The organism is Marinobacterium lacunae, assembly GCF_000705555.1.
GTDB lineage: Bacteria > Pseudomonadota > Gammaproteobacteria > Pseudomonadales > Balneatricaceae > Marinobacterium_D > Marinobacterium_D lacunae.
On sequence record NZ_JMQN01000040.1, the window covers coordinates 57,672 to 115,342 of the forward strand.

At 57.0% G+C, this 57,671-nt stretch carries 54 protein-coding genes and 2 pseudogenes (2 of these 56 cut by a window edge); 22 read left to right on the forward strand and 34 right to left on the reverse strand.

The features are described from left to right. Both ADIMK_RS12840 and ADIMK_RS12845 read right to left on the reverse strand, forming a co-directional pair. Positions 1-818, reverse strand: the 5' end (the start) of a protein-coding gene (locus ADIMK_RS12840; protein ID WP_036188795.1) for a nitrite reductase NirA. It extends 865 nt beyond the left edge of the window; 818 of the gene's 1,683 nt are visible here — the first part of the coding sequence; it begins with the start codon at positions 816-818; its stop codon lies beyond the left edge, outside the window. 94 nt (positions 819-912) lie between these two features. Continuing rightward, complete coding sequence (locus tag ADIMK_RS12845) at positions 913-2,319, reverse strand: aminotransferase-like domain-containing protein (RefSeq protein WP_036189463.1); 1,407 nt, start codon at positions 2,317-2,319, stop codon at positions 913-915. Between the two features lie 109 nt (positions 2,320-2,428). On the opposite strand from ADIMK_RS12845, the gene ccoG reads away from it, so the two are divergent. Continuing rightward, entirely contained in the window at positions 2,429-3,787 is a 1,359-nt protein-coding gene (ccoG, locus tag ADIMK_RS12850) for a cytochrome c oxidase accessory protein CcoG (RefSeq protein WP_036188798.1), read from the forward strand. Between the two features lie 258 nt (positions 3,788-4,045). On the opposite strand, the gene ADIMK_RS12855 is transcribed toward ccoG, so the two are convergent. The 6 genes and pseudogenes from ADIMK_RS12855 to ADIMK_RS12875 all read right to left on the reverse strand — a co-directional run bounded on the left by ADIMK_RS12855 (position 4,046) and on the right by ADIMK_RS12875 (position 7,708). After that, complete coding sequence (locus ADIMK_RS12855; protein ID WP_036188801.1) at positions 4,046-4,417, reverse strand: AbrB family transcriptional regulator; 372 nt, start codon at positions 4,415-4,417, stop codon at positions 4,046-4,048. Beyond that, positions 4,327-4,671, reverse strand: coding sequence for an AbrB family transcriptional regulator (locus ADIMK_RS22360; protein ID WP_081849783.1), 345 nt, complete (start codon positions 4,669-4,671; stop codon positions 4,327-4,329). Before ADIMK_RS22360 ends, ADIMK_RS12855 begins: the two co-directional genes overlap by 91 nt. A gap of 255 nt (positions 4,672-4,926) precedes the next feature. Continuing rightward, positions 4,927-5,278: pseudogene (locus ADIMK_RS21735) on the reverse strand (IS3 family transposase); the annotation flags it as partial. 203 nt (positions 5,279-5,481) lie between these two features. Beyond that, complete coding sequence (locus ADIMK_RS12865) at positions 5,482-6,219, reverse strand: CbtA family protein (protein ID WP_036188804.1); 738 nt, start codon at positions 6,217-6,219, stop codon at positions 5,482-5,484. Positions 6,220-6,290: 71 nt separating this feature from the next. Continuing rightward, complete coding sequence (locus ADIMK_RS12870; protein ID WP_051692925.1) at positions 6,291-6,536, reverse strand: CbtB domain-containing protein; 246 nt, start codon at positions 6,534-6,536, stop codon at positions 6,291-6,293. 230 nt (positions 6,537-6,766) lie between these two features. Beyond that, entirely contained in the window at positions 6,767-7,708 is a 942-nt protein-coding gene (locus ADIMK_RS12875; protein ID WP_036188807.1) for an AraC-like ligand-binding domain-containing protein, read from the reverse strand. Positions 7,709-8,030: 322 nt separating this feature from the next. Here ADIMK_RS12875 and oxdA point away from each other — a divergent pair, with 322 nt between their 5' ends. The 7 genes from oxdA to ADIMK_RS12910 all read left to right on the forward strand — a co-directional run bounded on the left by oxdA (position 8,031) and on the right by ADIMK_RS12910 (position 14,150). Continuing rightward, positions 8,031-9,080, forward strand: a complete 1,050-nt coding sequence (gene oxdA / locus ADIMK_RS12880; protein ID WP_036188810.1) for an aliphatic aldoxime dehydratase — start codon at positions 8,031-8,033, stop codon at positions 9,078-9,080. 45 nt (positions 9,081-9,125) lie between these two features. Next, the gene (locus ADIMK_RS12885) at positions 9,126-9,992 is read left to right on the forward strand and encodes a transporter (protein WP_036188813.1); all 867 of its coding nucleotides are present in this window, start codon (positions 9,126-9,128) and stop codon (positions 9,990-9,992) included. A 141-nt stretch (positions 9,993-10,133) separates the two neighbouring features. Then, positions 10,134-11,648 (forward strand): amidase, encoded by a 1,515-nt coding sequence (locus ADIMK_RS12890; protein WP_036188816.1) that lies wholly within the window; start codon positions 10,134-10,136, stop codon positions 11,646-11,648. 65 nt (positions 11,649-11,713) lie between these two features. Next, positions 11,714-12,325 (forward strand): nitrile hydratase subunit alpha, encoded by a 612-nt coding sequence (nthA, locus tag ADIMK_RS12895; RefSeq protein WP_036188819.1) that lies wholly within the window; start codon positions 11,714-11,716, stop codon positions 12,323-12,325. 15 nt (positions 12,326-12,340) lie between these two features. Next, on the forward strand, positions 12,341-13,003 hold the full coding sequence (nthB, locus tag ADIMK_RS12900) for a nitrile hydratase subunit beta (RefSeq protein WP_036188822.1): 663 nt from the start codon (positions 12,341-12,343) through the stop codon (positions 13,001-13,003). Then, positions 13,000-13,425, forward strand: a complete 426-nt coding sequence (locus ADIMK_RS12905; RefSeq protein ID WP_036188825.1) for a nitrile hydratase accessory protein — start codon at positions 13,000-13,002, stop codon at positions 13,423-13,425. Before nthB ends, ADIMK_RS12905 begins: the two co-directional genes overlap by 4 nt. 56 nt (positions 13,426-13,481) lie before the next feature. Then, positions 13,482-14,150, forward strand: coding sequence for an energy-coupling factor ABC transporter permease (locus ADIMK_RS12910; RefSeq protein WP_036188836.1), 669 nt, complete (start codon positions 13,482-13,484; stop codon positions 14,148-14,150). Between the two features lie 233 nt (positions 14,151-14,383). On the opposite strand, the gene ADIMK_RS12915 is transcribed toward ADIMK_RS12910, so the two are convergent. The 4 genes from ADIMK_RS12915 to ADIMK_RS12930 form a co-directional block, all read right to left on the reverse strand. Beyond that, the gene (locus ADIMK_RS12915; RefSeq protein WP_036188837.1) at positions 14,384-15,400 is read right to left on the reverse strand and encodes an AbrB family transcriptional regulator; all 1,017 of its coding nucleotides are present in this window, start codon (positions 15,398-15,400) and stop codon (positions 14,384-14,386) included. 74 nt (positions 15,401-15,474) lie between these two features. Next, the gene (locus ADIMK_RS12920; protein ID WP_036188838.1) at positions 15,475-17,001 is read right to left on the reverse strand and encodes a tripartite tricarboxylate transporter permease; all 1,527 of its coding nucleotides are present in this window, start codon (positions 16,999-17,001) and stop codon (positions 15,475-15,477) included. A 3-nt stretch (positions 17,002-17,004) separates the two neighbouring features. Continuing rightward, on the reverse strand, positions 17,005-17,439 hold the full coding sequence (locus ADIMK_RS12925) for a tripartite tricarboxylate transporter TctB family protein (RefSeq protein ID WP_036188840.1): 435 nt from the start codon (positions 17,437-17,439) through the stop codon (positions 17,005-17,007). Between the two features lie 12 nt (positions 17,440-17,451). Further along, positions 17,452-18,429 (reverse strand): Bug family tripartite tricarboxylate transporter substrate binding protein, encoded by a 978-nt coding sequence (locus tag ADIMK_RS12930; protein ID WP_036188842.1) that lies wholly within the window; start codon positions 18,427-18,429, stop codon positions 17,452-17,454. A gap of 199 nt (positions 18,430-18,628) precedes the next feature. Here ADIMK_RS12930 and ADIMK_RS12935 point away from each other — a divergent pair, with 199 nt between their 5' ends. From ADIMK_RS12935 to ADIMK_RS12945, 3 genes are read left to right on the forward strand one after another with little or no spacing between them, the layout of a single operon-like run. Continuing rightward, a complete protein-coding gene (locus tag ADIMK_RS12935) occupies positions 18,629-19,297 on the forward strand; it encodes a response regulator transcription factor (RefSeq protein WP_036188844.1) in 669 nt (222 codons plus the stop codon). 49 nt (positions 19,298-19,346) lie between these two features. Next, positions 19,347-20,675 carry a sensor histidine kinase gene (locus tag ADIMK_RS12940; protein ID WP_051692926.1) on the forward strand — a complete coding sequence of 443 codons (1,329 nt, stop codon included), beginning with the start codon at positions 19,347-19,349 and terminating at the stop codon, positions 20,673-20,675. Next, entirely contained in the window at positions 20,672-21,757 is a 1,086-nt protein-coding gene (locus tag ADIMK_RS12945; RefSeq protein WP_051692927.1) for an ABC transporter substrate-binding protein, read from the forward strand. The genes ADIMK_RS12940 and ADIMK_RS12945 overlap by 4 nt, the downstream gene beginning before the upstream one ends. Positions 21,758-21,843: 86 nt before the next feature. Here ADIMK_RS12945 and ADIMK_RS21400 read toward each other — a convergent pair whose 3' ends face one another. Continuing rightward, positions 21,844-22,467, reverse strand: a complete 624-nt coding sequence (locus ADIMK_RS21400) for a TetR/AcrR family transcriptional regulator (protein ID WP_051692928.1) — start codon at positions 22,465-22,467, stop codon at positions 21,844-21,846. A 91-nt stretch (positions 22,468-22,558) separates the two neighbouring features. Here ADIMK_RS21400 and ADIMK_RS12955 point away from each other — a divergent pair, with 91 nt between their 5' ends. From ADIMK_RS12955 to ADIMK_RS22225, 4 genes and pseudogenes are all read left to right on the forward strand, one after another. Beyond that, positions 22,559-23,602, forward strand: coding sequence for a Rieske 2Fe-2S domain-containing protein (locus tag ADIMK_RS12955; protein ID WP_036188858.1), 1,044 nt, complete (start codon positions 22,559-22,561; stop codon positions 23,600-23,602). Between the two features lie 246 nt (positions 23,603-23,848). Further along, a complete protein-coding gene (locus tag ADIMK_RS22215) occupies positions 23,849-24,220 on the forward strand; it encodes a ferredoxin reductase (RefSeq protein WP_231517052.1) in 372 nt (123 codons plus the stop codon). Beyond that, positions 24,213-24,803, forward strand: a complete 591-nt coding sequence (locus tag ADIMK_RS22220; RefSeq protein WP_231517053.1) for a flavin reductase family protein — start codon at positions 24,213-24,215, stop codon at positions 24,801-24,803. Before ADIMK_RS22215 ends, ADIMK_RS22220 begins: the two co-directional genes overlap by 8 nt. A 6-nt stretch (positions 24,804-24,809) precedes the next feature. Then, a pseudogene (locus ADIMK_RS22225) lies at positions 24,810-24,940 on the forward strand (transposase); the annotation flags it as partial. Positions 24,941-25,083: 143 nt separating this feature from the next. On the opposite strand, the gene ADIMK_RS21405 reads toward ADIMK_RS22225, so the two are convergent. From ADIMK_RS21405 to ADIMK_RS13050, 18 genes are all read right to left on the reverse strand, one after another. Further along, positions 25,084-26,739, reverse strand: a complete 1,656-nt coding sequence (locus tag ADIMK_RS21405; RefSeq protein WP_051692929.1) for a methyl-accepting chemotaxis protein — start codon at positions 26,737-26,739, stop codon at positions 25,084-25,086. Between the two features lie 58 nt (positions 26,740-26,797). Continuing rightward, entirely contained in the window at positions 26,798-27,778 is a 981-nt protein-coding gene (locus ADIMK_RS12970) for an NAD-dependent epimerase/dehydratase family protein (protein WP_036188860.1), read from the reverse strand. Between the two features lie 10 nt (positions 27,779-27,788). After that, a complete protein-coding gene (locus ADIMK_RS12975) occupies positions 27,789-28,775 on the reverse strand; it encodes a fumarylacetoacetate hydrolase family protein (protein WP_036188863.1) in 987 nt (328 codons plus the stop codon). A 54-nt stretch (positions 28,776-28,829) separates the two neighbouring features. Then, entirely contained in the window at positions 28,830-29,609 is a 780-nt protein-coding gene (locus ADIMK_RS12980) for an SDR family NAD(P)-dependent oxidoreductase (protein WP_036188876.1), read from the reverse strand. Between the two features lie 4 nt (positions 29,610-29,613). After that, positions 29,614-30,198: a cupin domain-containing protein gene (locus tag ADIMK_RS12985; protein WP_036188879.1), complete on the reverse strand. Its 585-nt coding sequence runs from the start codon at positions 30,196-30,198 to the stop codon at positions 29,614-29,616. A 17-nt stretch (positions 30,199-30,215) separates the two neighbouring features. Further along, positions 30,216-31,229, reverse strand: a complete 1,014-nt coding sequence (locus tag ADIMK_RS12990) for a formylglycine-generating enzyme family protein (protein WP_036188882.1) — start codon at positions 31,227-31,229, stop codon at positions 30,216-30,218. Positions 31,230-31,238: 9 nt separating this feature from the next. Beyond that, positions 31,239-33,071 (reverse strand): arylsulfatase, encoded by a 1,833-nt coding sequence (locus ADIMK_RS12995; RefSeq protein WP_051692930.1) that lies wholly within the window; start codon positions 33,069-33,071, stop codon positions 31,239-31,241. A 21-nt stretch (positions 33,072-33,092) separates the two neighbouring features. Continuing rightward, the gene (locus ADIMK_RS13000) at positions 33,093-33,896 is read right to left on the reverse strand and encodes a cyclase family protein (protein WP_036188885.1); all 804 of its coding nucleotides are present in this window, start codon (positions 33,894-33,896) and stop codon (positions 33,093-33,095) included. A gap of 61 nt (positions 33,897-33,957) precedes the next feature. Next, the gene (locus ADIMK_RS13005; RefSeq protein ID WP_036188888.1) at positions 33,958-35,088 is read right to left on the reverse strand and encodes an FAD-dependent oxidoreductase; all 1,131 of its coding nucleotides are present in this window, start codon (positions 35,086-35,088) and stop codon (positions 33,958-33,960) included. 18 nt (positions 35,089-35,106) lie between these two features. After that, complete coding sequence (locus ADIMK_RS13010) at positions 35,107-35,466, reverse strand: Rieske (2Fe-2S) protein (protein ID WP_036188891.1); 360 nt, start codon at positions 35,464-35,466, stop codon at positions 35,107-35,109. Positions 35,467-35,476: 10 nt separating this feature from the next. After that, entirely contained in the window at positions 35,477-36,508 is a 1,032-nt protein-coding gene (locus ADIMK_RS13015; protein WP_036188893.1) for a universal stress protein, read from the reverse strand. A 1-nt stretch (position 36,509) separates the two neighbouring features. After that, on the reverse strand, positions 36,510-38,966 hold the full coding sequence (locus tag ADIMK_RS13020; RefSeq protein ID WP_036188896.1) for an efflux RND transporter permease subunit: 2,457 nt from the start codon (positions 38,964-38,966) through the stop codon (positions 36,510-36,512). Beyond that, positions 38,963-40,054, reverse strand: a complete 1,092-nt coding sequence (locus tag ADIMK_RS13025) for a WD40/YVTN/BNR-like repeat-containing protein (RefSeq protein ID WP_156042911.1) — start codon at positions 40,052-40,054, stop codon at positions 38,963-38,965. The genes ADIMK_RS13020 and ADIMK_RS13025 overlap by 4 nt, the downstream gene beginning before the upstream one ends. Then, positions 40,051-41,226 carry an MFS transporter gene (locus ADIMK_RS13030; protein WP_036188902.1) on the reverse strand — a complete coding sequence of 392 codons (1,176 nt, stop codon included), beginning with the start codon at positions 41,224-41,226 and terminating at the stop codon, positions 40,051-40,053. Before ADIMK_RS13030 ends, ADIMK_RS13025 begins: the two co-directional genes overlap by 4 nt. A 172-nt stretch (positions 41,227-41,398) precedes the next feature. Further along, on the reverse strand, positions 41,399-42,352 hold the full coding sequence (locus tag ADIMK_RS13035; protein WP_036188905.1) for a VOC family protein: 954 nt from the start codon (positions 42,350-42,352) through the stop codon (positions 41,399-41,401). Positions 42,353-42,378: 26 nt separating this feature from the next. Then, positions 42,379-43,536: an alpha/beta hydrolase family protein gene (locus ADIMK_RS13040; protein ID WP_036188907.1), complete on the reverse strand. Its 1,158-nt coding sequence runs from the start codon at positions 43,534-43,536 to the stop codon at positions 42,379-42,381. 351 nt (positions 43,537-43,887) lie between these two features. Then, positions 43,888-45,249 (reverse strand): DUF1329 domain-containing protein, encoded by a 1,362-nt coding sequence (locus tag ADIMK_RS13045; protein WP_051692931.1) that lies wholly within the window; start codon positions 45,247-45,249, stop codon positions 43,888-43,890. A gap of 15 nt (positions 45,250-45,264) precedes the next feature. Beyond that, the gene (locus ADIMK_RS13050) at positions 45,265-46,932 is read right to left on the reverse strand and encodes a DUF1302 domain-containing protein (protein ID WP_036188910.1); all 1,668 of its coding nucleotides are present in this window, start codon (positions 46,930-46,932) and stop codon (positions 45,265-45,267) included. Between the two features lie 221 nt (positions 46,933-47,153). On the opposite strand from ADIMK_RS13050, the gene ADIMK_RS13055 reads away from it, so the two are divergent. Then, positions 47,154-48,095, forward strand: coding sequence for a LysR family transcriptional regulator (locus ADIMK_RS13055; RefSeq protein ID WP_036188913.1), 942 nt, complete (start codon positions 47,154-47,156; stop codon positions 48,093-48,095). A gap of 101 nt (positions 48,096-48,196) precedes the next feature. Here ADIMK_RS13055 and ADIMK_RS13060 read toward each other — a convergent pair whose 3' ends face one another. Beyond that, positions 48,197-48,907: a GntR family transcriptional regulator gene (locus ADIMK_RS13060; RefSeq protein ID WP_036188916.1), complete on the reverse strand. Its 711-nt coding sequence runs from the start codon at positions 48,905-48,907 to the stop codon at positions 48,197-48,199. A gap of 342 nt (positions 48,908-49,249) precedes the next feature. Between ADIMK_RS13060 and ADIMK_RS13065 the strand changes: the two genes are divergently transcribed. From ADIMK_RS13065 to ADIMK_RS13090, 6 genes are read left to right on the forward strand one after another with little or no spacing between them, the layout of a single operon-like run. Continuing rightward, positions 49,250-50,290, forward strand: coding sequence for an amidohydrolase family protein (locus tag ADIMK_RS13065; protein ID WP_036188919.1), 1,041 nt, complete (start codon positions 49,250-49,252; stop codon positions 50,288-50,290). Between the two features lie 3 nt (positions 50,291-50,293). After that, entirely contained in the window at positions 50,294-51,205 is a 912-nt protein-coding gene (locus ADIMK_RS13070) for a VOC family protein (protein WP_036188922.1), read from the forward strand. Further along, positions 51,205-52,071: a fumarylacetoacetate hydrolase family protein gene (locus ADIMK_RS13075; RefSeq protein ID WP_036188925.1), complete on the forward strand. Its 867-nt coding sequence runs from the start codon at positions 51,205-51,207 to the stop codon at positions 52,069-52,071. The genes ADIMK_RS13070 and ADIMK_RS13075 overlap by 1 nt, the downstream gene beginning before the upstream one ends. A gap of 3 nt (positions 52,072-52,074) precedes the next feature. Continuing rightward, the gene (locus ADIMK_RS13080; protein ID WP_036188928.1) at positions 52,075-53,613 is read left to right on the forward strand and encodes a bifunctional 3-(3-hydroxy-phenyl)propionate/3-hydroxycinnamic acid hydroxylase; all 1,539 of its coding nucleotides are present in this window, start codon (positions 52,075-52,077) and stop codon (positions 53,611-53,613) included. A 13-nt stretch (positions 53,614-53,626) separates the two neighbouring features. After that, positions 53,627-54,295, forward strand: a complete 669-nt coding sequence (locus tag ADIMK_RS13085; RefSeq protein ID WP_051692932.1) for a glutathione S-transferase family protein — start codon at positions 53,627-53,629, stop codon at positions 54,293-54,295. Continuing rightward, positions 54,292-55,296, forward strand: coding sequence for a TRAP transporter substrate-binding protein (locus ADIMK_RS13090; RefSeq protein ID WP_036188930.1), 1,005 nt, complete (start codon positions 54,292-54,294; stop codon positions 55,294-55,296). Before ADIMK_RS13085 ends, ADIMK_RS13090 begins: the two co-directional genes overlap by 4 nt. A 153-nt stretch (positions 55,297-55,449) precedes the next feature. Here ADIMK_RS13090 and ADIMK_RS13095 read toward each other — a convergent pair whose 3' ends face one another. Together ADIMK_RS13095 and ADIMK_RS13100 are read right to left on the reverse strand one after the other, a co-directional pair. Beyond that, positions 55,450-56,895: an aldehyde dehydrogenase gene (locus ADIMK_RS13095; protein WP_036188932.1), complete on the reverse strand. Its 1,446-nt coding sequence runs from the start codon at positions 56,893-56,895 to the stop codon at positions 55,450-55,452. 45 nt (positions 56,896-56,940) lie between these two features. Beyond that, positions 56,941-57,671, reverse strand: partial view of an EthD domain-containing protein gene (locus tag ADIMK_RS13100; RefSeq protein ID WP_036188933.1) — the 3' portion only. Its footprint extends 16 nt past the window's final position; 731 of the gene's 747 nt are visible here — the last part of the coding sequence; its start codon lies off the right edge, out of view — the gene reads right to left on this strand; it ends in the stop codon at positions 56,941-56,943.

The window sequence follows — 57,671 nt, forward strand, 5'->3', positions numbered from 1 at the left end:
TGTTCCCACTCACGCTCCACTTCCTGTGCGAACGCCTCTACTCCAAGCGCTTTAACGAGGATCTTGATCCTCGCCTTGTATTTATTATCACGTCGGCCGTAGCGGTTATATACGCGCAGTACAGCTTCGACATAGGTCAACAGGTGCTGCCAGGGCAGCGCCTCGCGAATCATTTCGTTGAGGATAGGGGTGCGTCCAAGGCCTCCACCGACCATCACGCGTAACAGCATCTCTCCCTGTTCGTCTTTATACAGGTAGAGTCCGATGTCGTGGGCACGGATGGCAGCGCGATCCATCTCCGAGGAGGAGATCGCGATCTTGAACTTGCGCGGCAAAAACAGGAACTCCGGGTTGACCGTCGACCACTGGCGCAATATCTCGGCCAGCGGCCGAGGGTCGATCAGTTCGTCCCCCGCGACCCCGGCAAAGGCTTCGGTGGTGATATTGCGCACACAGTTGCCGGAGGTCTGGATGGCGTGCATCTCGTGATCGGCGAGCAGTTGCAGAATATCCGGCACCTGCTCCAGCTCTATCCAGTTGAACTGGATATTCTGCCGCGTGGTGAAGTGTCCGTAGCCCCGGTCATAGCCTTCGGCGATCTGCGCCAGCGCGCGAAGCTGATTCGATGACAAGGTGCCATAGGGAATGGCCACGCGCAGCATATAGGCGTGACGCTGCAGGTAGACGCCGTTCTGCAGCCTGAGCGGCAGAAACTCCTCTTCACTCAGTTCACCCGACAGCCTGCGAGCGACCTGATCGCGAAACTGAGCAACCCGTGCCTGCACCAGCGCATGGTCATATTGATCGTATCTATACACGCTTTGTCCCCGACTCTGCCAAGTGAATACACAAGGCTAGCGGGAGCGACGGATACGGGGCAGGCTCAATTATTTTAATTTTAACCGGTACAGATCACAGCTGTACAAACAGCTCCGGCAAACGATTCAGTGCCGCCGTTCGACGGGCATCCCACGGATGGGCGTAACTGATACGCAGGCAGTTTCTGAACTGACCCGACACGGAAAACAGTGGACCGGGGGTGATGACCACGCCCTCCTCCAGCGCTTTCGGGTAGCTTGCCAGGGTATCGAAACTTGTCGGCAACTCCACCCAGACCGCCAGACCGCCCAGCGGCACACTGACACGCAGCCCGGTGGACCACGCCTGGAGCGAGGCAATCAGCCGATCCCGACGCTCCCTCAGCTCGTTGCGCTGGCGACGAAGGTGCGATGCGAAACTGCCGTCAGCCATATAGTCCGCCACCCCCTGTTGCAAATATCGACTGCTGGCCAGTTGCGTCACCAGTTTCAGACGCAGAATACGGTCATGCCAGCGAGCCCCGGAGACCCAGCCCAGGCGCAGGTCACGCGACAGTGATTTGGAGAAGGAGCTGCACAGGATCACCCGGTCATCTCTGTCCATCGCCTTCAGTGGATCAGGCGCACTGCCGAGCGCGGTGTCCGCGTAGATATCGTCCTCGATCACCGCCAGATCGTGCCGCTCCGCTAACGCCAGCAACCGCGACTTGGATTCGCTTGGCATCAACGCACCGCCCGGCGTCGCAAACGCGGGCGATACGATACAAGCCTTCACCTTCCAGCGCTCGAGCACCTCCTCCAGCGCCTCGATATCCATCCCGGTTTCCACCGAGGTCGGCACCTCAACAACCCGCAGCTCCAGCTGCTCCAGCAACTGCAGCACGCCATAAAACCCCGGCGACTCCACCGCAACCACATCGCCCCGTTCGCAACAGGCCATCAGGGCCAGAAACAGCGCATGCTGGCAGCCCGAGGTCACGCACAGCTGATCGGGCGGAACCGCCCAGCCGCGACGTGCACTGTGCAGTGACAGCTGCTCACGCAGGCCTATGTCGCCTGCAGGCGCATCGTAGTACTGGTAATCGTCACCCTTCTGGCGGCGCAGTGCACGTCCAATGGAGCGGTTCAGCGCCACAATACTGGGGGGCAGATCACCGGCGTGCAGGTCCGGTAGCAGATCGAATGCCGCGCTGCGGCCCATGATATCCAACAGCAACTCGTTAACGCTTACAGGTCTTGGCGCTTCGATCCTTGACCGACTGACCGGCTTCTTAACAGCATTGGGCTGAAGGGCTACAAAGTAACCGGACTTGGGGCGCGCCTCCACCAGTCCCTGCGCCTCGAGGCGCTGCAGCGCATGCTGCACGGTGGCCTTGGACAGGCTATGCTCCTGGCACAGGGTGCGGATCGACGGCAGCCGCTCACCCAAACGCCAGCGTTGCTCCTCGATACCCTGCAGCAACCAGCTTTCAAGCTGTCGGTAACGATAATCGGCTCCCATCTCAGGCCCTCGCCCATCTGTACCCATTATTATTATTTTTTTTATACCTGATCCTATCTCAATCACAAGCGTAGTCTGCCCCCCATCAGAAATCAGGGGGAAACCTGCGATGGAACAGATACCCGTTGTCCAAGACTACACGCCACCCTTTGCCCGCGACGGCAAATTCCACGTCCGCCTTACCGAGGGGCGCTTTCAAAACCTGCGCCGCCTGAGCAGCTGGCCCATGATCGCGCTGTTCTTCGGCCTGGCCTGGATCCAGGTGGACGGCCAGCCCTGGCTGCTGTTCTCCTTCGCCCAGCGCAAGATCATCCTGTTCGGCACTGCGCTCTCCTGGCATGACCTGCCGCTGCTGGCCGGATTGATGATTGCAGGTGCCTGCCTGCTGTTCTTCATGGCCGTGGCCTGGGGACGGGTCTGGTGCGGCTTCGCCTGCCCCCAGAGTATCTGGACCTGGCTGTTTATCCGCATCGAGGATTTCACCGAAGGGCGCGCCAGCATCCGGGCGCGTCAAGAAGGGCAACCGCTTAACGCCGAACGCCTGTTACGCCGGATCGCCAAGCACCTGCTGTGGATCGCGCTGGCCACGCTGACGGCAGCGACGTTTACCGGGTACTTCATTCCTATTCGCGAGATCGTCTCGGATGCAGCGCAGCTAGAGCTGTCGATGACAATCACCGGCTGGCTGGTGATCATGGCCGGGCTAACCTATGCCAACGCGGGTCTCGTGCGGGAAAAAATCTGCCTACACGCCTGCCCCTACTCCCGCTTCCAGGGCGTGATGTTCGATCACGACACCCGCACCGTCACCTATGACGCCAGCCGTGGGGAGCCTCGCGCCAACAAGCGAAACGCCGATACCAACAGCGGCGACTGTGTCGATTGCGGCCTATGCGTACAGGTGTGCCCCACCGGCATCGATATCCGTGACGGTCTTCAGGCGGCCTGCATCGACTGTGCGGCCTGTATCGACGCCTGCGATAGCGTCATGGAAAAAATCAACCGTCCGACAGGTCTGATCCGTTTTGCCTCCGAGTCACAGCTTGAGAACAAACCCTCACCGCTGCTGCGCCCCCGCCTTGCCGGTTACGGCACTGTTATGGTTATCGCGTTTAGCGCCGTACTCTACGGCTTCACCGGTACTACCGACTTGCTGGTGGAGGTTCGCCGAGATCGCGGAGCGCTCTTTACCCAACTGGACGAGCAGTGGATCTGCAACAACTACCGCGTCAAAGTCGAGGCTTTCGATCCTGCCGAAGCATCGGTACGCATCTCCGTCGTAGGCGAGGGCGTGTTCGAGCTATTTGGACCAGCCGATATCGACCTGAGTGAAAACAACTCCACCTGGCTGCCCTACCGGGTCTGCGCTCAGGACATAACCTCACCGAATACGAAGCTGACGTTCAACTTCCAGGGCAATGAGGTCAAGGCATCGAAGGAAACCACCTTCCTTGCCAAGTCGATCTGATTCATACAGGAGTTCGTATGTAAGACATGGCGCTCATGTAGGCCAACTAATCAAAAAAGCCGGCTCAAGAGCCGGCGATAGAGGTGAGGCAAGGACCAAGCCTCTATCGGAACCACAGCGCCGTTGCAGGCAAATATGTGGCCACGATCCAGGGTGCATAAAACTGCTGCGCGATTGGCTTGGTGACGGTGCCGACCAAGTACTGAGCGAGAACGCTTCGAAATGCTTTAGCTTCGACTAACTAGCAGTACGTCTGACTTAATCGCGCTCGCCTGCACCTGTCGCCTTGAAGAGCAACGGCAACGCAAAGCACATGAGCAGAACTTGTATTAGCTGATGGGTGGCCACGAACACGGGATCAACGTCGGTGCTGAAGACGATTGCCACCATCACTTCAATTCCGCCCGGCATGTATGCCAACAGCGCTTGGAGCAGCGGCCCCCCTCCCCCCCAATACAGTGCAAATGAGAATAGACCGCTCACGGCCAACCCCAACGCCAGACCGCCAAAAGCCCCCTTCAACGTTTCTTTCAACAGGCCTAGATCCAGATCAGCCATACGAACCGCCGTTGCCGTCCCCAAGATGACCAGCACCACTCGGAACCACTCCGGAGGAATATGAAACCCCATACCGAAGACAAAAGCGCATCGCTAGAGCTCCACTGACAGCGATAGCGATAAAACCCGAAGAGCATAGCCAGTAGCACGCCAAGCATCAGCACCATCAACCCGATGGAGAGGCTCCAGTCCTTTAGGTGAATAAAGAAATCCGCCTCAACACTTGAGGCAATGGAAACCCCCATAAACAGGGAGATAAACGTGGTCGTAGGTGAAGGCATTGAAACGGGCACTTTCACCCATATCGCCAAAAGTACACCAATCATTGCACCAACCAGGGAGAAGGCAGACCCGTCAGGTTAGCAATCCATCCTCCTGCCACGCCAATGGCAAGCGTCAACATCACTTTCAGCATACCCTGCCCTAAAAAAGTAAGGGCGGCCCCACTCTGGTGAGACAGCCCTTAGCGGTACCGTGTGTCATTAGGTTCAATCGTCTAACTCAGCCTGCAACTGAGCCGTACGCCCCTCCCCTTTGATTCGCTTGAGCAGGAAAGGCAATACTGAATCGCCCCGAGTTTCTTAGACACTCAGCTTCTTGGCTAAATACTGCTTTTCAAACTCTACTGGCGATAGGCCCTCATTGGAACCATCACGCCGACTTGGGTTGTAGAACATCTCGATATAGTCGAACACATCACTCCGTGCTTCCGACCTGTTCGGATAGATCTTCAGAAAGCTCAGCCAGTCATACCGGTAAATTGACTGCCCTGATCGGAGTGCACCAAGACCTTTTGCTTTGCCTTTCGACGCCAGAGGGCCATCAAAAAGCGCGTCAACAGCCAGCCTTCGTGTGCGCGGATGTAGGTTATATCTGTTCCCAAGAGACGTTGGGCCCCGTGACATTGAACTGCCAATCCGGGGTATTCGGCGCTGTCGCCGGGGCTTTACCGCCATGATGGCCTTGTTCCGTAACCTGTTTGACGGCTTCAAGCTTGAATGTTTCTGGATAACGCTGGTTAGATATAACACCTCCGATGTCGCCTCATTTTAAGGAATTGAGGTGTCTAGAAGACTCGGGGCGCTTCAATAATATTCCTCATTTTTTAATAAGTTAATATTTGGGTCATATATTCGCTAGCTTACCTTTACGCCCTTGATCACACGGGCACACATGAGACCTGCAACGAGCCAAAATACAAGGTTATTGAGAGTCGAGGCAAATATAAACTGGGTATGCAATTCCGATAAAGCTAAAACTGCATTCGGGTCTTCGTTTATAAAAAGCGGGCCTTCATGCATAGGCACCCATATATAGGGCAAGAGCAGCAATGGCAGCCCACTTAACCGCACAATACCTTTTGACAAAGCCATTATACTCAGCCCGATTCCAGCCATAACCACCTCGACCACCCACCACCACTGTCGAGACTCAAGCGCCGCAGCCGATGTCCCTGGGATCTCAGGCGGCAAACCTACCGAGGGAGCGACAAACACTGCCAAGAAACATAGTCCCCCAACAATCAGGCCGCCCTTCAAGGTCAGGGTACGACCAAAGCGTTCGCCAAGGTGCTGTATCACGACAAGAAGTATTGCCGCGTAGCCAATCCCCGTACAGATATTGGCAACTGACGTAAATAAGAGTCTCTCTGCACCTTCTGCAGGCGACCAGGCCCCTTGGTCGTCGTGAGTATGTCCAACATCTGTACCATGCTCAATGTTGTGATGGGCCTGTATCGGCTGGGAGTCGCCAGTGACCTCATACTGCTCGGCTTCACGAATGATTGGGGCGACGCTCACGGACTGTAAAGCCGTCATCATCAAACCCAAAAGTACACCCACTACACACGCACTAAATATCAATTGACGAAACATAGCTTTAACTCCGTCTCAGACCCAATTGCAACGACCACCACGTTCAAAGACCGTGGTGAATCAGTGATAACTTAATGGCAGGGAAATACGAAAGCATGCCTAGTATCATGCGCAGCGTTATGTACGGCTTCTAAGGGTAAAAAACCAACAGCGTAGATGATGAGGATTCCAAAGGCTAAAACGCCCCCTTTACGGACAGCAGAGGCAGCATTCGATATTCTATGGGCTGCCTGATGATCAAATTCAGCCACATATTCAGTCAGCTGACCCTTTATCGCAATCGTTTCACAGCTTTGCTTTTTTGACAGGATGCTCATGAGCCTCTCCTTCATTATATTTTTGATATTAAAGGCAGAAAGGCCGCGATACTGATCCGTAAAGCTCACCTTTCCACTTCGTTTAATCAAAATGTATACGATTTAAAAACCCGTTCTTTGTTCAGAAGGACATCATGTTGGTCGAAAGAGACAGGGGGGGGCAGGAGTGAAGAAGCCGCTCTCGCCCGGTTCGAGAGCGGCTGTAGACGCGGCTTTTTGTGCAGGCAGGGTCAGCGCCGTCGCAGCAGGCTCTGGGGACATACGCCAAATGCTCGGCGAAATGCATGGCTAAAATGGGAAAAATCGGAGAAACCGAAATCCAGCGCAGCCTGGGAAACATTGCGCACCCTGCCACTCTCTATCGCTTCGCGGCTGGCTAAAAGACGCTGCTGCCAAATAACCGACATTGGGGTTACCTGATGCCGAGCGAAGGCACGGGTGACCGTACGGGTCGACACATGATGTGCCTCGGCGATGGTTTTGATGCACAACTCCCGGTCGGTGAGGTTACGGTGAATGTAATTCATGATTCGAGCGTAAAGGTCCTGCTCGGCATGCGCTGTTTTCAGGTCCTGTAACTCCAGACTGAGCGCGAGCAGGTCTATGAAGGTTTGCGAGAAGCGGCCGGCCAGTTCGGCGCTCTGTAGCTCCGAAGGGTTGGACGCCGCCTGCCGCAACATTTCACGCAGTGGAATCACGCCGGGGCGGCTATCGTCCAGTACCGTCGCCGTAAGATTTTCAAGCCCCTTCAAACGGCTGCTAAGCAGGTGGCGGGGAATACGCACCAGTTGGATGTTGTCGCCCCCCAAGCTGAAACGGAATGCCTGTGCGGCATCGTAGAGCACCAGGTTGTCCATCTCCAGCTGCGTTTTGCGCCCGCCCTGTTCCATCTGACCTTGGCCATTTTGTACAAATCCCAACCAGAGATCGTCGTCGGGTCCACATCGCAAATGCTTGGCCGTACGCTCCCAGTAGTGCTGCGACGACGATAACGAGCATATATCCACGACTCCAACACCGCGCACAGTCAGTTCACCATCGAAGCCGAAGTCCGTCAAAGGCTTGCTGGCAGCCGGAATACAATGACGCAGGACCACGTCATTCCAATATTCAAAGCGCCGATTGGCCGAAACCTCGGCCGTGGAATACTGGAAGCTATCTAAAGACGACATACTGCTCACCCCTTTAGTTTTTATTGAAGGCCAGGCATCAGATTCGTCCCGATTGAAGGCAACATATATGCCAATCAATCCAGCGCCCTAATTTACTGCGCGGGCTCACAGTGTGCTATTTAAACCGCACCAGCCACTGCTCCATAATAGGGCACATATGCACCATACCTTCGATCTATTATCACGCTCAGTCCTTTTAGTTATATGTCCTTTTAGGCCAAACGACTGTCCGGCAGAACCAAGTATTACTGAAACTCATAATTAATATCGATAGCAGGAAGCATTTCCTCCCTTACAACTATATATACCTTCAGGAGCCATTATGGAATCCGCTATCGATAAGCACCTTAAATGCCCAAGAACGCTTTCACGCCGTGTTCCCGATGAATATGAACCGCCTTTTTCCATGTGGGTGGGACGCGCCGACACACAGGTGAAGCAGGTTGTGATGGCCTATCTCGGCATCCAGTTCCGCGATGAAACACAGCGTCCAGCCGCTCTGCAGGCGATGAAAACCATCGTATCGACGTTCGAGCTGGCAGAAGGGCCGATGCACCATGATCTAACGCATCACACAGACAATCAGGGATACCAGAACCTTATGGTTGTGGGTTATTGGCGAGACCCTGCCGCCTATTGTCGTTGGATGCAAGCCGATGAAGTAGACGGTTGGTGGAGTTCCGACGACCGTCTGAACGAAGGGCTGGGTTATTTTCGTGAAATCATTGCCCCCTCCGCTGAGCAGTTCGAAACACTTTACGCCTTCCGCGACAACCTGCCCGGGGTCGGTGCCGTTATGGATGGCATCAGTGGCGATATCGAAGAGCACGGATACTGGGGCTCAATGCGCGATCGCTTCCCCGCATCACAGACGGACTGGATGAAACCAAACGGCGATCTTCGCATTATCGCTGGCGATCCCGCGAAGGGCGGCCGCGTGGTCGTGCAGGGCCACGACAACATCGCGCTGATCCGCTCCGGGCAAGACTGGGCCGATGCAGAAGCAGAAGAAACGGAACTCTATTTCGGCGAAATACTGCCGACGCTGCAGGACGGTATGGACTTCCTGCGCGACAACGGCCAGACGGTGGGCTGCTACAGCAATCGCTTCGTACGCAATATTGACCTGGACGGCAACCTTCTCGACATGAGCTACAACATCGGCCACTGGCGTTCGCTCGAAAAGCTGGAGCGTTGGGCCGAGTCTCATCCCACTCATCTACGTATCTTCACGACCTTTTTCCGCGTTGTCGGCGGTTTGGACAAGCTGCGCCTGTACCACGAAGTGTCAGTCTCCGACGCCCGTCATCAGGTATTCGAGTACATCAACTGCCATCCACAGACCGGCATGATGCGCGACGCTCAGGCCTGACACCCAACGCTCGATCAATCCTTTACCATTCAAGGAGTATTGAAGATGCAGCCTATCCGCTTACCGATTTGTGCCATTCTGCTGGCCGCAGCCCAGGCCCACGCCGCCGAGGTGGCTCCGGGCGATTACGAACAACTCCCTGCAGGAGCAACCCTCCTCGCCCTCTACTATCAGCACGCCAGTACGGACGAACTCTACTCCGATGGGCATGAGGCAAGTTCGGACTTTAAGCTCACGTCCGACGTCGGCATCATCCGTCTTATCCAGGCCTACCAGCTGAACGAACGCCTTACCGTCGACCCTCAGTTCCTCCTGCCTTTCGGGCATGTCTCGAGCAGTGGCGACGCCTCGATAATGGGAAGCGGCAGCGGTGTCGGCGACCTGATTGTTACCGCGCCGCTTAAATACCGACTCAACGACAACGGGGACATTCTCGCCGTGTCGCCCTACCTCTACCTGCCCACCGGTAGCTACGACAAGAACGACTCTATCAATCTGGGAGAGAACCGTTGGAAGGTTGACCTACAGGTAGCTTATATCAAGCACTTCAACGAAAAGTGGGCACTCGACTTGGTCGGCGATGCAATCTGGTATGGAGACAACGACGACTATGGCAGCGGCTCGGCCCGCCTGGAGCGAGATCTGTCCTATGAAGCCCAGATCATGGGGCGCTACATGCCGGACCCCACGCTGACCTTAGGCCTCGGCTTCGGACATCAATGGGGTGGAGAAACCCAGGTCGACGGTGTTGATCAGAACGACAAGCTGGACACCACGAACGTCCGCATCAGCGCTGCAAAGTTTGTCACCCCGCGTGATCAGTTCTTGCTGCAGCTAGGCGAGGATCTTGAGGTCGACAACGGCACGAAAGAGGGTTTCCGGATGAATCTGCGCTACCTCCACGTGTTCTGATTGAGCCCACGCAGGAGCAGTCAACCTGACTGCTGTCCCTCTCAGCCAATCGGCTGACCCTATGAACCAAGTACTGCGACGGATACACACCTATCTTCGAATAGGTATATCTCGCGGTTCTTCACACATTATGGAAGCACTATGGCTATTGAACGACCTACAGCAGAACAGCTGCAAACACTGGCTAGCCAGTTGCACCTAAATCTGACGCCGGAGCAGGCCCAAGAGTATCTGACGTTGATGCAGCCTAACTTCGACGCCTACGATCTGGTCGACGGACTGCCCGACAATATTCCGGAGGTTCGCTATACACGTGCCCCCGGCTACCGCCCCACAGGCGCCGAAAACCCCCTGAATGCCTGGTACTACAAGACCGATGTGAAAGGTGCTGACTCCGGGAAACTCGCGGGCCGTACCGTCGTACTGAAAGATAATGTGGCACTTGCCGGTGTGCCGATGATGAACGGGTCGTCCACTCTGGAAGGGTTCGTTCCCGCATACGATGCCACCATCGTCGAACGTCTACTGGACGCCGGTGCCACCATCGTTGGCAAAGCCACCTGTGAGCATTTCTGTCTTTCGGGCGGCAGTCACACCTCTGATCCAGCGCCCGTACACAACCCACTGAAGCAGGGTCACGCTGCAGGCGGCTCCTCGTCCGGGAGCGCGGCGCTGGTAGCCGCCTGCGAGGTCGATATGGCCATCGGGGGCGATCAGGGCGGCTCCATCCGCATACCCTCAGCTTTCTGCGGAACATACGGTATGAAGCCAACCCACGGTTTGGTGCCCTACACCGGCATCATGCCTATCGAAGCCACGGTCGATCACACCGGCCCCATCACCGACACAGTGTATGACAACGCACTGATGCTGGAAGTGATTGCCGGTGCCGATGGCCTGGATCCACGCCAGTATTCGCCCCGGGTCGCGGCCTACACCGAAGCGCTGGACAAGGGTGTCCAAGGCATGAAAATCGGCATCCTTACCGAGGGTTTCCAGCTACCTAACCTGGATGCAGGGGTCGATGCCAAGGTTCGCGAGGCGATTGCACGGCTTGAACAGCTCGGCGCTATCGTCAGTGAAGTTTCGGTTCCCGAACACGGTCTGGCAGGTGCCCTGTGGTCACCAATCGGCTGCGAGGGTCTGACAGCACAGATGATGCACGGCAACGGTATGGGCTTTAACTGGGAGGGTTTGTACGACGTCGGCCTGCTCGATAAGCATGCGCTCTGGCGCGACAACGCCGATGCACTCTCGCCGTCACTCAAGATCTGCATGCTGATCGGCCAATACGGCCTGCAGCGCTACAACGGCCGCTACTATGCCAAAGCACAGAATCTGGCGCGCAAGGCCCGCGCGGGATACCAGCGGGCGCTGGAATCTTACGATCTGCTGGTCATGCCCACGGTACCCATTACCGCCCCACCGCTGCCAGAGCAGGGCTGTTCCATCACCGACTATATCAGCCGGGCCTTTGAAATGATCGGCAATACCGCACCGCAGGATATCACCGGCAACCCCGCCATGAGCCTGCCATGCGGGATGGTAGACGGCTTACCGGTGGGCATGATGCTGGTCGGTCGCCATTACGCGGAAAGCACCATCTATCAGGCCGCTTCAGCTTTTGAAACCAGTGGCGATTGGCGGCAGATGTAAACGCCACCGACAACGCCCCGTTAATGACGGGGCACCGGCCACGACTATCACACACGGAGAATCACATGGCACATGATCATAACCACACAGCGCCCCCCAACGAGATCGAGCTGCGTGTCAAAGCGCTTGAATCATTACTGACAGAAAAAGGGCTGATAGACCCCGACGCGATGAACGAACTGATCGACACCTACGAACACAGAGTCGGTCCCCGTAACGGCGCTAAAGTGGTCGCGAAAGCCTGGACCGATCCGGCTTACAAAGCGCGCCTGCTCGCTGATGGTACCCAAGCGATAGCCGAGCTGGGGTATTCCGGCGTTCAGGGCGAGGACATGGTCGTAGTCGAAAACACCCCCGATGTCCATAACGTGACGGTCTGCACACTGTGCTCCTGCTACCCCTGGCCCACACTGGGACTGCCCCCGAGCTGGTACAAAGCGGCCCCCTACCGTTCACGTGTCGTCATCGATCCACGTGGTGTACTCGAGGAGTTCGGTTTGACGATTGCCGAAAGCAAGGAGATCCGGGTCTGGGACAGCAGCGCAGAACTACGCTACCTGGTGTTGCCGGAGCGCCCGGAGGGCACCGACGGATGGAGTGAAGAGCAGCTGGTGGATCTGGTCACCCGCGACTCAATGATCGGCACCGGTCTCCCCCTGCAACCAACAGCCAAGTGATATCAGGAGACACACATGAACGGTATACACGACCTGGGCGGTGCCCACGGCCACGGCCCTATTCTGAATGATCCAAATGAACCGGTCTTTAGTCACGATTGGGAGCGCAGAACGTTCTCGCTGTTCGCCTCACTGTTCGTCGGCGGCCATTTTAACGTCGACGAATTCCGCCACGCGATCGAGCGTATGGACCCGGCGCACTATCTGGAAGGGAGCTACTACGAGCACTGGCTGCACTCCTTTGAAACCTTGCTGGTAGAGAAAGGTGTGATCACCGCCGCCGAACTTGCGCAGGGGAAATCGGACCCGGCGGCAGCGGCGTCGAACGCGCCGGTACTGACCCAGGAGATGGTTGCACTGGTTGTGAACACCGGTGGCTCGGCCCGTATCGACGAAGAGGTCGCGCCAAAATTCCGGGTTGGCGACCGGGTGCGGACAAAGAATATCAACCCGGTTACTCACACCCGGCTGCCACGCTATGCCCGAAGCAAGGTGGGTACTATCGAGATCGATCACGGGGTGTTTGTTACGCCCGATGCTGCAGCACACGGTCTGGGTGAAAAACCGCAGCACGTCTACAGCGTGAGCTTCACCGCAAAAGAGCTGTGGGGAGAGGACGCCTCGCCGAACGATACGGTCCGGATCGACCTTTGGGATGAGTATCTGGAGGTCGTATGACACAGGCATATTCAACACTAGAGCAACCGTTTGACACTGAGGAACCGGTGTTCGATCACCCCTGGCAGGCACAGGCGTTCTCCCTGATCGTTCATCTACACAGGTCGGGACTTTTCGCCTGGCCGGAGTGGGTGAAGGTATTCAGTGACGTGATTAAAAGCGCCCCGCCACAGCCTGGTGAGAGTGATAACGACACCTACTACCGTCAGTGGATTGTGGCGATGGAGCAGATGGTAGCGTCGCTGGGTCTGGTTGGAGAGGAGGATATAGCGCAGCGGGCACACGAGTGGCGCCAAGCGTACCTCAATACTCCGCATGGCCAACCCATCCTGTTGGCGAATGCCAGCTGTGCACCGGCGCATGACCATCACCACACACCGACACGCGCTCCCGTGGCCGTCAGCCCAGCATCCAGTTGCTAGCCGGCTAAGGTCTAACAAAATCCGGGACACCTCGAAACGAGGTAGAGGAGAAAACTATGCATATCGAACCGGGACTAGTCGACGCGAGCAAGATCTTGCTTAGCTACGCTACGGCGACAGCGGCCTTCGCCTACACGTTCAAACTGGCACGGGATAATGCACGGGAGCGCGGATTACTCTCGGTGTCATCTCGGGCGTTGATTTCGACAGCGCTGGTGCTTTTTTACTTCCAGGTATTGCCACATCAACCGATCGGCGTGTCCGAGGTCCATCTGATTCTCGGCTCGACGCTGTTCCTGCTGTTTGGCGCAGCACCTGCGGCCATTGGACTGGCTTCGGGGCTATTGCTCCAAGGGCTATTCTTTGCACCGAGCGACCTTCCACAATACGGCATGAACGTCACCACTCTGCTGGTGCCGCTATTCGCTATCGCCAGCGTGGCGCGTCGCATCATTGCACCGAATACACCCTACGTCGAATTGAGCTACCGCCAGGCTCTGGCGCTCTCAACCACGTATCAAGCCAACATTGTCGCTTGGGTCGCGTTCTGGGTGTTTTACGGCCAGGGTTTCAGCATCGCAACCCTGACCTCGGTGCTATCGTTCAGCGCGGCCTATATGGCCGTCGTCATCCTCGAACCGCTTGTGGACCTCGCTGTACTGGCCGTCGCCAAGGCGGTCTCACACAACCTGTTCTTTGAAAAGCGGCTGCATCAAGGCGCCTAACCCTGTTTAATCCGGAGCGCACGAAAGCCGTATCATTCCCCGGGTACGGCTTTCTTTTTCCTCTGCCAGACGTTAAATGCCTTAGGTTTCAGAGGTTATCCAACAGCAGACAGGAGCGTCTTGGGTCAAGTTGCATGAACCACTGTTAGCGCAGGGCCTGACGGTGGTGGCCGACCATTTTGGAATACCGGAAGAATATGACTGTGCCGCGATCGATACGCTGTACGTGTGAATTAGTCGCGCTCGCCCTCACCCACCGCCTTGAATAGTAACGGCAGCGCGAAGCACATGAGCAGGACTCGTATTAGCTGATGGGTGGCGACAAACACGGGATCAACATCCGTACTGAAGGCGATCGCCACCATCACTTCAATCCCGCCTGGCATGTATGCCAACAGCGCTTGAAGCAGCGGTACCCCTGCCCCCCAATAAAGCGCGAATGCGAATACGCCGCTCACGGACAGCCCCAGCGCCAGACCGCCAAAAGCCCCCTTTAGCGTTCCCTTCAACAGCCCCAGATCCAGATCTGCCATACGAACAGCCGTGGCTGTACCCAGGATGACCAGCACCACTCGGAACCATTCCGGGGGAATGTGAAACTCCATACCGAAGACAAACTTAACGACCAGGGACCACAGCATCGCGCCTACCAGCATGCCTGCCGGCACACGCAGTTTGACAGCCCCCCACCCGGTGAAACCAGCACCCATAAATACCAGCAACAGCTCCCAGCCCGGTATGTCATTAACCGCGCTGGCCGACACCTGACGATCCACAATGGGGAAGAGCAGAGGAAGCGCCGAGACAAGAAAGAAAAGCCGAACGCTGTGGACAAGCGCGATTCGCTTTACGCTGAGATTCGCTTGGGCCGCGAATATAAGGACTACGGCCAAATTACCGGGGATCGAGCATAAAAGCGCGTCGCTTGGACTCCAGTGGCAGCGATAGCGATAAAAGCCAAAGAGCATAGCCAGCAGCACGCCAAGCATCATCACCATCCACCCGATGGAGAGGCTCCAGTCTTTTAAATGAACAAAAAAATCCGCCTCAACACTTGAGGCAATGGATACCCCCATAAACAGGGAGATGAACGTGGTCGTACGTGAAGGCATCGAAACGGGCACTTTCACCCATATCGCCAAAAGCACACCAATCATTGCGCCCACCAACCAGGGAGATGGCAGCCCCGTCAGGTTAGCAACCCATGCTCCTGCCACGCCAATGGCAAGCGTCCACATCACTTTCAGCATACCCTGCCCTAAAAAAGTAAGGGCGGCCCCACTCTGGTGAGACTGCCCTTAGCGGTGCCCGTGTTAAATCAGGTTCAGTCGTCTAACTCAGCCTGCAACTGAGCCGTACGCCCCTTTCCTTTGATGCGCTTGAGCAGGAAAGGCAATACAAGTGCCAACACAGAAGCAATGGCAAGGCCAATGGTAATGTTGCCACTTAGCAGTATCGACCAATCCCCACCACTCATGGACAGACTGCGACGCAGGTTTTCCTCAAGCACCTCACCCAACACCAGGCCCAGAATCACCGGTGCGAGCGAGAAATGAAGTTTACGCAGGATAAATCCGAAGATGCCCAGAATGACCATGAAAAAGAGATCGAAGCTATCCCCGTGAATGGAATATATGCCTACAAATGTGAGCATGACAATCACAGGAATCAGATAGGACTGACGAATCGACAGCAGTCGAACAAATACGCCAATCAACGGCAGGTTCAGGACCAGCAGCGCAATATTGCCCAAGAACATGGACGCAATCAGGCCCCAGGCGATTTCAGGCTTCTGTTCAAACAGCAGGGGCCCCGGCGTGATGTTGAACATCAACAGAGCGCCCAGCAGAATAGCGGTCGTGCCACTGCCCGGAATACCCAGGGTCAACATCGGCACCATCGCACCTGCTGCGGATGCGTTATTGGCAGCCTCGGGGGCAGCCAAACCACGTATATCCCCCTTGCCGAACTCGTCGCTATCACCCTCGGCCATCCGTTTCTCTGTACCGTAGGCCACAGCACTCGCGATTGAGGCGCCTGTACCGGGCAATACGCCGATGAAGAATCCGATCACGGTGGAACGCAGGATAACCCAGCGAACCTTCACAATATCGGCGAATGTTACAAAGCTCTTTCCGACCGGGGTCACCTTCAGGTCGTTGTTGACCCACTGCTCCAGTAACACCAGCACTTCACTGATGGCGAACACACCAATAACCACCACGAGGAAGTCTACGCCGTCGAAAAAGTTCGGTATGTCCATCGTGAAACGCAGAACACCGGTGCCTGAATCAACACCGACAGTCGCGAGAACCAAACCGATCAACGTACCTATCAGCGTTTTAATCGGTCGACTACCCACCATGGTAGCCAGACAGGTAAAGGCGAAAACCATCAACATCACGTATTCGGTGGGGCCAAAACGTATCGCAAGCTCACTCAGCAACGGCGCCATGATGACCATCATCAGCAAAGCACCCATGCTGCCTGCAAAGGATGACACCGCCGAGATTGCAAGCGCTCGCCCTCCCTCTCCGCGCTTTGACATGGGATAGCCGTCGAGTGTCGTCATGATCGCACCGGCATCACCCGGCACGTTCAACAAGATGCTGGAGATTCGGCCACCGTATTCAGCCCCGTAGTAAACGCCGGCCAACAAAATCAGGGCCGACTCCGGGGGAAGGCCAATTGAATAAGCCAGTGGCAGGAGTATCGCCACGCCGTTGATCGGGCCGATACCCGGCAGCGACCCAATTAGCGTACCGGTAAAGCAGCCGAACAATACAAGAAACAGGTTCAGGGGAGTAAACGCCACCGAGAAACCGGTCGCTAAAGCAGATAAAACTTCCATCGGTCAGCCTCCGAAAACGGTCCCTACCGGCACATTCAATTGCAACAAATCGGTCAGCAGGAAGAAGGACACCACACTCATGACCAAGGCGTAGACACCGGCCTTAATCGGCTTTTCACCAAACAGCCATGAGAAGACGCCACCGACAATCGCTGTTGCGATAATGAAACCCAACGGCTCGTAGATGAAGGCGTAGCCATACATCAACACCAACGCGCCACCAAGCCTCAAGACCACCTCTTTGGTCGGTTTCCAGTCATCGGCACTAGGCCTGATCATCAACCAACCGGCTGCAACCGCTAACAAGGCCGACAGAATGTAGGGGAAAGCCTTTGGGCCCAAAGGCTCATACTGGAAAGGCACATCGAACTGGGCTGCTGCCCAGGCGATAAGCCCGGACAGCAACAACAGCGCACCTGCAAAAATGCGATCGTACACGGCGGGCCTCACTTAATTAATAAGACCAGCTTCTTTGGCAAGTTCACGCATTAGATTGACGCGCTTTTTCACATCGGCATCAAAGGCTTCACCAGCCGACTTGTAGGGCACCAGACCCTTGTCTTCGACAGTTTTCAGGAAGATCGGGTTTTCGTAAGCCTTATTGAAGGTATCGGTCCAATACGCATAGGCTTCGTCGCTGACATCCGGCCCCAGATAATAACCGCGCAGTATCGCCCACTCGGCATCATAGCCCTGCTCAGCAGCCGTCGGGATATCCTTGAACTCACCCTCGAGTCGGTGATCGGACATGACCGCCAGCACCTTCATGCGCCCAGCTTCCAACTGCCCTTTCATCTCCCCCATATCACCGGGGTAGACTTTGATGTGACCGCCCATCAGCGCAGCAATGGCTTCACCGCCGCCTTCATACGCCACGTAGCGCATCTTCTTGGGATCCACACCGGCCGACTTCATCAGGATGGCGGCTTTCATCCAGTCCTGACTGCCAACACCGCCACCGGCACCCAGCACGAATGCGCTCGGGTCCGCTTTGATCGCTTCAACCAATTCGCCGAGCGTATTCCAGGGCGCATCGGACTTGACGATAACGGCACCGTAGTCGACACCGGCCGCACCGACCCAACGCGCGTCATTTTCGTCCAGCTGTTTACCCCACTTGCCTTGAGCCAGGTTCAACAGTGAGCCCGAGCTGAATGCGACCAGCGCATCGCCATCATCACGACGGTTCGAGTTGATATGGTTGTACGCTACAGCGCCCACACCACCCGGCATAAAGGTGACCGCCATCGGCGAAGGCAGCAGACCAGCATCACCAAAGCCGTTAGAGGCGATACGGCAGGTAAGGTCAAAGCCACCGCCAGGTTTGGCAGGCGCGATACACTCAGGCTTATCGGTTTCGAAGGCAAAAGCAGACAGAGAGGAGGCGAGGCCGAGGGCCACGAGTAGGGTACGCGTCGTATGCTTCATACGATTAAACTCCACATCTTGTTGTTGTAATGTTCACCCATTGGGATTGGGCGTCAGTGGAGAGTAAATGCTGAAACTGACCTGAACCTGACACAGCGGCGATTTAAAACTCTTTCCCCTACTTTTTCGTCACGACCTAGACATCCTTAGGCGGTTCGCATTAACTGAATAGGTTTGATCCCGGACCTGCACCCACGATATGCGCATTCTGCTAATTGAAGACAACACCGAACTGGCCAATGCCATAAGTGAGTATTTCGGCCATATTGGCCACCCGCTGGACTGGTGTGAATCGGCTGAGTCTGCTGAGAAACTCCTTGCCTATCAAAGCTTCGAGATGTTGATTCTCGACATCAACCTGCCAGGCAAGAGCGGCTTTCAACTGCTGAAACAGCTTCGCGCTAAAGGCGACGAGATTCCCGTTCTGGTTCTGACCGCCAGAGCCGAAGTCGATGATCGGGTCAGTGCCCTGGATATTGGCGCGGACGACTACATGGTCAAGCCTTTCGATTTCAGAGAGCTGGCCGCCCGCTGTCGCGCCTTACTGCGTCGCGAGCGCGGCAGTGCCAGCAACCAGATCGTCTGCGGCAACCTGAGCTACGATGCGTCAACCGCGGCCGTCACCCTGCATGGCGCACAGATCGATCTTCGCCACCGCGAGATACAGCTTTTAGAGCTGCTGCTGAACAACCTCGACCATGTGCTGACCAAAGAACAGATCGCGGATCGCCTGTACCGTTTCGATGAAGCGTATACACCGAATGCCATCGAACAGGTGCTGACCCGCCTGCGCAAGAAACTTGCGGGATCATCGCTGCATATAAAAACCATTCGCGGACTCGGCTATCTTGCCCATGTGGATGATTAGCGGACGTTATTCGCTACGAAAGCGGCTGCTTTCGGGGACGGCCGGTCTGATGCTGGGGGTTTTGCTGGTGCTCAGTGCCGGCGTATGGCAATACGCAAACAGAACCGCCGACATCTCGTATGATCGCCTGCTGACTGGATCCGCATTGGCCATCATCGAGCGTATTCGATCTCGCAACGGACAGGTTGAGGTGGACCTGCCGTATGCGGCGCTCGATATCCTCTCGCTAGCCCCCGATGACAAAGTCTATTACGTCGTCAGCGGTCCCGATAAACAATATTTGACCGGCTACCGGGACTTCCCGTCACCAGAACGCTATACGCCGAGCGCCTCGCCTGTCTTCTATAACACCGATTATCTGAATGAGTCGATCCGCGCCGTTGTAGTATCTAAACGGCTGGACGACCCGGGCGTATCTGGATGGGTAGAGGTACGTATCGGGCAGAGCCGTATCGCCAGGAATTCCCTGTCCAACGAAATTCTCCTGGGCGAGATCGCCGTTCTCGTGCTCGTTATCACACTGGCCTTGGCGAGCCTTGCATTCGGCATAAACCGAACCTTGTTCCCCCTCAACCAGTTATCACGCACTCTGCGTGAACGCAGAGCCGACGAAATGGGACCTCTGCCCGATACCGATATAAAAGAGGTCAAACCGCTAATCGCATCCATCGATCAGTACCGCACACGCTTGCAGTCCAATCTCGATATGATGCAGGTATTCATTGCGGATGCCTCTCATCAAATTCGAACAGCGCTCAGCAGCGTTCAAGCACAACTTGATATGGCGGAAATGGAGCATGACAAGGACAAGCTTCAGAATCGATTGACACTCATACGAAACCAGCACCGCAAGCTGACCCGACTGACCAATCAGCTCCTCACCCACGCTCTGGTTGCACACCGACGCGATACCAATCAATTCCAACCGGTAAAGCTGGACACCCTACTCAGCGCCATACTGACATCCGAAGTGCGCGATCATGCCGACTCCAGTATCGAGTTCAACTATTCCAATACCCAGAGGGATCTGACGATCGACGCAGACCCTGTAAGTCTTAGAGAGTGCCTACGCAACCTGATCGATAATGCGATCAAATACGGGCCCGAAAACAACTCGATAACATTGGGTATCGACGTTGAAGCGGAACAGGTGAGTATTTTTGTTGAGGACGAAGGCCCCGGAATTCCGGATGAGATGCTTCAACGTGCAGTCTTGCGATTCGAACGAATCGAAACCGGAAAAAACACCCTGGGCTCCGGACTTGGGCTCGCAATCGCCAATACCGTAACCGAAGCACACGGAGGACAGCTCCACCTTAGCAACCGGCAGCCCCACGGATTAAGAGTCGAACTGGTGTTACCGCGGAGAAGGATATGAGCATCGCTATTCGAGCGGCCATCGTCTGCCTGCTGTCGATATCCTCACTCTTGGCTGCCGAGCGTCGGATCGACTCCGATCAAGGCTTCGAGCAGTTCACAGCATCGAAATCGGTCAAGCGCCTTGATATTTACAGCGCGACAGATACCCGAGCCATTAAACCGATTATCGAGGCCTTCGAACGCCTCCACCCCTATATAGACGTTCGCTACAACGAATACGAGTCGACAACGCTCTATAACGGTTTGACAAGCGGGAAGATCAAAGGCGCCGATGTGGTGCTCAGTTCGGCCATGGACCTCCAGGTCAAACTCGTAAACGACGGCTACGCCAGAACACTCAATATTCCCGAATCGATCGATTTGCCAGATTGGTCCCATTGGCGAAACGAGGCATTTGGCTTCACATTCGAGCCGGTGGTCATCGCCTATAACAAGGCGTCGTTCAAGGATACCCCTTTACCCTCCAGCCACGAATCACTCGTAGATGCGCTGCGTAACGACCCTGAGCAGTACTACGAAAAGGTTGGCAGCTATGACATTCGTCTTTCGGGGGCCGGTTACTTCTTTGCCACCCATGATACCGTCGTATCCAGCATATCCGGCCGAATACTTGAAAGCCTCGCGCGTGCATCGTCACACACTTACTGCTGTACGAGCGACATGCTTGATGACCTTGGCGAAGGGAAGCTTGCGCTCGCTTATAACGTGCTCGGCTCATACGCGCTGGCCCGTGCACGCAAAGACAACCGCATCGGTGTCATCATGCCGGAGGACTACACTCTCGTCATGTCGCGAGTCGCGCTGGTCCCCAAACAGACTGACAACTTCGCCGCAGCACAAACCTTTATACGATTTTTGCTGTCCAAAGAGGGCCAACAAATCATCGCCAGCAAAAGTAACTTGATCGCACTGCGCCCCGAGGCTACAGGCCCCTCATCGATTGCAGCAATCAGTGAAAAAAGACAACTACGATTTCATCCCATCAAGATAGGCCTTCCGGTGATGACGTTTCAAGACGAGATGAAGCGCGAGCGTTTTATCCGTGAGTGGTCGCAGCTATTTGATGCCCGAACACCCTAACCCAGGTATCACCCCGGCAGTACGTTTATGAGTTGTCGGAACTATGCCCTTCCCATTTATCCGAGATATGAATCGACCCGAGTTTCTTAGACACAATTCTCAATCCTGGACTTACCGGTCCAGGAAAACGCGGTAGTTAAGACTGCTTTCTCGATCTCATCCTTAGCGACTCCCGCCACCATATAGGGCTTTAGCATCTCAGCATGGCGCAGGTGCGCATAACCATAAAGCGTCGACCACATGGCCACCATCTGCTGTTTGAGCTGCATCTCATCCTCGATCTGCAACCGGCTTTTCACCAACGCACTTACTCGGTTGTACACCGCTTCCAACGCCTCACCAAACTCACTATCGGGCACCGCCTGCGACATCAAACCAGGATCGAACATCACTTGAAACAACAGCGGGTTACCCTCGGCAAACTCAAGAAAAGCCTTTCCGATTTCAGTTACCGAGAGATCAGTACCCAGGCGGCTTTCAAGCGGCTCAAGCGTCTCGCTCATTAAGATAAAACCCTTGGATGCCACCGCTGCAAGCAGTGAGTCCTTATCAGGAAAATGTCGGTAAGGAGCGCCGCGGGAAACATTGAGAGTATTCGCGAGCTCCCGCAGTGAGACTGCGTCCCGCCCTAACTCCACAACCACATCAAACGCTGCATCGATCAATGCCTGGCGGAGGTTTCCGTGATGGTAGTTATCGTTTTTTTTCATGTTTATCCGTTTGACCAATTGAACCCACAGCACTAAAGTAAGCACTGCTTACATTAAAAGAATAACACCGGTAGATGAGGATACTAGTAAGATGCCGTTTCTAAAAAACATATGGTACGTCGCCGCATGGGATAACGAAGTACCCAATGAAGGCCTGTTTACACGCACCCTCCTGAATACCCCGGTGCTGTTTTTTCGGGATGATAGCGGCAAGGTTCAGGCGATCCACGACCGCTGCCCGCACCGTTTCGCGCCGCTTTCCATGGGCCGCCACTGCGGCAACGCCGTACAGTGCGCCTACCACGGCCTTGAGTTCAACGGTAGCGGCGCCTGCTCCAAAAACCCGCATGGCGATGGCAAGATCCCCCGCGCGGCCAAGGTCGAAGCCTACCCTGTGGTGGAAAAATACAGTCTGATCTGGATCTGGATGGGCGATAAAGAGGCCGCCGACGAAGCGCTGATACCTGACTACTCCTGCATGGACCCGGAGCGTTTCTACGTGGCCAAACGCTATCTGCATGCCAAGGCCAACTATGTGCTGGAGTCCGATAATATCCTCGACCTGTCGCATATCCAGTTTCTGCACCCCAGCACCTTGGGCAGTGACCATGTAAGCCAAGCGGTCACCAGCATCGAGCAGAACGAAAATACCGTTTGGTCATTCCGGCAAACGGTAAACGAAATCATGCCCGACTTTCTCTACCAGGCGATGGGCATCCCTCATGGCACCCGAGTGGATCGCTGGATCGACGTGCGCTGGGATGCTCCGGCCAACATGCTTCTGCTCGCCGGAGCCACTCCGACCGGAGCACCGCGCAGTGACGGCACGGAAACCCCGCTGCCACACCTGTTCAGCCCGGAAACCGACACAACTACCCACTACTGGTTCGCGTTCCCGATGCCGGTAGAGATGGGCGAACAGGGCGTAGCGATCGCCGAGCAGCAGGTATCAGGCCTCTATGTGCCGTTCAGCACAGAAGACCTGCCGATGCTTGAAGCCCAGCAGAAGATGATGGGCGATAACGAGTTCTGGGATATGAAGCCTATCCTGCTGGCGAGTGATGCCGCCGCGGTCCGTGCCCGCCGAGTGCTGGACAAGATGATCGTCGAAGAAGGAGAAACCATACGGTCCTAAAGCGGTAATGCAAAACTAAATCGATACTCAATAATCTTTCACATTTCATCGGGGGATCCATGGGGTCTTCCGATGATTGCCAGTGTCTAAATAGACTGCTGGGCTCATATATGCCTGTTGTTATCGCCCGACGCTTACAGTCATCAAACTATTTCGGAAACTCCGATATAACTGAGCCCCCTGTAAGCATTTCAACCTTTCTAAAGCTCCGAAATTACCAGCAGAATCCAATGAGGAAACCAACCCATGATTGAAGTGAAGGTTATTCACAAACGCCGCGAAGCTGAATGGGTTTACAGCTTCGTTTTAGCTCCTGTGCAGGATGGAACATTACCCTCTTTCAGTGCAGGGGCTCATATTGACGTCCAAACTCCGAATGGCCTAGTTCGTCAATACTCGCTATGTAACCATCCGGACGAGAATCATAGGTATGAAATTGCAGTACTTCTCGATCCATCGTCTCGAGGTGGCTCACAAGCTATGCATTTAGAGGTCGAAGAGGGCGATATACTAAAAGTCAGCGAACCGCGAAACCTGTTCATGCTAGAAAACACTGCTAAGCGCTCATTGCTTTTTGCAGGGGGGGATAGGAGTCACTCCAATTCTCTCTATGGCTGAACAACTCGCCCAAGCTAAAGCCGAGTTTACAATGTATTATTGTAGCCGTTCGCAATCGAGAACCGCATTCATTGATCGTATCCAGTCATCAAATTATTCTCAAAATGTTAACTTATATTTCGATGATGCTAATGATGGCGTTAAGTTGAATGTCCGCGAAGCACTCTCGGATTATTCCGAGGGGGACCACCTTTACGTTTGTGGGCCCACAGGATTTATGGACTTTATTCTGGCAGAAGCAAGAAATGCCGGATGGCCGGAGAAAAGTCTGCATCGAGAATATTTCGCTGCCAAACTAGAGTCACAGAGCAACAACAGAGGCTTCGAAATACAACTAGCTAGCAGTGGGCGTTGCTTGACGATACCAGAGGACAAGTCAGTTGCCGAAGTTCTGCTGGAGGAAGGAATAGAACTGCCAATGTCTTGTGAGCAAGGTGTCTGCGGTACTTGTCTGACTCGTGTCCTGGAAGGCGTGCCAGATCACCGCGATAGCGTCCTAACCACTGCCGAGCGGGCACGCAATGATCAGTTCACCCCATGTTGCTCTAGGGCGATATCACAACGCCTGGTGTTAGAACTCTAATATCACATCATTTCGCTCTATGTCAGCGACATGACTACCCGCGATATCCAGGCGCACTTTCCGGATGCCTACGGTAGGTATCCACCACGTTTATCTCGCAGGTGCCCCATGCGGTGATAAATGAGGTCGGCGCCTGGTAAAATCCCCCCCTGGATGATTAAGAGAGTGTAACAAAGGGGACCATCAATCCTGACACAGTGGGCTTATTGGAATGCTCAAAAGACGGTGGCCTAAAAGACTTGACCATTACAGATCTTAGCGTCCGTCGCACACGGCAGGTTTAAATACGGAAATGGACAACGGAGGTTTCGAGGTTCGCCGCCAACTGTTCCAACCGAACCGCTGCACTGGCTGTATCGACGACTAAACCGGCATTCTTCTCCACCATCTTCGCAATATCATCCACCTTCCTCGCGATGTGCGTCCCCCCCTCGCTCTGCTCCTTGACTGCCGCGGCTATACCATCGATCTCACGGGTCGTAATCTCCACCGCATCCCCCGCTGTCACCATGGTCTGATACAGCACATCAAGCTGATCGAGGGTCGAGGATAACGAACGATGGCCCGACTGCAAGGATGTGTAAACAGCTTTCGAGCGACCATCCAGCGCCGCCGTTACCTCCTCAATATTGCCGGCAGAGGTGCTCGAGTGCTCGGCCAGCTTGCGAACTTCATCTGCTACAACCGCAAAACCTCGACCCAGTTCGCCGGCGCGGGCGGCCTCTATTGCAGCATTCAGCGCGAGTAAGTTGGTCTGCTCGGCAATCTCTTTCACTTGGCGGGTCAGATCCGATATCGCAGCTGTTCTTTGTAGAAAGTCTTCAACGGACGCTTGAATCTCCCCAAATGAGCGTTGAACACCTTCAGCTTCCACGTTCATTTTTTCCAAGGCTTCTCTTCCAGCCAGGGTGGCCTGCAAGCTTTTCGCGGCGCTCTCGCGCACCTGCTCCGTACCATTGGATATAGAGATGATGCTGCTACTCATCTGCTCCATGGTCGCGGCTACCGTTTCAGTCGCTTCCGATTGCTGAGCAGCACCTCGCGTGGCTTCGTGAGCATCAACGGTAAGGCTTTGGGCCGAGGCGGCAAGCTCTTGGGCCCCACCGAGCACGGTTTTAACAAGGGCCTGAAAACCATCGACCAACTGATTGAACGCGTGTCCACTCTGCGCGACTTCATCCCGACCGATAACCGATACGCGATGGGTCAGGTCGCCGGACTGCATCTGGTGTGCCGCCGTACGGATCGCGTTTACCGCTCCGACAATCTGTGCACGTATAGCGATGGCGCAGGCTAGGGAGAGCACAACTGCCAGACACACCGCGCCGGCCAAAAGCGTAATGGCTTGGTCCGCAAGATGTATGGCGGCCTCGTAATCCTCCCCGCTATAGCGCTCTTGAATCTCATTAAGTCTCCGGGCAGCGCTAAGGAAGTTACCGAACCAGCTCCATACCATCGTGAACTGGCCATCGCCCCTGGGCGTCGATCCTCCGACGACCATCTCAAAAAAGGGTTCCAACGAATCGCCATACCCGCTCAACGCCGTTAGCATATCGTTATAAGCCACTTGCTCGTCTTCACTAATGCCCGGCTCTTGAGAGGCGGCCTGGAACGCCTCTCTAGCCATCAAAATGCCCTGCCTTATCGCATCGACATCCGCCTGCAAATAGTCGAAAGAAGTTTCTCCAGCTTCAAATGCACTTTGAAAGTCTGCCCGCAACAAAAAAAGATCTTCATTGATCGAGCGCACATCGTTAATACCGGAGGTGGTTGTCAGCAAGCGCTGTATACGTGTTTCATAAATGCTTTTTAAGGCACCATTCTGGGTTTTGAGACCGTAGTAGGCTGCGGCCGCGACCAATATAAGCAACGCGGTTACGAGAGCAGGTGTGACAAGCAACTTTGTGCCAATCGAGTAGCGGCCGAGGAATTTCATGATTCTAGTTCCACCTTCATTATTATTGTGTTGGGTGTTGGGTAATCGGCAACGACGATCAAGGGCTATTTGCACTCGTACTTGCTGCCAACGCACGTGATACCAACGCGTTGAGGTCACCGTCATGAACGAACCCGGCCGCATCCGCCGATGGCGTTTCCAAAGGAGGATAACCGCCAAACAGTTTTTCGATGAGTTCCACCGGTTGCCAGGTCACCAAGGGCTGAGCATCTACGCCGTATTCTTCGGAAATCGCATCAACCAGTTCGGCCATGGAAAAGCGCAGCGTCGGCAGCGTAAAAGTGCGCGGACCCGCTGCTCCATTTAAGCCGGCAACTGCAGCATGTAACAGGTTCTCGACCACACAGGGTAAAGAGGACGCCCAGGTCGTGGCTCCCGGTGATGTCGGACAGACAAAAGGACGACCGGCCGATAACTCACGAATGATATCGCTCATAAACGCCGATAGTTGTCCCGCAGGCCCGGCCGGTCTCGCCAGCACCCCGGGCAAGCGGAGCGAGCAGCCATCGACCCAGCCCCGACGACTGAAGTCTTCCACCAACACCTCGCCAATCACTTTCTGCGCGCCGTAGGTCATCTGTGGACGAAGCGGTGTTTCATCGGTTACCTGTGAAGGAAACTCACCGAATACGGCAATGCTGCTCGCAAATACGAATTTGGCCGCATTGGAGCCGGATTCTGCCTGTTCCTTGCAAAGTTCCAGCAGCGTCAGCGTCGCATTGAGATTCACTGCACGCGCCAAAGCATAATGCTTTTCCGCCGTACCGCCGGGAACACTGGCGAGATGAAACATGACATCTATCGGAGAGTTTGCCAGCACCGATCGAACCCAGGCGTCGTCGGCAAGGTCACCTGCATGCCGGTAAACGAAATCGGGTACGGGTGCCATATCCTCAAAGTTGAGATCCAATAGCGTCAACCTCGTTACGGAGCGCTCACCTAACCTGCGACATTGTTGGATCTCTCGCGCCAAGGCCTGTCCGACGAAACCGTTGGCACCCGTGATGACCACATGCATTCGCCACCTCCTATCCGTTGGCTTTAACGACACGCTGATCGATCACGCCAAAGGGACCATCCCGACCATCGTCGAATTTCGCCTGCATGCGCACAGAATCACCAAACTTCATAAATCCCGTACGAATTTCACCCAGGTCGAGCTTCTCTATAACTCTGCGTTCCGCGATACACGCAGAGCCTGCAGCTCGGGATTCATTGGATACGGTGCCGGACCCCAGCACGGTGCCGGCGCTGAGTTTTCGTGTTCTGGCCGCATGGGCGATCAACTCACCGAACGAGAAATTCATCTCCCTACCATTGGGTGACCCGAAACGCTCGCCGTTCCACTCCACGTGAAGACTCAGCTTCACCCGACCATCCGCCCAGGCGTCGCCCAGTTCGTCGGGTGTAACCGCTACCGGTGCAAAGCTGCTCGAAGGTTTGGCCTGGAGAAAGCCGAATCCGGTCTTCATTTCACGGGGTCCCAGCGCACGCAAGCTCCAATCATTGATCTGGACCAGCAGGCGCACGCGCTTAAGGGCTCCCTCGGATGTCACTGACATCGGCACCGAGTCGAGTACGACGCCGAACTCACCCTCAAAGTCGATGCCGTCCAGTTCGCTGGGCATCGGTATGTCGTCATGGGGGCCATAGAAATCGTCGCTTGCGCCCTGATACATCACCGGGATCGTGTCGAAGTCCGGGATAGGATCGGTATTGAACGCACGTTCCATCAGGTGTCCATGGTTCAGGAACGCGGAGGCATCCAGCCACTGAGGGCTGCGCGGCAACGGCGCACCACACTGGCCGGGATCAAACGCAAATGCGTTGGAAAGCTCGCCCCGATTGAGCCGTTGGTAAAGCGTATTGAGTGGTGCTTCCACCTCGCGCCATTGCTGCAACGCTAGCAGCAATGTCGGTGCGATCGGGCTTGCATCCACGGCATGGCGAAGATCGGTCGATACCACAATCAAGCGTCCGTCCAGGTCGCCGTTTTTCAAAGTCGCTAGTTTCATTTTTATTGGTCCCTAGTCATTAACGGGAAAACAGATTTCGGTAGAGTGTCCCAATTAGCCGCCATCACTGATCAGCGTGCCGCCGTCGACCACCAGATTTTGTCCGGTAATGAATGCGCCGGCGGCGCTGGCCAACATCACTCCGACGCCCGCTATCTCATGTGGCTCACCAACACGACGAAGCGGCGTCATCGCGAGACGGCGTTCCATGAAGCTGGCGTTTTCAAGCAGCTCAGCGGCCAAAGGCGTTCGAATAAGGCCTGGGGAGATGGCATTGACGCGGATATTGTTGGGCCCCCATTCCACCGCCAAATTACGGGCCAACTGCGCGAGCCCTGCCTTGGCCAGGCCATAGAGTCCAATCGCCTTGTTGCCGCGTAAACCGGCGATGCTCGACATCAGGATCACCGAACCGCCGCCTCGGCTCGCCATTCCAGGCACTACGGCGGAGGTCAGTAGCAGTGCACTTCGAAGATTGATCCCCATGACCTGATCCCAGTCCGCTGATGTGGTTTCGCCCAACGGGCCTGCCGGCCCCTGAACGCCGGCGTTACAGACCAGAATATCGACTCGCCCCCAGACCGCTTCGGCCCGGCTCGCCAGTGCACGTGTACTGTCCGGATCAGACAGATCGCAAGACAGCGCAGCTGCCGGGTAACCCGCTTGCTGCAGGCGCTCTACAGTTGCGTTACAACGCTCCAGGTCATGGTCGGATACAAGCAGGCTGGCTCCGGCCTCCGCCATGGCGGAAACGATTGCGCTACCGAGGCCTCCGGTGGCACCGGTTATCAGCGCGACCTTGCCTGCAAGGCTGAACAGATTGCTCCGTTCCATAGCGTTAGGCCCCGCGTGCCGCCAGCGCCGATGCCAGCGCCGGCTCATACTCGCCATCAATGAGGATGAACAACATGCGACACATCTTGCCGGAACGGTTCGCCCAGGCATGATTGGTTCCGCGCTGGACCACAACGCTACCTTCACGAAGCAGCACGTCGGAATCGTCCAGCACCAACGTCATTTCACCTTCGATCACTACGCCGTAATCTACCGATTCGGTGCGATGCATCAGCGGATGGGGAGAATCCGCTTTCACGGTGGATGCCTTTTCATCACCGATCTGTGAAAAGGCACCTTTCATGTTGTCCGCCCCATGCGCCAGGAACTCTTCCGTATCGGGCGGGATATCGACAAAACGGATACGGGTACCCTGTTTGGGCGGCGGCAGCATAAGATCACCCAGCGTGGGATCGGCACCGTTATCGATAATGACCGGCGTCGATTCGGTACTCCAGACCTCGTGGAAAACAGTCCCTGGAATCGCCTCTATTTCGACCACTTTCGGCAAAGGCCCGTTACTGGTAATGATCGCCCTGCCTTCGCTGTCATGGCCGGTCACTACACGGTGTATCTCTGGAAAGCTCATTACATCTACTCCTGGTTTCAATTCTCAGTACTCGCTAAAACGGTTCTGAAACCCAGATGGGTAACCCCCAGATCAGCATCCTGGGGATGGCGGGCCGCGGCCCGGTAACGGACGCAGAAATCGGTTGCACAGAGAAAGGAGCCGCCCTTGATCACGCGGGGATCCAGATCCTGCTCGGGTCCGGCAATCAGAGCCTCCGGCTGACCAAGGCCATGCTCCTGACGTGGCCCCCTGTAGGGATCTACGGTCCACTCCCAGACATTGCCGATCATGTCGTACAGGCCATAACCGTTGGCGGGAAAGCAGCCTACCGGTGCGCGGCTGACAAAACCGTCATCTTCGGTATTCATGAAGGGGAAAACGCCCTGCCAGTAGTTCGCGGTGACCTGGCCGGCTGCGTCTTTAGGCTCTCGTTCAAGCAACTCCGGATCACCGCCACCCAGCGCCGCCCACTCCCACTGGGATTCGGTCGGTAACGTCCTGCCAAGCCAGTCCGCGTACGCCTTGGCATCTGCCAGGGTGACGTTGACGACCGGATGATTCTTGCGGCCCTCAAGATCACTGTCAGGCCCCTCGGGGTGACGCCAATCTGCACCCTCGCGGTAGTGCCACCAACCGTTGTACTCAAGCGGCTTGTCCTGTGGCGGAGCTCTGAATACCACGGCGCCCCCGTCGCGCTCGGCTTCGGTCACATAGCCTGTAGCACTCACGAATGCGGCAAACTGAGCATTGGTCACTTCAGTGCGATCGATCCAGAACGCATCAACCTGAACCGCCCCCGCAGGCTGTTCATCCGGGTAACCACTATGGGTACCGGGCGTGAATACCCCTGCTGGTATCCTCTTCATACCGGCATGAGGATCCTTGCCGAACCCCTCGGGCACACCGTCAACAGCATCACAACTGAGCACTGTGTCCGAGGAGTGTGAGCCCCCCGCCGACACGTTACCCATTACGCCATCGCTGATCAGAAAACCCGTCGCCACACTGAGTGCAGCCAAAATGCCGGTTGTCCAATAGCCCTTGGTCATGACATGACCTCACCGCCCACTGTAGGATTGGGCTTGCTCAACAACGCCCGCCCTGTCGATATAAGCACCCCGTTCCTTCAGCAATTCAGACAGGGTATCGGGATATTGCCGGGACAGATCGGTTGTCTCGCCGCGATCCTGTTCGATATTGAACAGTTTGAAGGGCACCTCATCGCGCATTACTGGACGCAGTTCCAGCGAGGGCTGCTGACTGAGTTTCCAGGGTCCCTTAACCACGTAGCTGGCGCCCATAAGCTCATCGGCAATCACGTCGTCCTTCGACCGAACCGCCGCAAACGCTTCCGGCTGACGCAGCGCGGACAACAGCGAAACTCCTTCGATGGGATGCACGGTGCGGCCGTTGTACACGCTGCCCGGGTTCGCGATACCTGCGATATCCAGCAGTGTGGGCAGAATATCGGTAACGTGCAGTCGTGCATCGCTGGTGGGCCGGCCGCTCTCCTGCTGCGGAAGCCGTACAATAAGAGGAGCAGAGGTACCGCCCTCCGCGCCGGTGAAGCCTTTGAACAGGCGGAACGGGGCGGCACTGACTTCGGCCCAGCGGGCACCGTACGCCACCGCGGAACCCGGGTGCCCGAGGTTGTCGAAACTGTTATCCACTTGGGTTCCCGGAATCGGCAGAATGAAGGCATCCGCACCTTCGGCACCGTTATCGGACATGAACATGATCAAGGTATTGTCATATTCGCCGATCTGCTTCAGATGATCGATCAGGCGCCCGACATGCCGATCCAGATTGGTGACCATGGCGGCGTAGATTTCCATCAACCGCGCCTCTTTGGATTTTTCCTCATCGCTGAGTTCGTGCCAGCGTTTCGGACCTGTGCCCCCTTCCGACGGCCCTGGCACACCCGCACTGGGCTGCATTGCCTGGGGAATAAGGCCGAGCGCCTTCATCCGTGCCACTCGCGCCTCTCTGATTGCTGCATATCCGGCGTCATACTCGCCCTTGTGTTGGGCAATATCTTCGGCCGGTGCTTGTAACGGCCAGTGCGGAGCGGTGTATGCGGCGTAGGCAAAGAACGGTTTGCCATCATTTCGATTGGCGTCGATGTAGCCGATCAACTTGTCGGTGTAGGCTTCGGTCGAAAAGAAATTTGCCGGGAGCTGCTTTGACGGAAAGACGCGCTCATTTTCCGCGTACATGACCAAATCGAGCGGTGTAGGAGGATTCGCGGGAGCGAAATGTGCAGCACCGCCATTTATCAGCGAAAACGACTGCTCGAAGCCACGGGCGTAAGGCAGCGCTTCCGGCTTGATCTTGAACCAGCTTTTGCGCTCATCAGTGGGCGCTGTGGTCTCATAAGCAAGATGCCATTTACCCACCATGTAGGTGTGATAGCCACCATCGCGCAGTAACTCCGCCATTGATAACGCTTTGGGGCTCAAATAGCCTTGATACCCCTCAGGGATGTTATCGAAGTCGTACGTGTTGGAACGGCCCCAAGGCGCATTGAACGGTTTGTTCTGGACGATATTCAGCCCCACGACTTCAGCCATATTACCCAGCCCGGCCAAGTGGTGATCCACGCCGGACAACAGACTGGCCCGGGTCGGCGAACACACCGCAGCCGTATGGAAGTTGGTCAGAATACGGCCACTACTGGCCAGTGCATCGATATTAGGGGTCTGGATCTCGCTACCGAAGGCACTCAGGTCAGAGTATCCAAGGTCATCCGCCACGATTACCAGAATGTTGGGACGACTGTCGGCCACATTTGACTGATCCGCGCCGGCGACGGCGGCAAACAGAGTACAGCCCGATAGCGCCAGCGGCGCGATAAGGCGTCTAGTGGATCTAAATATCGCTATGTTCGTCATGCTTGATAGGGGCTCTTGTTGTTATTCGTTCTCGAAGATCGCTACTGCGCGGGTCCAGCCTGCCGACGCTCCGCGAATCTTGTGCGGAAAACAGCTAATCATGAATCCCGAATCGGGTAATGCCTCCAGGTTGTGGAGTTTTTCCAGGTGGCAGTAACCGATATCCCGGCCGGCCTTATGCCCTTCCCAGATCAGGCTTTTGTCTCCCGTCTGGGCGATCTTTTCCGCTGTATAGGAGAATGGCGCGTCCCAACTCCAGGCATCGGTACCGGTGAGACGGACACCACGCTGAAGCAGATACATGGTCGCTTCATACCCCATACCACAGCCGGCGGACACATAATCCGAGTATCCGTATCGGCTACCGGCACGCGTATTGACCAACACGATATCCAGCGGCTGTAACTCGTAACCGATCCGTTTCAGCTCCGCCTCAACGTCAGCTGCCGTGGCTACATAACCATCCGGGAAATGGCGGAAATCCAGTTTTACACCGGGCTGGAAACACCACGCCAACGGCACCTGATCTATGGTCATCGACGGCTTGCGCTCACCCAGCGCCGCATCCTGGGTGGAGTGAAAATGGTATGGCGCATCCAGGTGGGTGCCGTTATGGGTGGTACAGGTGACCCACTCGGCGGCAGCCGCCTCACCGTCGGGGTAATCAGCCGCTTCGGTACCCGGGATCATCGCCATGAACTCGGGTAACGTATCCTGATGGGTCTGATAGGTAATTTTCGGCGCCAGCGGAGGCGGGTCCGACAGCACATCGTTTTCGAGGTAGATCGACAGGTCTACAAAGCGCCGCTTGGCTTTCGTAATCATCAGTTAGGTCCTGAACCGGAAGTGGATAAGGCGCCCGTTCGAAGAATCAGGCGCCCGGCTATCAGATCGGCTGAGTCAGAGCCTCCTTCGACTCACGCATGATCTGGGCGTGCTCCGCCTTATCGCCGCCGGCAATCTCGATCAAACACAAACGCTCGGAGTTCTTCACCACCATTCGGCAACGCTCCCAGCGGCGGGCATGGAAGTTATCCAGCGCTGTCTGAAGATCATCATTGGCGGCCAGTTCCTGGGCGAGCACGATGCCGCTCTCGATACCGATACCGGCACCCGATGCCAGATGCGGAGTGGTCGCGGCGACGGTATCGCCGATCATGACCAGGCGGCCGCGGTTCCAGGGTTGGGGTACGAGCAGGTTGGCCAGCGGGCGATAATCGATATTGGCCTCTTGCTTCAGTGCATGAGGGATGAGCGACCTCACCATGGGGTCGTCAAAGTGGGTCATCAGATCGCTGAATACCTGAGGCCAGGTTTCGGGATCGATATGCTCCTTGGTCGGGCGGTCCTCGGTGATAAACATGTACATATGGGTTTTAGAGACCGGGTTGATACCCAGTTTGAGGTGTTTCCCAAGCCACATGCGGGGACGCTCCAATCCCTCTGGACGCGGCATCACGGCGCGCCAGACGCCCTGACCGATATACTCGGGCTCCTTCACTTCCGGGAAAAATTCCGCCCGTAGTTTGGAGTGCACACCGTCGGCCCCTATGACCAGATCGTAGCGACCCTGGGTACCATCGGTAAAACTGACCGACACGGAATCATCGGCCAATTCGACCTTTTCGAAGGTGCATCCCAACCGCACCGAAACGCCGGCGCCACGGGTGGCATCCGCCAGCATACGCGCCAGGGCCGGGCGCATAATGCCACCGCCACCTGACACATCCGAACCGACCGGTTTCGGTGTCGGCAGTGTGGCAAAGTGTTTACCATCGGCCATACAGATATCGACACCGTCGGAGACGAAGCCTTCATCCAGGAAACGCTGGTATAGCCCGAGCGATTCCAGCGCCCGCAGTGTGGCGCCGTTGATCGTGATACCGGCACCGAGCGGACACCAATCAGGATCGATCTCGACCAAATCGACCTCTATCCCGCCTTTTCTCAGCTCTATCGCCGCAGACATCCCGGAAAACCCGCCGCCAATCACAAGTACTTTATTAACCGCCGTCATGTTTTTTCTCCTTATATTTCAGCTACACCGTGACTCGAACATCACGGTGCCCTCTGTATCTTCGTGTACCGTCAGTTCTTGAAGCCGTTTACCCGGACAGGGGCCCTGTATGCACACCCCTGTAGCTATCTCGAACAGCGCACCATGTGCATAGCAGGTGATATGCGTGCCTTGACTGTTCAGATACCGATCTTTGCGCCATGCCATGGGGGCTCCGGCCACATGGGGGCAAGCGTTCAGCCAGCCATAAAGCCGCCCGTCGCTGCGAACCAGAAACACAGAATCCCTCCCCTCTCCATGCGGATCGAAACCGCGAGATTCGCCTTCAGGCACATCCTCGGATCGACACAACGGGATCAGCCTGGTCAGGGTCTCCATCCTCTCCCCCTTATCCCTGCGCTGCGCTTTCCGCCAGGTTCATCAGGCGGCTAAAAAGTTGCTTGAACGCGGCATCGGTATCGGCGTCGAAGCGAGGATCCTTATTGGCTTCAAAGGCTTGCGCCATCGCCGCCCAGTCCGAAGGCAACAGGTATTGCCGTGCAGCCGGCAACACCTGCTCCTCTTCGCTCTTCATGTGCTGCCACTGCATCTGAGCAAACTTCTCCACTTCAACGGACAGTCGAGCGATAGATCCATTGATGCCGGACTTGCACAGATTCAGAGCCGCGTGGATATCCGATAAGTAGCTCGCACCGAGCTTATGTTGATGCTCCAGCTCCTCCAGCACGGCATCGCACACCTCTGTGCGCTCACGCAGAGCGGCGAAAAGATAACGATCCTCTTTGGGGTGATGCAGGGTCTCGGGAAAACGTTCGATATAGAGGAGCATCGCATCCAGCAATGCGAAGTCCGGATGGGCCTCAACTCGATGGGCTTCGGCGATCAGATGCTGGAGCCCGCGAATGACCGCGGCCAACGAACGATGCTCTCTTTTTATAACCGCGATCGCGCGCGTCTCGTCGTCCGCTCGCAGATTGCTTTCGACCTGCGCCACCAGCACGGGCAAGGTGGTGTCCTGTAGTACCTTGCGCGTGACAGATCCGTGTAATACCCCCTTCAACCCTCGGTGGCCATGTGACGCCATGAAAATCAGGTCGCAACCCAACTCCTTGGCCGCAGCGAGAATTGTCCGTTCGGGATGATCACTGGTTTTGATAAGTGATGAGGCCGAAACTCCTGCGGCAAAGGAGGCAGCCTCGGCTCTGGAGGTAATCCCGTTCGAGTTCCCCCTGGCCGCCACGGAAAATGCGTCCGGCGCCATCGCCTCGAGCAAAGCGCCATCGGAGCTTGCGCCAAAATCGGGACGGGCATGGAAAAAGGTCACACGTGCATTGAGGCTGCGAGCAAAGGTGATCGCTTGTTCCACCATTGCGTCGGAAAGCGCCGATCCATCTATGGGTACAAGTAGATGCTGGTACATGTCAGCTCCCGTACTGGTTCGATGAGGTTGAGGAGATCGGCTTCGTACGCTTCTGTCCCAATGTTTCCAGCGCAGCATTGATGTTTGCTTCCGCTTTGTCGGGTTTCATCAGGAAGTGAGCCAAGGCCGGTAGCAATACCAACGCCCCTAGCATGTTCCACAGGAACATGAACGCCAGCAGCAACCCCATATCGGCCTGGAATTTGATTGGACTGGCAACCCAGGTCACGACACCGACCGCCAGTGTCACGCCGGTGAGCATGACCACCTTTCCGGTGAACCGCAGCGCCCGCAGATAAGCCTCCGACAGGGTTGCGCCCTGGCGCAGTTGCGCCTGAGTCACCGAAAGAATGTAGAGTGCGTAGTCGATACCGATCCCCACACCCAACGCGATGACCGGCAGTGTCGCCACCTTGACGCCCATGCCGAGCGCCACCATCAGTGCCTCGGCCAGAACCGAGGTCAGCATCAATGGGAGTATTGCAACCACCACAGCGCGCCAGGACCGGAAGGTGATGAAGGAGAGCAGGATCACCGCGCCATAGACCAGGAACAGCATGTCGCGCCACGCCTCTTTGACCGCGATATTGGTGGCGGCCTGAATACCGGCGCTGCCTGCTGCGAGCATGAACTTCACATCGTCGGTATCGTTATTCGCGGCAAACATCTCCACGTAATCGACGACTTGAGTCAGGGTATCCGCCTTGTGATCGCTCAGGTAGACATACAGCGTCAGCAGATCGCAGCCGTTGTTATAAAGTCCACGCGGGGCTCCGGCGGTAATGTAGTTGAGCATGCTTTGATTGGGCAGGAACTCATACCATTTCGGATTGCCCTCATTCAGTCCCGACAGGACTCGCCGTGACAGCAGTGATAGTGAATTGGTGGACTCAACACCGGGTAGCTGGCGTAACTGCCACTCCAGCGCATCGACCTTGTTCAGTGTCTCGTATCGGGAGCAGGCATTCGCCGGGGTTTTGATCATCACCGCCAAGACATCACTGGAGGCGCCGTAGTGCTGGTTCATGAACGCCACGTCACGGTTGTAACGGCTATCCGAGCGCAGCTCGGGCGCGCCCTGATCCAGATCGCCTATCTTCAGTTGGGTACTGACGGCAAAGCCTGCTACCGCCAGGACAGCACCACCGAGAATAGCCGCCGTCGCCCAACGGCGTCCGGTGAAGCGGTCGAGCAGATTCCACAGCGCCTGTTCGCGGGTGGTTTTATCAGTGCTGGACTCGCCGGCGATACTGCGTTTGGCTGCCTCATCGCTAACTCCGACATAGGAGAGCAGGATCGGAAGTAAGATCAGGTTGGTGAAGATCAGCACCGCCACGCCGATCGATGCCGCAATGGCCAGCTCGCGGATCACCTGGATATCGATCACCAGCAGCACAGCGAAACCGACCGCGTCAGCCAGCAGTGCTGTCAGCCCTGCAAGAAACAGTCGACGGAAGGTAAAGCGAGCGGCCACCAGCTTGTCAAAGCCGCGCCCTACATCCTGCATGATGCCGTTCATCTTTTGCGCACCGTGGCTCATGCCGATGGCGAAGACCAGGAATGGCACCAGGATCGAATAGGGATCCAGCACATACCCCAGTGTCGGTAACAGACCAAGCTGCCAGATAACGGCGGTCAACGAGGCAAACACAACCAGCAGTGTGGAGCGCACGCAGCGGGTAAACCAGAATACGGTAGCAGTAGCGATGACAACAGCCATGGCAAAGAATGTGAGCACCGACCGAACCCCGTCGATCAGGTCACCGATGAGCTTGGCGAAGCCGGTAATATGGATCGCAACACCCTGGGCTTCATACTTCCCTCGCAACTGTTCCAGCTTGTCGGCAAAGACTGCATAGTCCAGCGAGTTGCCATCGGCATCGGTATCCAGCAGTGGGAGGTAGATAATGCTTGAATTACCGTCCACCGCTACCAGTTGCCCGATCTCCCCCGAGCGGGCGATGTTGGCACCCAGCTGTTGCAGACTCTGCGGAGAACCATCGTAACCGTCCGGGATCACAGGGCCCCCTTCCAGCCCCTCTTCGGTCACGCCGATCCAGCGGGTACTGGGGGTCCACAACGATTTCATCTGAACACGGTCAACCCCCGGCAACAGGAACAGCTCGTCGCTGAGTTGGCGCAGCGTTTCCATATAATCGGCGTCGTACAGGGAACCGTCCGGGTTTTCCACCGCCACTCGCACGGCATTGCCGAGGCCAGTCAGCTCACTCTGGTACTGAAGGTAATTCAGGATATAGGGCTGGCTACCCGGCAACGTCTTTTCAAAGCTGGCGTTGAGTTCCAGTTTCAAGGCCTGCCATCCCAGAACCGCCGTGATAACTGCGCAAAGCAGGACAACCAGAAGCCGGTTATTGAATAGCAGCCGCTCGATAATGGATCCCGAACTCGGATCGAACGGCTCCAGACTGGATACGGAGGGAGGGGCGGTATACTTCACTTTTTATCTCCTAGATCGACCTTGAAAACGCCCTGCACGCTAAGTGCAAGCAGCTCTCCGGTATCGGTCGCGAGGATATTGGTAAGCGGCGGCATGGGAGGCACAGGCAAGCGAACGAGCGCGCCGTTACGCACCTCCATTACCATTCCGGCCTGATTAACCATCAGCACAGATCCGTCAGGCCGCGCCAGCACAGCGGTGATCGAGGCGTCGACGGGGGTATCCAGCTGTTGCCAGGTCGAGCCGTTATCGCTGGAGTGCCAGACGTTGCCACGTAGCCCAGCCAGAAGGATTTCGTCGCTGCCGAGCAGCTCGGCGGCAAAATAGCTACCCTCGTAGGGTGGTTCGAGCTCTTTGAACAGACGCCCGCCATCCAGTGACAAGCGGATCAGCCCTTGCTCTCCGGCTATCAGTACACGCCCCCCGTTACGGCGAATCGCATACTGATGCATGCCGAAATCATTACCCAGACGATCCTGCCAGGAGTGCCAGGTCTCACCGCCATCTTCGCTACGTAATGCGACCCCATAGGCACCGACAACAGACAGGTCATCAGGCCCGTCCACCAGCAGATCCAGCATCGGCTTGTCAGGGCCATCGGCAACCAGCCGCTCAGCCATCAGGATCGCCGTCTCTTCGCCGCCGGCTTTGGCCTGTTCAAGTGCCATCTGAGCCACCTGCTTACCATCCAGCAGTTTTTGCCAAGACTCACCTGCATCGGTCGATTTCAGTACTGTTCCGGCATGGCCAATCGCGTAGCCTGTCGTGTCGTTGGCAAACCGCACCGCGGTGAGCGTGACACTGACAGGAACTCTGCCCTGCTGCCAATGCATACCCTTATCATCGGAAAACAGAATCAATCCCCGCTCGCCAACCACTACGATCCGCTTTCCGGCCATCGCGCCGCCCAGCAGCACTGAATGGGCACCGCGTTCTGTCACCACGGCAGGTCGATCCAGTGCATCGGTCACCGGCGCGGCATAGAGGCAGGTATTCATTCCGGTAAGCGCTAGCGCGCCTGCGATCAGGCTAGTCCTGAGTGCCCGCTTGATGGGTTGATTCATGCACAGCCTCGTTGGAAATTTCATGCCACGCCCTCCTTAACCGGCGCCTTGCTATCGCTCAGACGGGTGAATAGAAAGCTCAGGGTTGCCAATGTCCCGAATAGCAATGCGGCCAGGCCAAGGCTCTCGTAGCCAAAACTCTTGGCCAGCGTCCCCCCCAGCAGCGGACCCACGGCAGCGCCGGTCATCAACATGGCGGGAGTGGCCGCCATCGCACGACCGGATCTGTCGAGCCTGGCAAGCGCACCGAATACAAAGGTGTGGGTAAAGATCATCACCGCAGCGAAGAACGAAGCGGCAGCGGCATAGCCATAGAATGCGGTTGAACTGACGATAGTAAACGCCAGCATAGCCTGGACTACCGGACCAGCCACCATCACAACCTGTGCCGGTATCCGCTTCTCCAGCACCCCTGCCAACGCCGCCGGGAACAGATTGACGAGTCCGAGCGCGACCAAAACGCCGGTGATCGCTTCAATCCCAAACTCCCGTTGATGGCCAACACGCTCGAGAAAACTGAACGTCATCGCTTGAACCAGCGCCATCAAGCTGATGCCCAGGATGCCGAACCAAACGGCTTCAGGTAGACGCTCAGCGTTCGGGGCGGATGAATGCTCGGTCCGACCGGCGCTCTTTGGCGATTGCCCAACAACCGGGAATGTGAAAGCCGATACAGCAGCCGCCAGCATCATGATGATGGCAAATACGACGAAGAGAGCCGCCCCGCCTTTTGCCTCGATCAGACCGGGCGTTGCCCCGAGGAAGATCACCGAAAAGATGCCCAACGCGAAACCGACAATGGAAAACAACCGATGGGGGTGCCCGCTCCGGGCGATCGTTCCATGGGTCACGCTCAGGGCAGCACCGACGCAGAGTCCGGCTATTCCATGCAAGATGCCCATTAGCAGAAAGCTTTGAGTTCTGGAGACCAGCGCAAAACAGACACCAACCAGGAGGAAGCCAAGGCTGGCGACCGCTTTTGTGGGCAGGCGGTAGAATCGCGGCGCCAGCGTTACACTGGCGATCACCGCGCCCAGCAGGAACAGTGTCACGAGACTGCCGCTCTGTTGAGGGTCCAGTCCGTAATGCTGAATCAAGGTGCCGATCCAAACCGGTAGTGCAACCAGATCCAGCATCCCTGCGCAATGGGCCACCATGAGTGCTATGCAACCACGCGTACCAAAGTTCATAGCCATGACTGCACGCCTCCGGCAGTTTGCGCCGGCTTGAGGCTCGAGCCCACAATGCGACTGAGTTTCAGGCAACCAAACAGCATCGTGCCTCTCCCGTTGTTATGTTTATTGTCACCGGAGCGCCCCCTGGGAGCGCTCCGCGTTGGGTTTTCATCATTAAGGTCGGACTATTGCGTCAGGCGTAATCACCCTTCGCTGTCGAATCGGGACCCGGCGCCCATTTTTTGCGGTAACCCAACAGGAAGGTCTGGGAGCTATCGGCACCGAGGCTCGACACACGGGGTACCCAGTTGGCATCGTGCAGGTCCATGTCGGCGTCCATCTCCATATGGCAACCGAACGGGCTGTTGAAATACCAGAACCAGTTGGAACCGAAGATATGGCGACCCGGCCCCCAGAAGGGTTGATAGCCTTTCTCCACGAACCGCGAACCGTTCTGCAACACCTCGGTGGGACCGCCAAAATGGAAGGTGAAGTGCTCTACACCCTTCATGTGGGGCGGTGCACCGATCAGAAAGTGAGTGTGGTGATCCAGTGTTCCTGCCGGCTGGATAAACGGGCCGACACCTTCGAACCGGTCGGTACAACGGAACCCGAGTCGCTCCACATAGAACGCCTCTGCCTTTGCCACATCCGGAACGAAGTAAACGATATGCGAGAGTGTGCGGGGATGGATCTGACCCGCGTCGTCGTTGACGCCCAACTGGTTTACGGCGCGCTGTAGGGGTGCCCCAGGCACATTGGCAAGCTCACCCATCTTTTCCACGGATCGGCGCACAGTGACCTGAAAACCCAGCACGAAGCCTGAGTCATCCACGGACTCGATAGAGCCATCCTCCAGGTAACGGACGTCACGGTCTTTGGACAACTCATCCGCGATCGCCTTCAAAGTTGTCTCATCAGCGACACCCATGACGGTTTTGCGCAGCATGCTGCCGGTTTCCATCGCCTTGGGCAGACGTTCGTCAGAGGCGTGAGCGATGATGACGGATGTACCATCCAGCGCCTCGAAGCGACCACCTTTCTCGGTGGCAGCAACAGGGATCAAGCCATAATCCGTTAGATACTCGGCGCAACCGGCCACATCATCGACACCAAAAACAACGGCGTCCAAACCTACAATTTTCATTGTTATCTCTCCTGATTCCTATGTATTCATGCCGTGCGACCGCCGAGGGTTTCGGCTACCCAGTCGGCGATATAAGCACCCGCGTTTGCTGAGTTATCAAAGCTGGAGTGCTGCACGCCTCCCTCGCGCTCGGTGAAGATTTTCAGTTCCCGTTTCGGACTGTTGATGAGTTGGTCATAGGTGCGCTGCGCCCAGTGCAGCGGAATTTGGGAATCTTTCTCGCCATGGGTGACCAGGAAGGGAACCTTGATCCGGTCCAGTACGCCATCCAGGTGGACGTTTTCGGCAATCGCCATGAACTCGTCCATATCCTTGGCACCCCAAACCCAGCGGACATGATTCCAATAGTGCGGCACCGGGAAGTCACCCTCTTTGGCCATGCGCTTTTTCTGCACATCACGCCAGTCATGATTGGCACCCCACACAACGCCACAGGCAAAACGCGGCTCGAAGGCGACCGCACGCGGGCAGTAGTAGCCTCCCAGAGAAACACCCTCCATACCGATCCGCTTTGGATCGACATCGGCACGAGTTTCAAGCCAGTCCACGACTTTGCTCGCCCAATGTTCGGTGTCGTAGCGAGCATGCAGGCCCTGCAAACGTAACGCCTCTCCGGTTCCCGGCTGATCGACGATCAGTGAAGAGACACCGCGTTTTGCCAGCCAGCGCGGCAGGCCAACGCCGTATTTCATCTCTTTGGTGGAGTCCAGGCCATTGACCTGGACCAGAATGGGTGCCGGGCCATCTACACCCTCGGCCCTTACATACAGGGCAGAGAGGTGTTTGCCCTCGTAGGGGATCTCAACGCGTTCGCAGTTCTCTTTCGCCAGATCAATCCCTTTGTTGAACACCTCCAGGAAGCGCTGATACAGGGCCAGCCGTCCCGGCGCACCATGAGCCTGGAGACGCTCGGCAGTGAGAAAATAGGTTGCCGCTCGAACATATTTGTCGCCGGCCGAAATCATCCGCCCCCTGGACTCGTCTTCGTCAGCCAGTGAGCAGAGCTTATCTGCCATGCGTGACCAGGTTTCCCTGAACGCCTGTGTACCCGCTGCATCCGGCGCTTTCGCGGCCTCTTGCAGAGGCGCACACATCTCTTCGATTTCGCCCATCTTGGCACCCATCTCGATAGCCAGATCGACAGACAGGTTCCAGACATAATTGGTGGGGAAGTAACGGAACATACACTCTCCTATAAAAATCCTTCACAAGGCGAAGAACCATCGATCAAACACCTGGCCGTTGATCGTGCCCAGGCTGTGCCAAACGACACCGGCTCCGCGAATCAATGCAACACTGTTAAAAAAAGCCCCCGGCCAGTCCCTGAGTTTCCAGCGCCGATGCCGGGGGCAAAAGGCGATCCGATCTGTCGCCCCGATACCGGCTTGTAGCCCACAACTCCGGTTTCGAGGCACGAGTATCCAGCTGCCCCGAGGGGGGTAGGAGCAGAAGATTCACTCGTCAGCGGTATCTTCGGGATAGGTGTATAAGGGCTCACACTATCCCGACAGGTTTCAGATCAGTTCGCGTCAGGTTTATCGAACTCCTTGGGCTGCCAGCCCCTGGCCTGTAAACGTGGAGGTTGGCCAGCGCTTAGAGGGTCGATGATGGAATTTCTTGTCATTCAGGACGTTGGCCACATAGCCCTCACCGGACAGGAGATCGTAATAACCGAAGGTCTGTTGCACGGTTCCCGGGAAGTCAGGCATGACATAGTTGAACAGCCAAAGCGATTTCCACAGCTGGCCCTTGCCATCCCAGCGATCACCCAGTACGGCCTGCCAAGTGTCCTCATCCAGGTAATAGAGGCTTCGCGGAGCCTGATGACGTTTTCCGTCAGCCAGTGTTGCTTCCACCACCCAGACACGGTGGAGTTCCCAGCGCACGGCTTCCGGATTCAGATGATGGCCCGAAATAATGTTGTCCTCGCTGTACTGGAGGAAACGATTCTGGTTATACGGCACCAACATCTCTTTCTTGCCGACCAGCTTCCAGTCGAAGCCATCGGTACGGCCGGAAAATACACTCAACTCATCGAACGACATCAACCCTGCTGTCGCCGGTGTCGGTGTATCACAGCAGGCGCTTGGCAGGCGGCGCACCCGTCGCTGTCCGGTGAGATAGACGTATGCCGCGGACTCATCGGCATCCAAGTTGGTCCGTCCGACAATCATTTCGCCGGCACGGATGGGGGGGCCGGCGTTTACTAGGTTCACCTCCCAGTAGTAGCCGTCATAACCATCGGCGGAGCCCTCTTCGAAGTAATAGGGCATACGCTGACGAATCAGGCCATCAGTGGTCAGGACAACCTTGCCATCCGTGGTTATCTGGTACTGGTTAAGGTCAGCCTCCCAGCTGGTACCGCGCCAGGCCAGCAGATGGTTATTGATCGCCTCCAGACCTGTCTTGGGGATTGGAAACGGAATACCGCCGTACGCACCTTTCAGGGTGTAGCCGTCCATTTCGGCATTCACAGCGTTCCGGGCCGTATTGTCGTATACCCATTGCGGAGCGACTGCCGTGCGGTGGGTGGGATAAACATTCAGTTTGTATGTATCGGGATATTTGCGCAGCAGCGCCTTTACCCCATCAGTCAGCTTGTCTTCGTACTGATCCATGTTCTGAGCGCTCACTGTAAACAGCGGCGTCTCATCCTTGAACGGATCGCCCCGGCGTCCACCCGGTTCATCACCGGGGATCTGCTGCGTATAACCACCGGTCCAGGCGGGAATGGAACCATCGGCGTTACCCGCCTTCTCGCCTCCCGATGGGGTTAGCTCAGTACCTAAGTTTGCCGCCTCTTCTGCACTGACACCCGCTAGCGCCGACATCGACACACAGCCAAGTAAAGCAGCGAACAACCGGGCCTTAGGGATTTGTATATTCTTGTTATACATAAAGATCTCCCGAAATCAGAAAGTAGTACTCACGGACAGGGAGATGAAATCCCGGTCTTTGAGTGACTGCTTGAATTGAGCATTGCTGTTGTTGTCCAGCGTCGAGCCTTCGGGACCAAAGAAGGTGACGTAGTTGAGCGAGCCCTGCCACTGGTTCAAATAAAGCACCTTTACGCCGAGGTTCAGATCGCCGCCCCTGTCGACGCCAAATGCGTTACCCAAAGCGGAGGACTTGCCCCAGGTGTAACCCAGACCGACTGAAGGGCTGACGTCTGCACCGGAGAACAACTGGCGGTAGGTCGGCGTATACACCATCCTCAAGCCGACCGCTGACTTGTCCGCGTTCGGGTTAAGCATCTCCTCGTTCTTGTCGACCGATACCCGTGTGTTCCACGCAACCTCACCAACGAAACTGGCCTCGTCAGAGATAAAGCTTGGGCCCAGGCTGGCCAACCAGGAGAACTGGGCGTGTGCCGTTTCACCGACTGCGTAACCGGGGTTGTTGTCGTTGTCGAAATCGGTATGAACACCAATGGTGGGCAGGATGGTCTGGCCGGAGCTGGCCAGAGGCGTATTTTGACGGTAGGAGATTTCACCGGCCAGACTCCAACTACCGACACTGGTCGCGATGCTGGCCCCGTAGGCGCGAATACCCTCATGGTAGACCCAACGATACTTATCCGCGGTCAAGGCCGGCGGGAAACCGTTCAGGTATGTCCAGATGTTACTCGGGCCTGTTGCGTGATATCTGATCGCGTACAGACCCAAATCACTGTCGAGTGACGGTACGTACCAACGCAGCTGAAGACCGTACTGTCCGGTATCGGAGGGTTCCAGGTCACCTGCACGCTCAAAGGTCCCGACCGGACCGGCCAAGATTCTCTCACCCTCAAGAGCGTCACTTCCTGACAGATAGGCACCGGTCGGGATCAGCCGCGCCTTCTCCCACTCGTAGCCCACATAAGCACCCAACGACATACTATCGTTCAACGGGAGATCAACGGATAGCTTGCCGGTGGGGCGAGCCACCTCCTTGAACTGGGAGTTGGGCACCGACAGAAGCTTTACAACATCGAAAGGGGCCTGCCCGCCCGCAATACCGTTAGCGCCGAAGAAGAGACTTTCGCCCCAAAGCAGGGTATGACGACCCAAGCGTACGGTACCCATGTTGTCGCCGACAGGGAAACGGCCGTATACAAACGCATCCAGTATCTCGGCGTCGCCGCCCATTACATCCTGGGTATGATCCGAAAATTGATCACCGGGAACATGGTTGGAGGTGGTTGTATCGTTGTCGTTGCGCCCGTGATACACATCGTCGTACCAAGCAGCCGCACTTACGCGTGCGCCCACATTGCCATATCGAGCGTCGAACTCAGACAACAGATCCAGTCGATTGGAGACAAGACCTTTGTCGAAGTTGTTGTCACCGTCATCCTGGTTGACGTTATTTGGTCCAACAACGTTAAAGCCGGCATCGAACTGCGTGCTTGCAAGCCCCGGCGATCGGTCATCTACACGAAAAGCCGTGCTGTACTTAACGGTATTGTCCCATCGAAGTTGTAGATCGGAATCACCCATCTCGATCTCGAAAGCCTGGGCCGAACCGGTCGCCATCATCAGCGCGCAAGCCAAGGCGGTAGGACGGAAGGGATGCGCCCCTGCCGTGGTAGCTGTCGTCATATCTCCCTCCTCCATTTTATGGAGTTTTTGTTTTTATACGGGCTGGCTCGGTGTCGGATAGAACAACACTCGGAGGCCTGCTATTACGCTGCTTCGAGTCACCCAAGCAGGTATCAACACAGGGAAAAGATACGAAAAGGGTGACCTTTCAGTAAAACGCTTTAAACTGAACCCATGATTCGATGAGATCGAATGGTCATGCCTGGTACTGGAGGTGAGCTGTGCGCTTCAAGAAGCTGGACCTGAATTTGCTGGTTGCATTGGACACCCTGCTGAAAGCGCGCAGTGTCACTCGCACCGCGGAGCAACTGAACTTGAGCCCCTCTGCGGTAAGCAATTCATTATCAAGACTACGCGAGTATTTCGGCGACGAGTTGTTGGTTCAGATCGGCCGCAGGATGGAGATCACGCCGCTTGGCGAAAGCCTCCAGGAACCTGTGCGAGATGTGCTTAACAGAATCGAGAGCACCATCCTGATCCCTCCCGAATTTCACCCGGACAATACCGATCGAACTTTTTCCATATTCGTATCGGATTACACCCAAATTGTCTTTGTTCCACACTTGATGACACTCACCTCCGAACAATCGTCCACGGCAAAATTCAATTTTCTGCCTCAGATAGCCAACCCACATAAACAGCTGGAGCAGGGAGACGCAGACTTGCTGATTATCCCATCGGGCTTCGTTTCGCCGGACCACCCCTATGACGTGTTGTACGAAGAAGACTATGTCTGTCTCATTTGGGCAGAGAGCTCACATGCCCGGTCAGAACTGACTTTCGAACGCTACGCTCAAGCGAAGCATGTCGTTATGGCACCGCCGGCCGGAAGATCCGATTATTTCGAGTATCTGGCGAAAAAAAAATATGGCATCAATCGCGACATAATAACCACGACATACAGCTTCGCAGCCGTTCCCGGGCTGATCGTAGGGACAGATCATATCGCCACGGTCCACACCCGCCTGGCTCGCCTGCTGGTTAAGGCATTTCCATTGCAAATCAGGCCACTCCCCTTCCACATGGATTCGATGAAACAGTGCGCACAATGGCACCATTACCGCAGTAACGACCAGGGTTTGGTTTGGTTAAGAGAGATGCTGAAAGGTGCTGTCACGAAAATGATCAGATCCGGTGAACCTGAATCGACCCTGATCCAATAAACAAGGGAACGCATCTTTGAGCAGAATACTGGGTGAGCGCATATAGCTCACCGGAGAGAGGCTTGATCCCCCCTCCGGTCGCGCGCGTGGCAGAGCCGCCTTCACTCCTCTCGAGGTTCGAACAACAGCGGGTCGCTCTTCACGATCTCAGCCGTACGTTCGATATGAGATCTAAGCAAACGGGCCGCTTCATCGGCATCGCCGGCGATGGCCGCCTCCATAATCAACTGGTGCTCGGAGTTGACATCGCGTTTGTTGTGGAAGGCTCTGGGCGCCGACAGTGTGCGGTAGCGGTTGTGTTGATCCGCAAGCTGTTCGCAGAAGCCTATCAACCAACGCGAATCGCAGCCGGAGATCAGCGCAGTGTGAAAGGCACGATGCAGCGGCTCCCATTCGGGGTTGTCTTCAAACTGGTTGTCGGTCAGTGACCTTGGAGTGCGGTTCAGCCGGTGATGTGCCAGCACCACCGCCTCCTCCCACTCGGTGGTGTGGTTGGCGATCGATTCACGCAACGCAAGCTCTTCCAACCAGCACCGGGTCTTGGTGATCTCGGCGAGGTCCTGTTCGCTGATACGGGCCACCGCGAACCCCCTCAGCTCCCGCCTCTCGACAAGCCCCTCCGACACCAACCGGTTCAGCGCTTCGCGCAAGGGTGTCGCGCTTGCCGAGTAGCGTGCCGCCAGCGCCTCAATCGCCAATCGACTGCCGGGCAGCAACTCACCGCTGATCAGGTCGGTACGCAGTTGGTCGTACAGGCTGGTGGCCCTGGTCGAGCTACCGGAGCCATTGCGGATCGAAGGGGTACGCGCCATGGAATTCTACTCGCAGGATTATCGAGACCAAGTCTACTCGTTGTCGTTATGAAGAATAATATCAAGCCCCACACTAGACATCATTTTATATATAAAAATCAGCATTCCTAAGGTCAGCTAACGATCTCGTTAATAGCACCTATCTATACAAAGTGTATTTAAAACTCTTTTTATATATAAAAACGAACACTATCATCCGTTTGTATATTTATATTCTGTCTACGAAATAACCATAAGAACCTTCGTCATGAATAGCAGCTGTCACGTACAACAGGATTGTCATTACTGCTCTCTGCCGGCGACCTGTCGACATGCCTCACCAGCCCAGGAGCGGGGACAGTGATGACACATACAGCGCTGCTCGGCATCGACATCCACGCCCATGTCGTGCCCGCGCACTTTCCCGCCTGGGTGGACAGGCACATCCCGTCAGGCTGGCCGTCGACCACAGAGGCGGGGTGCCACAACGGTCACTGTCACCGCCATGTGATGATCGATGGCAAGGTGTACCGCACTGTCGACGACAGGTGCTGGAGCGTGCCTCAGCGTCTAGCCGATCTGCCCGGTATGGGGCTGGCCCACCAGGTGATATCGCCGATGCCGGAGCTTCTGAGTTACTGGCTCGATGCTGATCACGCCAGGCCGCTGTTGCGCTACCTCAACGAGACCATCGCCGAGATGGTTGCCGAGAGCGGCGGAACTCTGCTCGGACTTGCCGCGGTCCCGCTACAGGAGGTGAGCGCGGCGATCGACGAGCTTGAATATGCGGTGCAGCAGTTGGGCCTTGTCGGCGTCGAGATCGGCAGCCATATCAACGGCATCCCGTTGGGCGACAAGCAGTTGCGGCCATTCTTCGACGCCTGCGTGGCACTGGACGTTCCGGTGTTCGTTCATGCACTGAAACCGACCGGGATGGACAGGCTGGTCGGACCTTCGCAGCTACAGCAGGTGCTGGCCTATCCCAGTGACGTGGGCCTGGCTGCCGCGTCGGTCATTACCGGAAACCTGTTGCTCGACTGCCCGGCGTTGCGTATCGCGTTCAGTCATGGAGGCGGGACATTCGCCTCTCTGCTGCCCCGGCTGCAGCAGGGCTGGCACACCTTCCCGGCCCTGCGTGACCAGATCGCCGTAGCGCCGGCGGAGCTGGCCCGCCGCCTGTTTTTCGATACCTTGGTTTTCGATACCGCCACACTGCGCCATCTGGCCGCGACATTCGGTACGAGCCAGCTCATGCTGGGCAGTGACTACCCCTTCAATTTTCACGAGAGGCGACCCGTAGACCAGGTGCTCGCCTGTACGTTTTCCTCCGATGTGACTGCCGACCTGGTGTACGGGAATGCGGTGCACTTTCTGGGTCTTTCCAACTATCAGAAAGGGATCTAACCAATGAGCTCTCCTTGGATCAAGGCGTTGCGCAGCGTGGCGCTCGACGTGCCCGACCTGTCGCTCGCCGAAGACTTTTATACGCGGGTATGGCACCTGGAGGTGGTCGCCCGAACCGATGACGCCCTCTTCTTCAGAGGTACCGGCGCGGATCATCATCTGCTGTCGGCACATCAGGCCGAGCGCATCGCGATCCGCAACGTCACCCTGCGCGCACGTCATCCAGGCGTTCTGGAGCGAGTGAGCCAGGCGGTGGTCGAGGCCGGTGGCCGGATATTGCAGCCGGTAGATCAGATTCACGAGCCGGGTGGTGGTCAGGGCCTGACCTTCTGCGATCCGAGTGGACGCGTTTTACGCGTCGTCTATGGCGATCGCTGCCACACCGACACACAAGAGGTCGCCGACCGGCCGATGCGCCTGGCTCACGTGGTCCTGAACAGTCGCAATGTGGAACAGTCCCAACGCTTCTTCGAGTCCGCACTCAAGTTCAAGCTCGCGGACCGTACCCGCATCATGGCGTTTATGAATTGCGATAACGACCACCACTCCATTGCACTGGGCGATGCGGATAACGATGCCCTCAATCACATCGCCTTTCTCATGCCGGATATCGACTCGGTGATGCGCGGTGGCGGCCGCATGCGCGATGCCAATCACCCCATCGAATGGGGGCCGGGGCGTCATGGCCCCGGCAATAACGCCTTCAACTACTTCATCGGCCCATTCGGCGAGGTCATCGAATACACCGCAGAAGTCGAGCAGATCGATGAAACCTACCGTCCAGGCACGCCGGAGGATTGGGTGTGGCCGCCCGGACGCGTGGACCAGTGGGGTATTTCACAGCCGCCTTCGGCAGCGCTGAAGGAGGCTCAGAAGAGCGTGTTCTTTATCAACATTCCGAACGGACAAGCATAATGAAATTTACGACATTCCTGCATGATGGATCGCCACGCCTGGGCGTGGTCGATGGCGATAGCGTAATTGACCTGAACGCGGTACAGCCTCAGGTTCCGGCCAGTCTTCGAGGCGCACTGGAAGCGGGTGTAGACCTGCCGGCCGCCGCCGACGCCGCACTCGGCAGCAACGGCGAGCGGATAGCGCTGGCGAGCCTGGAGTTTGCCCCGCTGATCCCCGAGCCGGGCAAAGTGATCTGCCTCGGACTCAACTACTTCGACCACGCCAAAGAGGGCGGCCGCGACAAACCCGAGTACCCTTGGTTCTTCTACCGTGGCAAAACCTCTCTGGTGGCCCACGGCAAGCCGGGGCGCGTTCCGAAGATCTCCGAGCGTTTCGACTACGAGGCCGAGCTGGGCGTGATCATTGGCCGTCAGGTGCCGCGTCATGTCAGCCAGGAGGCGGCGCTGCAGTACGTGGCCGGGTACACCTGTTTCAACGACATGTCGGTGCGTGACTATCAGAAACGCACACCGCAATGGACGATCGGCAAGAACTTCGATGCTACCGGTGGATTCGGACCTGTCATGGTCACCGCCGATGAACTGCCGCAGGGGGCAGTGGGACTCAACATCCAGTGCCGCCTGAACGGTGAGGTGATGCAGAACGCCGATACCGCCGACATGATCTGGTCCGTGGCCGAGACCATCACCCTGCTGTCGCAATGCATGACGTTGGAGCCCGGCGACGTGATCGCGATGGGTACACCGGCCGGTGTGGGACAGGCACGAACCCCCCAGCTCTGGATGAAGCACGGCGATACGGTCGAGATCGAGATTGAGGGGATCGGCACGCTGCGCAATCCGATTCTCGGCGAGGAGGCATGAGCGATGGGGGCTGAACAGTATGATGTTGCAATAGTCGGTTTCGGTCCCTCCGGCGCGGTTGCGGCCGGCCTGCTCGGTCGGGCCGGGTTCCGCGTGCATGTGTGTGACCGGCTCCATGAGGTATATGACAAGCCGCGTGCCATCGCGTTGGATCACGAGATTCTGCGTGTTTTCCAGCAGTTGGGGGTGGTGGAGCAGGTCGAGCCCTATTATGAGCCCTTCACCGACTCCTGCTTTTACGGCGTGGATGGTCAGTTGATCCGCCGCATGACCATGCTGCCCGAACCCTATCCCCAGGGGTTCGTGCCGTCGGTGGTTTTCACCCAGCCACCGGTCGAAGAGGTGTTGCGCAAGGCGGTCCACGCGCTGCCCACGGTGACGGTCGAAACCGGGCTGACACTGACCTCCCTGCACCAGACGGATGCTGACGTGACACTGGAGCTGGCCGCGGAGGACGGCTCCTCGCGTTCCATCTCCGCCCGCTACGTGATCGGCTGCGACGGCGCATCAAGTACCGTGCGCGATCTGGTCGGTATCAAGCTTGAGGATCTAGCGTTCGACGAGCCCTGGCTGGTGGTCGATGTGCTGGCCAACGACAAAGGGTTGGCGAAGCTCCCGTCCACCAGTGTCCAGTATTGCGACCCCGAGCGTCCCGCCACCTTCGTTATCGGCCCGGGTAATCACCGCCGTTGGGAGATTTCGCTCAAGGAGAGTGAAGATCCTAAAACCGTGGCGACACCCGAAGGGACATGGCGTCTGTTGGAACGCTGGATCACCCCGGAGGACGCCGAACTCTGGCGCCAGGCGAGCTACCGTTTCCATGCTCTGGTCGCCGAGCGCTGGCGTGACGGCCGGGTGTTCATCGCCGGCGATGCGTCCCACCAGCAGCCGCCGTTCCTCGGCCAGGGGATGTGCCAGGGCGTGCGCGACGTAACCAACCTGGCATGGAAACTCCGCGCTGTTCTGACCGGAGAGATTCAGGGTCAGGCGGTACAAACGCTGCTCGACAGCTACGGCATCGAGCGCAAGGAGCATGTACGTCAACTGACCGGAAAGCTCAAGGAGATCGGCGCCGTCATCTGCGAACGCGACGTGGAGAAGGCGCGTAAACGCGATGCGGAACTGCTGGCCCAAGCGGATGGCAAGATTCAGCCAACACCGCGTCAGGACGTGCTACCACCGCTGTCGACCGGACTGATCACTCACACGCCGGGCGCCGGCACACTGTTTCCGCAGCCCTGGATGATGCGCGATGGCCAGAGGATCAGGCTGGATGATCTGGCAGGCAACGGTTGGCGTCTGGTCATGGGGAGTGGTTTTGAGGCGCCCCTGCTGTCCGATCTGGCCGGTGTGCTGAACCTGACCCGCATCGCGCTCGGGACTCCCGATTACGAAGAAGCCGATCAGGTGGTGGCCCAATGGTTTGCTCAGCACAATGCCCGGGCGGCACTGGTGCGACCGGATAACTATGTCTACGGCAGCGCACAGGATGTAGATGACCTGGGCCGGTTGCAACGCGAGTTGCTCGATCGGCTGACCTGAACGGAGCCAACTGATGTCGGTACCTTACACCCTCTACTATGCGCCAGGCGCCTGTTCCCGGGTGACGCTGGCGGCGCTGGAACAGACCGGTGCCCGTTACACCGCCCGCCCTGTTCTGCTCGCCCAGGGCGAGCAGAACAGGGCGGACTACCTGACACTCAACCCCAAGGGCAAGGTGCCGACACTGGTCACCGCTGAGGGTGTGCTGACCGAAACACTGGCCATCGCGCTCTACCTGCATCATCACCACCCGAACACTGGCCTGCTGCCGCATAACGACGCCTATGCGCAGGCACGCACCTGCGCCTGGCTGTCCTGGTGTGGCACCACGCTACACCCGCTGATCTACCGCTTGCGGATGACCGGCCGCATCCATCCCGATGGGAGCCTGCATGGCGAGCTGCAGCGCATCGCACTGGAGGAGTTATGTCGTCAGTTGCAGGTGGCAGAGCAAGCCCTGGCCGGCGGACGCCACTGGATCGATGGCCCACGCTGGACGCTGGCAGATCTCTATCTGCTATGGATCTGGCAGCGTGCCCTGCAGGCCGGCTGCAACCCGATCGACTACCCCGCCCTGCGCGCCTGGGCGCAACGCACAGCCGCAATCCCCGCCTGGCAACGGGCGCTGGCATCCGAGTACCCCCCCCCACCCGTCATAACCCAACAAAGGTTGATACTATGAAATCAATAAAAATGCTGTTGTCCGCCGCCTCTGTTTTCGGGGCTTGCTTACTGAGCATCCCCAGCTTTGCAGCAGACGATGTCTATCGCTTGAAGGTGTCCCATTTTCTGCCCGTCAATCACCTGTTCAACAAGACACTGGAAAGCTGGGCCGAAGAGTTGAAGGCAAAATCCAACGGCCAGTTGCTGCTGCAGATCTATCCTTTAGGGCAGATTGGCCCGGCCCCCAAGCAGTTCGACCTGGCTAGCACCGGCATCATCGACATCTCGTTGGGGCTGACCGGTACAGAGCCGGGACGCTTCCCGCTGACTGAAGTTGCAAACCTTCCGTTTGTCGTTGCCAACAGCGAAACCGCCTCCAAACGACTGACCGAGCTGGCGCCGAAATATCTGAAAAAGGAGTTTCCCGGAGTCAAGATCCTGTATTTGATCGCGACCGATCCGCTTAAATTTCATCTAACCAACCGAGCCATCACCCGCATCGACGACTTCAAGGGGCTGCGTATCCGCTACGCCGGCAGCGAAACAGTGCGCGCCTTCGGCGCCACGCCTGTGTCGGCAGAACCGGCGGAAGCCGGCGACGCGATGGCCAAAGGCACCATCGACGGTGCTCTCCTCCCCTATGAGGGCGCTCAGAGTTTCCAGTTGGGCGATGTCGCCAAATACTCGCTCGAACCGGGTATCAACGCCGCTACTTTCTTCCTGGCTATGAACAACAACAGCTACACGAGCCTGCCGCCGAAGCTGCGCCAGTTGATCGATGACACCACAGGGACGGCAGCGGCGGCACGTATTGGACATCAATTCGACCTGGTTGAAGCCGAGGGTCGCCAATACATGCTGAGCAAGGGCGTCAAAATTTCTACGGCAAGTCCCGCGTTACTCGACGATATGCACCGCCTGACCCAGCCGATCATCCAGTCTTATCTCGCCAAGATGGACACCGCAGGCTTGCCGGCCAGTGACTTCTACACCGAACTGACAAACGCTTCCCGTCCCTGATCTCTGCAGTGAGCCGAGTCGCCTCCGCGACTCGGCTCACTCTCTGAAATGGGTTCCTGCCTGAAACTCATAACAACTCTTACGATCGGCCCGGCACCCTTCCCGCATATCAAACTGCGGGGCAGGTGCCGCGCCGATCGAGTCCCGGTGGAATCAGAACGGATAGTGCTGGTGAGGGTCTTCGATGGTGATCCAGCGCAGATCGGTGAATTCGGCAATCGCTGCCTTGCCGCCAAAGCGGCCGTAACCGGATGCCTTGACTCCGCCGAAGGGCATCTGCGGCTCGTCGCTCACCGTCGCTCCATTGATGTGGCAGATACCCGATTCGATCCGCTCGGCCACTCGCATGGCGCGCTGCAGGTCGCGGCTGAACACCGCGGCTGACAAACCGTACTCGGTATCGTTGGCTACGCGGATCGCCTCCTCCTCCCCGCTCACGCGGATCACCGGTTTCACCGGACCGAAGGATTCCTCCTCATAGATCGTCATGCCGGGTTTGACGTGGTCGACCAGGGTAGCCTGAACAATGGCGCCATCGCGCTTGCCGCCGGCCAGGATCCGCGCCCCCTTGGAGGTGGCATCCGCCATGATCCGCTCCATCTTCTCTGCCGCCTGGAAGGTGATCAGCGAACCGAGCACCACCTGTTCACGCGGATTGCCGGCAGGAAGGGCCGCGGCACGGGCGGCCAGCTTTTCGACGAACTCGTCGGCAACCTTCTCATCGACGATAAGCCGCTCCGTCGACATGCAGATCTGGCCCTGGTTCATGAACGCGCCGAAGATCGCAGCATTGACCGCGCCATCGATATCGGCGTCGTCTAGCACGATCAACGGCGCCTTGCCACCAAGCTCGAGCAACGCCGGTTTCAGATGCTCGCCGGCCAGTCGGCCGATGATCCTGCCGACCTGCGAAGAGCCGGTGAAATTGACATGCCGGATCTGCGGATGCGCGACCAGCCGCTCCACGATCGTCGCGGCATCCTCCGGCGCATTGGTGATGACATTAAGCACACCCTTGGGCAGCCCTGCGTCGACCAAGCACTGGCCGATCAGACGGTGGGTGGCCGGACACATCTCCGAAGCCTTCAGCACCACCGTATTGCCACAGGCGATCGGCATCGCCACGGCGCGGGTGCCGAGGATCACCGGCGCATTCCACGGCGCGATACCGAGGCAGACGCCCTTGGGTTTGTAAACGCCCATGGCTAGCGTATTCGGCTTGTTGGACGGGATCACCTCGCCACCGATCTGTGTGGTCATGGCCGCTGCCTCACGGATCACGCCCGCGGCCAGCATCACGTTGAACCCGGCCCAGCCGGCGGTAGCGCCGGTCTCGGCGATCATCGCGGCGGTAAACTCCTCGGCCTTGGACTCCATGATCTCGGCCGCCTTCATCAACAGCGCACGCCGCTCGCCGGGACCGGTCTTCGACCAGGATTTGAACGCACGGGCGGCGGATTCGACGGCGTCATTGACGTCCTCCAGCTCCGCCGCGGCAGCGGTTGTCGCCACCTCGCCGGTCACAGGGTCCAGACGGTCATAGGTGCGGCCCCGTGCCGCCTGTCTCGCTTCACCGTCGACAATCAGGTTGATATTCATCGTTCTCTCCTCTTAAAAATGACACATCCTCTCCAGCCGGCGCCCTCAGTCTTTGTCGCGCGTATAGATCGGCACTTCGGTGGCATAGATGAAAAAGGATTGCTCAGGTCGGTAAAAGGCGGTGTCTGCTTCAGCGTTGATCTCAAGCAGCGCACGCTCGTAGGCGCGGAAGGCACCGATGACCGCGGCATTGTCGTACCAGAGGCCGGCGACGCCTTCATATATCGGCAGATCCTTGCCGCCGAAGTAGGCGAGCATTTTGTTGAACTCGGGCAGTTGCCGGTTGTGCACACAACGCCGCAGACTTCCCGCCACCTCGGGCGCCGCCAACGCCATCTCATGCGCCCGGGCCCAGCGGGTGAAAAACGTCTCCAGGTCGAGCCCTTCCGCGGCCCGCAGAAAATGCATCACTTTCGCGCCGCAACCAACGGCAGGCTGCACTACCGGTTGTTCGTGTTCTGCCACCACCAGACTCAGCGCAGCGCTCTGGTCGCTGAAATTGCGTCCATCCGGGCCGACCTTGGTACGCACATACTCGTTTGAAAACGTTGCCTGCATATCGCCCGCGTTGTCCCAGCAGAGCTCGGTTATGACATCGCGCGCAACCGCCATCGAGTGCGAGACTTCGGCGCCAGTACCGAACGCGCTGTCGAACACATGGTTTTGCCGGTAGATTTTCAGGGTCAGCGGGTTATCCAGCGTCAGCCCCCCGTGAACATGCTGCATGTAACTGAGACACTCAGCATGCGTCATCCCGGGACGCCTGCATACGGCGG

Bases quoted from the DNA above. Each gene is read 5' to 3' on its own strand.
- ADIMK_RS12845 (WP_036189463.1), bottom strand. From the start codon at position 2,319: ATGGGAGCCGATTATCGTTACCGACAGCTTGAAAGCTGGTTGCTGCAG.
- ccoG (WP_036188798.1), top strand. From the start codon at position 2,429: ATGGAACAGATACCCGTTGTCCAAGACTACACGCCACCCTTTGCCCGC.
- ADIMK_RS12855 (WP_036188801.1), bottom strand. From the start codon at position 4,417: ATGGGGTTTCATATTCCTCCGGAGTGGTTCCGAGTGGTGCTGGTCATC.
- ADIMK_RS22360 (WP_081849783.1), bottom strand. From the start codon at position 4,671: ATGATTGGTGTACTTTTGGCGATATGGGTGAAAGTGCCCGTTTCAATG.
- ADIMK_RS12865 (WP_036188804.1), bottom strand. From the start codon at position 6,219: ATGTTTCGTCAATTGATATTTAGTGCGTGTGTAGTGGGTGTACTTTTG.
- ADIMK_RS12870 (WP_051692925.1), bottom strand. From the start codon at position 6,536: ATGAGCATCCTGTCAAAAAAGCAAAGCTGTGAAACGATTGCGATAAAG.
- ADIMK_RS12875 (WP_036188807.1), bottom strand. From the start codon at position 7,708: ATGTCGTCTTTAGATAGCTTCCAGTATTCCACGGCCGAGGTTTCGGCC.
- oxdA (WP_036188810.1), top strand. From the start codon at position 8,031: ATGGAATCCGCTATCGATAAGCACCTTAAATGCCCAAGAACGCTTTCA.
- ADIMK_RS12885 (WP_036188813.1), top strand. From the start codon at position 9,126: ATGCAGCCTATCCGCTTACCGATTTGTGCCATTCTGCTGGCCGCAGCC.
- ADIMK_RS12890 (WP_036188816.1), top strand. From the start codon at position 10,134: ATGGCTATTGAACGACCTACAGCAGAACAGCTGCAAACACTGGCTAGC.
- nthA (WP_036188819.1), top strand. From the start codon at position 11,714: ATGGCACATGATCATAACCACACAGCGCCCCCCAACGAGATCGAGCTG.
- nthB (WP_036188822.1), top strand. From the start codon at position 12,341: ATGAACGGTATACACGACCTGGGCGGTGCCCACGGCCACGGCCCTATT.
- ADIMK_RS12905 (WP_036188825.1), top strand. From the start codon at position 13,000: ATGACACAGGCATATTCAACACTAGAGCAACCGTTTGACACTGAGGAA.
- ADIMK_RS12910 (WP_036188836.1), top strand. From the start codon at position 13,482: ATGCATATCGAACCGGGACTAGTCGACGCGAGCAAGATCTTGCTTAGC.
- ADIMK_RS12915 (WP_036188837.1), bottom strand. From the start codon at position 15,400: ATGCTGAAAGTGATGTGGACGCTTGCCATTGGCGTGGCAGGAGCATGG.
- ADIMK_RS12920 (WP_036188838.1), bottom strand. From the start codon at position 17,001: ATGGAAGTTTTATCTGCTTTAGCGACCGGTTTCTCGGTGGCGTTTACT.
- ADIMK_RS12930 (WP_036188842.1), bottom strand. From the start codon at position 18,429: ATGAAGCATACGACGCGTACCCTACTCGTGGCCCTCGGCCTCGCCTCC.
- ADIMK_RS12935 (WP_036188844.1), top strand. From the start codon at position 18,629: ATGCGCATTCTGCTAATTGAAGACAACACCGAACTGGCCAATGCCATA.
- ADIMK_RS12940 (WP_051692926.1), top strand. From the start codon at position 19,347: ATGCTGGGGGTTTTGCTGGTGCTCAGTGCCGGCGTATGGCAATACGCA.
- ADIMK_RS12945 (WP_051692927.1), top strand. From the start codon at position 20,672: ATGAGCATCGCTATTCGAGCGGCCATCGTCTGCCTGCTGTCGATATCC.
- ADIMK_RS21400 (WP_051692928.1), bottom strand. From the start codon at position 22,467: ATGAAAAAAAACGATAACTACCATCACGGAAACCTCCGCCAGGCATTG.
- ADIMK_RS12955 (WP_036188858.1), top strand. From the start codon at position 22,559: ATGCCGTTTCTAAAAAACATATGGTACGTCGCCGCATGGGATAACGAA.
- ADIMK_RS22215 (WP_231517052.1), top strand. From the start codon at position 23,849: ATGATTGAAGTGAAGGTTATTCACAAACGCCGCGAAGCTGAATGGGTT.
- ADIMK_RS22220 (WP_231517053.1), top strand. From the start codon at position 24,213: ATGGCTGAACAACTCGCCCAAGCTAAAGCCGAGTTTACAATGTATTAT.
- ADIMK_RS21405 (WP_051692929.1), bottom strand. From the start codon at position 26,739: ATGAAATTCCTCGGCCGCTACTCGATTGGCACAAAGTTGCTTGTCACA.
- ADIMK_RS12970 (WP_036188860.1), bottom strand. From the start codon at position 27,778: ATGCATGTGGTCATCACGGGTGCCAACGGTTTCGTCGGACAGGCCTTG.
- ADIMK_RS12975 (WP_036188863.1), bottom strand. From the start codon at position 28,775: ATGAAACTAGCGACTTTGAAAAACGGCGACCTGGACGGACGCTTGATT.
- ADIMK_RS12980 (WP_036188876.1), bottom strand. From the start codon at position 29,609: ATGGAACGGAGCAATCTGTTCAGCCTTGCAGGCAAGGTCGCGCTGATA.
- ADIMK_RS12985 (WP_036188879.1), bottom strand. From the start codon at position 30,198: ATGAGCTTTCCAGAGATACACCGTGTAGTGACCGGCCATGACAGCGAA.
- ADIMK_RS12990 (WP_036188882.1), bottom strand. From the start codon at position 31,229: ATGACCAAGGGCTATTGGACAACCGGCATTTTGGCTGCACTCAGTGTG.
- ADIMK_RS12995 (WP_051692930.1), bottom strand. From the start codon at position 33,071: ATGACGAACATAGCGATATTTAGATCCACTAGACGCCTTATCGCGCCG.
- ADIMK_RS13000 (WP_036188885.1), bottom strand. From the start codon at position 33,896: ATGATTACGAAAGCCAAGCGGCGCTTTGTAGACCTGTCGATCTACCTC.
- ADIMK_RS13005 (WP_036188888.1), bottom strand. From the start codon at position 35,088: ATGACGGCGGTTAATAAAGTACTTGTGATTGGCGGCGGGTTTTCCGGG.
- ADIMK_RS13010 (WP_036188891.1), bottom strand. From the start codon at position 35,466: ATGGAGACCCTGACCAGGCTGATCCCGTTGTGTCGATCCGAGGATGTG.
- ADIMK_RS13015 (WP_036188893.1), bottom strand. From the start codon at position 36,508: ATGTACCAGCATCTACTTGTACCCATAGATGGATCGGCGCTTTCCGAC.
- ADIMK_RS13025 (WP_156042911.1), bottom strand. From the start codon at position 40,054: ATGAAATTTCCAACGAGGCTGTGCATGAATCAACCCATCAAGCGGGCA.
- ADIMK_RS13030 (WP_036188902.1), bottom strand. From the start codon at position 41,226: ATGGCTATGAACTTTGGTACGCGTGGTTGCATAGCACTCATGGTGGCC.
- ADIMK_RS13035 (WP_036188905.1), bottom strand. From the start codon at position 42,352: ATGAAAATTGTAGGTTTGGACGCCGTTGTTTTTGGTGTCGATGATGTG.
- ADIMK_RS13040 (WP_036188907.1), bottom strand. From the start codon at position 43,536: ATGTTCCGTTACTTCCCCACCAATTATGTCTGGAACCTGTCTGTCGAT.
- ADIMK_RS13045 (WP_051692931.1), bottom strand. From the start codon at position 45,249: ATGTATAACAAGAATATACAAATCCCTAAGGCCCGGTTGTTCGCTGCT.
- ADIMK_RS13050 (WP_036188910.1), bottom strand. From the start codon at position 46,932: ATGACGACAGCTACCACGGCAGGGGCGCATCCCTTCCGTCCTACCGCC.
- ADIMK_RS13060 (WP_036188916.1), bottom strand. From the start codon at position 48,907: ATGGCGCGTACCCCTTCGATCCGCAATGGCTCCGGTAGCTCGACCAGG.
- ADIMK_RS13065 (WP_036188919.1), top strand. From the start codon at position 49,250: ATGACACATACAGCGCTGCTCGGCATCGACATCCACGCCCATGTCGTG.
- ADIMK_RS13070 (WP_036188922.1), top strand. From the start codon at position 50,294: ATGAGCTCTCCTTGGATCAAGGCGTTGCGCAGCGTGGCGCTCGACGTG.
- ADIMK_RS13075 (WP_036188925.1), top strand. From the start codon at position 51,205: ATGAAATTTACGACATTCCTGCATGATGGATCGCCACGCCTGGGCGTG.
- ADIMK_RS13080 (WP_036188928.1), top strand. From the start codon at position 52,075: ATGGGGGCTGAACAGTATGATGTTGCAATAGTCGGTTTCGGTCCCTCC.
- ADIMK_RS13085 (WP_051692932.1), top strand. From the start codon at position 53,627: ATGTCGGTACCTTACACCCTCTACTATGCGCCAGGCGCCTGTTCCCGG.
- ADIMK_RS13090 (WP_036188930.1), top strand. From the start codon at position 54,292: ATGAAATCAATAAAAATGCTGTTGTCCGCCGCCTCTGTTTTCGGGGCT.
- ADIMK_RS13095 (WP_036188932.1), bottom strand. From the start codon at position 56,895: ATGAATATCAACCTGATTGTCGACGGTGAAGCGAGACAGGCGGCACGG.